This window comes from Leptospira weilii serovar Ranarum str. ICFT (genome assembly GCF_000332415.1).
Lineage (GTDB): Bacteria > Spirochaetota > Leptospiria > Leptospirales > Leptospiraceae > Leptospira > Leptospira weilii_A.
Map to the genome: position 1 here is coordinate 1 of NZ_AOHC02000023.1, position 57671 is coordinate 57671.

General features: G+C 43.2%; 47 protein-coding genes, 5 pseudogenes and 1 CRISPR repeat array (1 of these 53 running past the window's edge). Of the genes and pseudogenes, 29 read left to right on the plus strand and 23 right to left on the minus strand.

Going from position 1 to position 57671, the window contains the following annotated elements; all coding sequences use genetic code 11:
* Positions 1–268: pseudogene (locus LEP1GSC060_RS06875) on the minus strand (hypothetical protein); the annotation flags it as partial.
* 790 nt (positions 269–1058) lie between these two features.
* Positions 1059–1238: a hypothetical protein gene (locus LEP1GSC060_RS06885; protein WP_003000073.1), complete on the minus strand. Its 180-nt coding sequence runs from the start codon at positions 1236–1238 to the stop codon at positions 1059–1061.
* Between the two features lie 174 nt (positions 1239–1412).
* On the opposite strand from LEP1GSC060_RS06885, the gene leuA2 reads away from it, so the two are divergent.
* Positions 1413–2699 carry a 2-isopropylmalate synthase LeuA2 gene (gene leuA2 / locus LEP1GSC060_RS06890; protein WP_002999970.1) on the plus strand — a complete coding sequence of 429 codons (1287 nt, stop codon included), beginning with the start codon at positions 1413–1415 and terminating at the stop codon, positions 2697–2699.
* 42 nt (positions 2700–2741) lie between these two features.
* On the opposite strand, the gene LEP1GSC060_RS06895 is transcribed toward leuA2, so the two are convergent.
* The 4 genes from LEP1GSC060_RS06895 to LEP1GSC060_RS06910 form a co-directional block, all read right to left on the minus strand.
* On the minus strand, positions 2742–3359 hold the full coding sequence (locus LEP1GSC060_RS06895) for a TetR/AcrR family transcriptional regulator (RefSeq protein ID WP_036095655.1): 618 nt from the start codon (positions 3357–3359) through the stop codon (positions 2742–2744).
* A gap of 127 nt (positions 3360–3486) precedes the next feature.
* Positions 3487–6747 carry an efflux RND transporter permease subunit gene (locus LEP1GSC060_RS06900; protein ID WP_002999845.1) on the minus strand — a complete coding sequence of 1087 codons (3261 nt, stop codon included), beginning with the start codon at positions 6745–6747 and terminating at the stop codon, positions 3487–3489.
* A 349-nt stretch (positions 6748–7096) separates the two neighbouring features.
* A complete protein-coding gene (locus LEP1GSC060_RS06905) occupies positions 7097–7804 on the minus strand; it encodes an Lcl C-terminal domain-containing protein (RefSeq protein WP_003000094.1) in 708 nt (235 codons plus the stop codon).
* 11 nt (positions 7805–7815) lie between these two features.
* The gene (locus LEP1GSC060_RS06910) at positions 7816–8571 is read right to left on the minus strand and encodes an LIC_13076 family protein (protein WP_002999791.1); all 756 of its coding nucleotides are present in this window, start codon (positions 8569–8571) and stop codon (positions 7816–7818) included.
* Between the two features lie 159 nt (positions 8572–8730).
* On the opposite strand from LEP1GSC060_RS06910, the gene LEP1GSC060_RS06915 reads away from it, so the two are divergent.
* The 5 genes from LEP1GSC060_RS06915 (at position 8731) to LEP1GSC060_RS06935 (ending at position 15826) form a co-directional block, all read left to right on the plus strand.
* Positions 8731–9732, plus strand: coding sequence for a YheT family hydrolase (locus LEP1GSC060_RS06915; protein ID WP_036095711.1), 1002 nt, complete (start codon positions 8731–8733; stop codon positions 9730–9732).
* Between the two features lie 462 nt (positions 9733–10194).
* The gene (gene lon / locus LEP1GSC060_RS06920) at positions 10195–12735 is read left to right on the plus strand and encodes an endopeptidase La (RefSeq protein WP_002999831.1); all 2541 of its coding nucleotides are present in this window, start codon (positions 10195–10197) and stop codon (positions 12733–12735) included.
* 47 nt (positions 12736–12782) lie between these two features.
* Entirely contained in the window at positions 12783–13907 is a 1125-nt protein-coding gene (locus tag LEP1GSC060_RS06925) for a DegT/DnrJ/EryC1/StrS aminotransferase family protein (RefSeq protein ID WP_002999813.1), read from the plus strand.
* 169 nt (positions 13908–14076) lie between these two features.
* The gene (locus tag LEP1GSC060_RS06930; protein WP_036095713.1) at positions 14077–14559 is read left to right on the plus strand and encodes a Dps family protein; all 483 of its coding nucleotides are present in this window, start codon (positions 14077–14079) and stop codon (positions 14557–14559) included.
* A 247-nt stretch (positions 14560–14806) separates the two neighbouring features.
* Positions 14807–15826, plus strand: a complete 1020-nt coding sequence (locus LEP1GSC060_RS06935; RefSeq protein WP_036095716.1) for a DUF2804 domain-containing protein — start codon at positions 14807–14809, stop codon at positions 15824–15826.
* Positions 15827–15863: 37 nt separating this feature from the next.
* Here LEP1GSC060_RS06935 and LEP1GSC060_RS06940 read toward each other — a convergent pair.
* A pseudogene (locus LEP1GSC060_RS06940) lies at positions 15864–16190 on the minus strand (hypothetical protein); the annotation flags it as partial.
* Positions 16191–16952: 762 nt separating this feature from the next.
* Between LEP1GSC060_RS06940 and LEP1GSC060_RS21090 the strand changes: the two are divergent.
* The 10 genes and pseudogenes from LEP1GSC060_RS21090 to mazF form a co-directional block, all read left to right on the plus strand.
* Positions 16953–17051: pseudogene (locus tag LEP1GSC060_RS21090) on the plus strand (type I-E CRISPR-associated protein Cas7/Cse4/CasC); the annotation flags it as partial.
* Between the two features lie 142 nt (positions 17052–17193).
* Complete coding sequence (gene cas1e / locus LEP1GSC060_RS06950) at positions 17194–18078, plus strand: type I-E CRISPR-associated endonuclease Cas1e (protein ID WP_003000097.1); 885 nt, start codon at positions 17194–17196, stop codon at positions 18076–18078.
* Positions 18035–18430, plus strand: a complete 396-nt coding sequence (gene cas2e, locus LEP1GSC060_RS06955) for a type I-E CRISPR-associated endoribonuclease Cas2e (RefSeq protein WP_002999849.1) — start codon at positions 18035–18037, stop codon at positions 18428–18430. The genes cas1e and cas2e overlap by 44 nt, the downstream gene beginning before the upstream one ends.
* A 29-nt stretch (positions 18431–18459) precedes the next feature.
* Positions 18460–19587: a CRISPR direct-repeat array (repeat unit 29 nt; unit sequence CTATTCCCCACACACGTGGGGTTGAACCG).
* 534 nt (positions 19588–20121) lie between these two features.
* A pseudogene (locus LEP1GSC060_RS20275) lies at positions 20122–20305 on the plus strand (IS256 family transposase); the annotation flags it as partial.
* Positions 20306–20326: 21 nt separating this feature from the next.
* The gene (locus LEP1GSC060_RS20820) at positions 20327–20752 is read left to right on the plus strand and encodes a PIN domain-containing protein (protein WP_338041954.1); all 426 of its coding nucleotides are present in this window, start codon (positions 20327–20329) and stop codon (positions 20750–20752) included.
* Between the two features lie 53 nt (positions 20753–20805).
* Complete coding sequence (locus tag LEP1GSC060_RS06965; RefSeq protein ID WP_036095664.1) at positions 20806–21054, plus strand: ribbon-helix-helix domain-containing protein; 249 nt, start codon at positions 20806–20808, stop codon at positions 21052–21054.
* Positions 21041–21382: a type II toxin-antitoxin system PemK/MazF family toxin gene (locus LEP1GSC060_RS06970; RefSeq protein WP_036095667.1), complete on the plus strand. Its 342-nt coding sequence runs from the start codon at positions 21041–21043 to the stop codon at positions 21380–21382. The genes LEP1GSC060_RS06965 and LEP1GSC060_RS06970 overlap by 14 nt, the downstream gene beginning before the upstream one ends.
* Before the next feature lie 96 nt (positions 21383–21478).
* On the plus strand, positions 21479–22111 hold the full coding sequence (locus tag LEP1GSC060_RS06975) for a DUF4304 domain-containing protein (protein WP_002999833.1): 633 nt from the start codon (positions 21479–21481) through the stop codon (positions 22109–22111).
* 348 nt (positions 22112–22459) lie between these two features.
* On the plus strand, positions 22460–22696 hold the full coding sequence (locus LEP1GSC060_RS06980) for an AbrB/MazE/SpoVT family DNA-binding domain-containing protein (RefSeq protein WP_002999996.1): 237 nt from the start codon (positions 22460–22462) through the stop codon (positions 22694–22696).
* A complete protein-coding gene (gene mazF, locus LEP1GSC060_RS06985) occupies positions 22690–23031 on the plus strand; it encodes an endoribonuclease MazF (protein WP_036095670.1) in 342 nt (113 codons plus the stop codon). The genes LEP1GSC060_RS06980 and mazF overlap by 7 nt, the downstream gene beginning before the upstream one ends.
* 207 nt (positions 23032–23238) lie before the next feature.
* Here mazF and LEP1GSC060_RS06990 read toward each other — a convergent pair whose 3' ends face one another.
* The 5 genes from LEP1GSC060_RS06990 to rlmN all read right to left on the minus strand — a co-directional run bounded on the left by LEP1GSC060_RS06990 (position 23239) and on the right by rlmN (position 29011).
* A complete protein-coding gene (locus LEP1GSC060_RS06990; RefSeq protein ID WP_002999788.1) occupies positions 23239–24153 on the minus strand; it encodes a TIGR02757 family protein in 915 nt (304 codons plus the stop codon).
* Positions 24150–25046 carry a hydroxymethylglutaryl-CoA lyase gene (locus LEP1GSC060_RS06995; protein WP_002999825.1) on the minus strand — a complete coding sequence of 299 codons (897 nt, stop codon included), beginning with the start codon at positions 25044–25046 and terminating at the stop codon, positions 24150–24152. The genes LEP1GSC060_RS06990 and LEP1GSC060_RS06995 overlap by 4 nt, the downstream gene beginning before the upstream one ends.
* 845 nt (positions 25047–25891) lie before the next feature.
* Positions 25892–27628 carry an ArnT family glycosyltransferase gene (locus LEP1GSC060_RS07005; RefSeq protein WP_002999868.1) on the minus strand — a complete coding sequence of 579 codons (1737 nt, stop codon included), beginning with the start codon at positions 27626–27628 and terminating at the stop codon, positions 25892–25894.
* A gap of 12 nt (positions 27629–27640) precedes the next feature.
* A complete protein-coding gene (locus tag LEP1GSC060_RS07010) occupies positions 27641–27925 on the minus strand; it encodes a Cys-rich protein (RefSeq protein WP_002999840.1) in 285 nt (94 codons plus the stop codon).
* Positions 27926–27955: 30 nt separating this feature from the next.
* Positions 27956–29011, minus strand: coding sequence for a dual-specificity RNA methyltransferase RlmN (gene rlmN / locus LEP1GSC060_RS07015; RefSeq protein ID WP_003000105.1), 1056 nt, complete (start codon positions 29009–29011; stop codon positions 27956–27958).
* Positions 29012–29757: 746 nt separating this feature from the next.
* On the opposite strand from rlmN, the gene LEP1GSC060_RS07020 reads away from it, so the two are divergent.
* Positions 29758–31083, plus strand: a complete 1326-nt coding sequence (locus LEP1GSC060_RS07020; RefSeq protein WP_003000033.1) for a phosphoinositide-specific phospholipase C-related protein — start codon at positions 29758–29760, stop codon at positions 31081–31083.
* Between the two features lie 130 nt (positions 31084–31213).
* Here LEP1GSC060_RS07020 and sph read toward each other — a convergent pair whose 3' ends face one another.
* The 3 genes from sph to LEP1GSC060_RS07035 all read right to left on the minus strand — a co-directional run bounded on the left by sph (position 31214) and on the right by LEP1GSC060_RS07035 (position 35843).
* Positions 31214–32893: a sphingomyelin phosphodiesterase gene (gene sph, locus LEP1GSC060_RS07025; RefSeq protein ID WP_080634529.1), complete on the minus strand. Its 1680-nt coding sequence runs from the start codon at positions 32891–32893 to the stop codon at positions 31214–31216.
* Positions 32894–33410: 517 nt separating this feature from the next.
* Positions 33411–34313 carry a DMT family transporter gene (locus LEP1GSC060_RS07030; RefSeq protein ID WP_002999896.1) on the minus strand — a complete coding sequence of 301 codons (903 nt, stop codon included), beginning with the start codon at positions 34311–34313 and terminating at the stop codon, positions 33411–33413.
* Positions 34314–35843, minus strand: coding sequence for a M14 family zinc carboxypeptidase (locus tag LEP1GSC060_RS07035; protein ID WP_002999891.1), 1530 nt, complete (start codon positions 35841–35843; stop codon positions 34314–34316). It lies immediately after the preceding gene.
* Positions 35844–36213: 370 nt separating this feature from the next.
* On the opposite strand from LEP1GSC060_RS07035, the gene LEP1GSC060_RS07040 reads away from it, so the two are divergent.
* The 9 genes and pseudogenes from LEP1GSC060_RS07040 to LEP1GSC060_RS07080 all read left to right on the plus strand — a co-directional run.
* Positions 36214–37098 (plus strand): formylglycine-generating enzyme family protein, encoded by an 885-nt coding sequence (locus tag LEP1GSC060_RS07040; protein WP_002999934.1) that lies wholly within the window; start codon positions 36214–36216, stop codon positions 37096–37098.
* 1 nt (position 37099) lies between these two features.
* Complete coding sequence (locus tag LEP1GSC060_RS07045; RefSeq protein ID WP_002999920.1) at positions 37100–38203, plus strand: LIC_10091 family lipoprotein; 1104 nt, start codon at positions 37100–37102, stop codon at positions 38201–38203.
* A gap of 435 nt (positions 38204–38638) precedes the next feature.
* Positions 38639–38728 (plus strand): potassium-transporting ATPase subunit F, encoded by a 90-nt coding sequence (locus tag LEP1GSC060_RS07050; protein ID WP_036095675.1) that lies wholly within the window; start codon positions 38639–38641, stop codon positions 38726–38728.
* Between the two features lie 9 nt (positions 38729–38737).
* On the plus strand, positions 38738–40414 hold the full coding sequence (gene kdpA, locus LEP1GSC060_RS07055) for a potassium-transporting ATPase subunit KdpA (RefSeq protein ID WP_002999885.1): 1677 nt from the start codon (positions 38738–38740) through the stop codon (positions 40412–40414).
* A 10-nt stretch (positions 40415–40424) separates the two neighbouring features.
* A complete protein-coding gene (gene kdpB / locus LEP1GSC060_RS07060) occupies positions 40425–42509 on the plus strand; it encodes a potassium-transporting ATPase subunit KdpB (RefSeq protein WP_002999902.1) in 2085 nt (694 codons plus the stop codon).
* A gap of 10 nt (positions 42510–42519) precedes the next feature.
* Positions 42520–43110: a potassium-transporting ATPase subunit KdpC gene (gene kdpC, locus LEP1GSC060_RS07065; protein ID WP_002999977.1), complete on the plus strand. Its 591-nt coding sequence runs from the start codon at positions 42520–42522 to the stop codon at positions 43108–43110.
* Positions 43107–45734 (plus strand): sensor histidine kinase, encoded by a 2628-nt coding sequence (locus tag LEP1GSC060_RS07070; RefSeq protein ID WP_003000089.1) that lies wholly within the window; start codon positions 43107–43109, stop codon positions 45732–45734. Before kdpC ends, LEP1GSC060_RS07070 begins: the two co-directional genes overlap by 4 nt.
* Before the next feature lie 4 nt (positions 45735–45738).
* A complete protein-coding gene (locus LEP1GSC060_RS07075; protein WP_002999939.1) occupies positions 45739–46422 on the plus strand; it encodes a response regulator in 684 nt (227 codons plus the stop codon).
* Between the two features lie 181 nt (positions 46423–46603).
* A pseudogene (locus LEP1GSC060_RS07080) lies at positions 46604–47440 on the plus strand (TonB-dependent receptor plug domain-containing protein); the annotation flags it as partial.
* A gap of 85 nt (positions 47441–47525) precedes the next feature.
* Here LEP1GSC060_RS07080 and LEP1GSC060_RS07085 read toward each other — a convergent pair.
* The gene (locus LEP1GSC060_RS07085) at positions 47526–48527 is read right to left on the minus strand and encodes a class I SAM-dependent methyltransferase (protein ID WP_036095679.1); all 1002 of its coding nucleotides are present in this window, start codon (positions 48525–48527) and stop codon (positions 47526–47528) included.
* Positions 48528–48658: 131 nt separating this feature from the next.
* On the opposite strand from LEP1GSC060_RS07085, the gene LEP1GSC060_RS07090 reads away from it, so the two are divergent.
* Positions 48659–49546, plus strand: coding sequence for an alpha/beta fold hydrolase (locus LEP1GSC060_RS07090; protein ID WP_002999922.1), 888 nt, complete (start codon positions 48659–48661; stop codon positions 49544–49546).
* Between the two features lie 257 nt (positions 49547–49803).
* On the opposite strand, the gene LEP1GSC060_RS07095 is transcribed toward LEP1GSC060_RS07090, so the two are convergent.
* The 4 genes from LEP1GSC060_RS07095 to LEP1GSC060_RS07110 all read right to left on the minus strand — a co-directional run bounded on the left by LEP1GSC060_RS07095 (position 49804) and on the right by LEP1GSC060_RS07110 (position 54637).
* The gene (locus LEP1GSC060_RS07095) at positions 49804–50835 is read right to left on the minus strand and encodes a hypothetical protein (protein ID WP_002999871.1); all 1032 of its coding nucleotides are present in this window, start codon (positions 50833–50835) and stop codon (positions 49804–49806) included.
* Between the two features lie 225 nt (positions 50836–51060).
* Entirely contained in the window at positions 51061–51834 is a 774-nt protein-coding gene (locus LEP1GSC060_RS07100) for a ribonuclease H-like domain-containing protein (protein WP_003000000.1), read from the minus strand.
* Positions 51828–53582: an apolipoprotein N-acyltransferase gene (locus tag LEP1GSC060_RS07105; RefSeq protein WP_002999984.1), complete on the minus strand. Its 1755-nt coding sequence runs from the start codon at positions 53580–53582 to the stop codon at positions 51828–51830. The genes LEP1GSC060_RS07100 and LEP1GSC060_RS07105 overlap by 7 nt, the downstream gene beginning before the upstream one ends.
* Positions 53582–54637, minus strand: coding sequence for a lipase secretion chaperone (locus LEP1GSC060_RS07110; RefSeq protein WP_002999948.1), 1056 nt, complete (start codon positions 54635–54637; stop codon positions 53582–53584). The genes LEP1GSC060_RS07105 and LEP1GSC060_RS07110 overlap by 1 nt, the downstream gene beginning before the upstream one ends.
* An 85-nt stretch (positions 54638–54722) precedes the next feature.
* Here LEP1GSC060_RS07110 and LEP1GSC060_RS07115 point away from each other — a divergent pair, with 85 nt between their 5' ends.
* Entirely contained in the window at positions 54723–55745 is a 1023-nt protein-coding gene (locus LEP1GSC060_RS07115) for an NAD(P)-dependent oxidoreductase (RefSeq protein WP_002999857.1), read from the plus strand.
* 32 nt (positions 55746–55777) lie between these two features.
* Here LEP1GSC060_RS07115 and LEP1GSC060_RS07120 read toward each other — a convergent pair whose 3' ends face one another.
* Complete coding sequence (locus LEP1GSC060_RS07120; RefSeq protein ID WP_002999801.1) at positions 55778–56677, minus strand: SPL family radical SAM protein; 900 nt, start codon at positions 56675–56677, stop codon at positions 55778–55780.
* Positions 56655–57263, minus strand: a complete 609-nt coding sequence (locus LEP1GSC060_RS07125) for a DNA alkylation repair protein (RefSeq protein ID WP_002999822.1) — start codon at positions 57261–57263, stop codon at positions 56655–56657. The genes LEP1GSC060_RS07120 and LEP1GSC060_RS07125 overlap by 23 nt, the downstream gene beginning before the upstream one ends.
* Positions 57264–57291: 28 nt before the next feature.
* Between LEP1GSC060_RS07125 and LEP1GSC060_RS20520 the strand changes: the two genes are divergently transcribed.
* Positions 57292–57456, plus strand: a complete 165-nt coding sequence (locus LEP1GSC060_RS20520) for a hypothetical protein (RefSeq protein WP_002999936.1) — start codon at positions 57292–57294, stop codon at positions 57454–57456.
* On the opposite strand, the gene LEP1GSC060_RS07130 is transcribed toward LEP1GSC060_RS20520, so the two are convergent.
* Positions 57438–57671, minus strand: partial view of an acyl-CoA dehydrogenase family protein gene (locus LEP1GSC060_RS07130; protein WP_002999837.1) — the end only. The gene runs 1467 nt beyond the window's last position; 234 of the gene's 1701 nt are visible here — the last part of the coding sequence; the start codon falls outside the window, past its right edge; its stop codon occupies positions 57438–57440. The genes LEP1GSC060_RS20520 and LEP1GSC060_RS07130 overlap by 19 nt on opposite strands.

The window sequence follows — 57671 nt, forward strand, 5'->3', positions numbered from 1 at the left end:
CTGCAACTATATAACCTTTATGCGTTTTGCAATTCGTTACATTTTTGTAGTAGCTGTTTACTAATATTTCGTTTAATGATTCAAACACTTGCGGATTTAATTTCTCCCGCGCTAAGGAAAACGCTTGTTTCGTCACAGCTTTCTTTCCTAAATTCTTAAAATATCTATATAACTCGACCGCTAAGCTTTTGTTTAATAAGTTTATCATGGCTATAAGCAACCTCGGTAGGGTTAGTTGACGATTCCGAGTAAAAGCACTCGGTTTCATTCGCGCGATTTCCAGAATCTTTCTGGAATATATCCAAGCTTCTAATTCGCCTATGACTGTTATTCTTTCTTGCCCATGTCTTCTTGTCGTACTAAATTCTTTAATCTTGAGTCTTTTTTCTTAAATTGACAGCATTGTCCTATGGGTCGCGTTGCAGGTCGCAAATAATAATCGCTTTCGCATTTGTTATATCGAACTCACGTTAATTATTTTTCATCGACACAAGGATCCGAAATCTCTTTGTCGTCAACCGTTACGTCCGTTCTTAAATGCGTAGGACTTTTCAAAATTCTAAAACCTTTGAAAAATTCAATTCGTGTCGGTTGTCGCAAAGTTCCCGAATAATAGACAGAAATTTTATTTTTGATTCGGTTTGAATTCGAATCCATCTGAAGAAGCGCTAAGGAACCGTAACGAAGGCAACAGCAAGACGGAGTTTTGACTATAATAGTTGTGGATCGTAGCGAACGTTGAAAATCCACGACCATTCCTCCTCGTTCATGGAGCAAGTATGCCCACGATCGGTATTTAAGAAAATCCGTATAAAATCCTGGGTTGGAGATTCAGGATCGTAAATCAAATCCATTTTGCCATCCCGTTTATATCCACTTGGTGTAAGTTCTTAACACAATCTCTCCGAATACTTTCTCAAATACTTTCGATTCCAATCCCTTTTCGATTTTATTTTTGAGAAGATTAAAATCGATCTTGGTCTCTATGTTTTGCCAAGAGACTTTATGATCCTTTAGGACGTGTTTTAAAATTTCGTTTGTTTGGTTCCGATCGAGTTTCAAGTTCCCGCCGAAAATGCCTTGAGACCGAAAATAACGTTTCCACTTGCGGGAGATTTTAAAACGAGATCGTATTCGCGGACAACGGACCTTTCATCGTTTCTACAAATCGATTCGAGTTTAAAAAGTTCTTGTATTTTTTTAGAATCCTTTCCAGTCTGATATCGTATGCCCCACAATGTAACTCTACTACCGTTCGGTCTTGAACTTCTCCTCCTTAGTTAGGGGGAGCCGGTAGAGTTGTAAAAAAATACACGAGCCTGCTCCTCCTGGAGTGGGCTTTTTTGTTTCCGGACATTTCTCTCCTCTCGAAAAACCCCTCTCCTGGAACCGGCCGGTAAAAGGAAAAAACGATGAAACAAGATTCAAAACCGGAAAGCGCGTCTAACGTTGTCGACGTAACTTTCGAAAATCAAAAAGAGAACCGATCCTTTTCGGAAATTCTTAATAACCCTCTTCCCGAACATCCTCCGTTTTTTATGGACGTGACTTTGAGGGACGGCAACCAAGCTCTTCGCAAACCTTGGAATCTGGATCAAAAGGAAACGATCTTCAAACAACTTTTAAAATTAGGAGTACAAGGAATCGAAGTCGGATTCGCGTCTTCAAACGATCAAGAGTTCGAAACATGCAGTTATCTTTCTTCCATCGCGCCGGAAAACGTAGTGATCTCCTCTCTGTCCAGAGCGGTGGAAAAAGAAATAGAAATTTCCTGGAAGGCGATCCGACACGCGCCGAAACCTAGAATTCATATCGTATATCCCATCTCCGCGTTTACGATTCAAAACGTTTTGAAGATAAGTCCGGAAAAAGTTTTGGAAAGAATTTCCGATTCCGTCGCTTACGCAAAAAGCCTCGTCGGCTCCCGAGGAGAGGTTCAATTTTCGGGAGAACATTTCGGAGATTCTCTTGAAAATTTGGACTTTGCGGCGGAAGCGTTTCGAACCGCGTTGCGTTACGGAGCGGACGTCGTAAACCTACCGAACACGGTGGAACGTTATCGTCCTTGGCTTTTCGTTTCTATGGTGAAGGCGGTTGCGAACGTTTTGCCCGAGAACACAAAAATTTCGATTCATACTCATAACGACTTGGGTATGGCGACCGCAACCACGGTTGAATCTTACTTTTCGGGTGCGGTTCAATTGGAGACTGCGTTAAACGGTCTTGGAGAAAGAGCCGGAAACACGAACACTTACGAGGTTGCGATTGCTCTTCACAACTGCGGCGTGGATGTTCCTTTGAATTTTTCCGCGATCTATGAAACGTCTCGTTTGGTTTCTTATCTTTCGGAAATTCCCATCTATGAAAAGGCGCCCTTGATCGGCGAAGACGTGATCTCTCATAGATCCGGAATTCATCAAGACGGTGTCGCTAAAACCCGTCATCTGCAAAAGGGCGCCTATCGCGCGTTTGACGCGGCTTTGATCGGAAGACCCGAAGGTGATCGAATCGAATTTACCAATCAATCCGGAAAAAGCGCGGTCTTCTGCATCTTAAAGGATGCCGGTGAAAACATCACCTGGGAACAAGCGGGCCGGTTACAGCCGATCCTAAAAAAGATCTCGGAGGATTCCGGTAAAGGAGAACTGACTCTGAACGAAATTCGAATCGAATGGAACAAGATCAAACGTTTATGTTAGGCGGTAGGGAGTTAGGAAAGTTTGATTCCGATTATCCTGTCATCATGCGGGGTCGGTTACGACTGCCGTTTCAGGACCGTTCATGATTCCGTAAAAAAGAATTCCGTGGATTTCTCCCTGTAACTCCATCATGGAATACGGGGAATTTACGAGAAGCTCCGGAGTTGCGGTCATTTCGATCGCAGAATTGATCAGCGCGGCGAAGATCGTCGGATTCAAATCCTTACGAATCTCCCCCTTTTCGATTCCTTGTTTTATCAACGCCTGAATCGATTTGGAAACGGATTCCATTCTCACTTCTTTGATATAAGCGTAGTGATCGGGAGCCTGATCCCTGATTTCCAAAATGAACTCGTTCGCTCCGTGAGGGAACTGGCTCATCTTGAATTCATTGATCGCTTGGATTTTTTCATGCACCGACAGGGAATCGTCCTCGCTGATCTGCTCGAGTCTCGCGCTCATCACGTTGTGTTTTTGGGAGAGAATTTCGAAAAGAAGATGATTTTTGTTTTCGAAATGTTTATACAAAGTTTTACGGGAGATTTTCAGGATTCTTGCGATTTCTTCCATTTTGGTTTTCGCATAACCGTATTTTAGAAAAAGCTCAAGCGTTTTATCCATAATCCGATGTTTTACTTCATCCTGCTCCATAGCTCTCATTCCCGTTCACTCGCACGTACAATGCCGCTTACTCGCACGATTTATGAAACTTTTTTTGAATTTGAAAAGAATTCAAAAGGCCGAATTCATGAAACCGTGCGAGAAAACTGGAACTACTTTTGATTCCTCACGCGTCCGGATTCGGAGAATTTCTTCTCACGAGTTGATTCAATTTTTCGATATAAGAAAACGCCGCCGGAACGACGACCAAAGTAAGAATCGTCGAAGAAATCAAACCGCCTATGATCGCAACTCCCATACTCGTTCTTTGTTTGGAAGCCTCGTTGAGTCCGATCGCGATCGGCAACATACCCGCAATGAGAGCGAAAGAAGTCATCAAGATCGGCCTGAGTCTTTCTCTTCCCGCTTCGATGATCGCTTCCTTCATCTCTTTGCCCTGGCCCAAAAGCTGATTGGTAAAGTCCACAAGAAGGATCGAGTTTTTGGTCGCTACCCCGATCAACATGATCAGTCCGATCATGGAAAAAATATCCAAGGATTTTTGGGTCACAAAAAGAGCGATAAAGGCGCCGCAAAGCGCGAGTGGTAACACGAGCATAATCGCAATCGGAGTGATAAAACTTTCATAAAGCGAAGCGAGAACCATGTAGATGAATAGAACCCCGAGTCCCATTGCGATCGCCATCGAAACTCCCATCTCCTTAAAACTCTCCGCTTGTCCCGTATAACCGATCTTAATACCCGGAGGAAGAGGAATTTCCGTCTGGCCGATCTTTGCGACTTCTTCCATCGCCCCTCCCATTCCGGGGCCTTTCGGATTTACGTCCGCATAAATCTCAACGGATTTATTTCGGTTGAGACGATTGATCGTAGCCAGACCGGTTGTTTCTTCCACCCTTGCAACGTTTCGAATCGGAATCAGTCTGTTGTTGAAGTTCGGTACGAAAGAATCGTAAAAATTGTCCTTTAGATCCCTTTGAGAATCCTTCAGTCGAACTCGGATGTCGTACTCGACTCCGTTCTCTCTATAAACGGCCGGAGTTGTCCCTTCCACAAGAGTTCTCAGTTCCGTCCCGATGATCGTTCCCGGAACGCCGAGAAGAACTTCTTTTTCCCGATCCGGGACCACCCTAAATTCGGGAGCTCCCGTTCTGTAACTGATATCCACGTCCAAAAGTGCGGGAGATTTTTGAAGGCGCGCGAATAATTTTTTCGCGTAGTCTTCGACCACTTCCCCCTTTTGTCCGCTGACCGTAAGAACGAAAGGCCGTTGCCCTCCTCCTACGTTGTCTATGTCTTTTACGATCGGATTGGCATAAGAAAATTCGGAGAGTTCCTTCCTGAGAAACGCTTTGAACTGAGTCGTGTTCATCTTCCGATCGTGGGAAGGAACCATCTCCACGAACATACTCGAACTACGGTTGGTGTTGAACATGGAAACCAACTTGATTTCCTTAAACGAGCGGATCTTTTGATCCACTGCTTGCGCTACCTTACCCATTTTTTCCACGGAAGTTCCCGGAGGCATGTCCAAGGTTACGGAGAATTTACCCTCGTCCTGTGCGGGAAGAAACGTTTTAGGAATGAACTTGGTAAGAACCAAACTTACGACGAAAATGAGAACCGCGCCGGAAAGTATGAAAAAAGGTCTTTTTAGAGTGAACTTCAGAACGGACGCGTATTTGTCCTCCATCCAAGATTGAAAAACATTAAAAGTACTTAATATGGAATCCAAACCTCTTTCCAATACGCGGAGAACAAACGTAATCGGAGAAAAAATTACGGATAAAATTCCCCTAGAAGACTTGTTTTGCGAACGGATTTTGGAATAAGCGATCTCTTCCAGTGCGGTAGCTCCGGCGCCTTTTGTTTTCCCTTTGACGGCTTGAGTCGCGATGTCTGGAATCGAATCGGAAGTCGTTTTGTGTGCGTGATTTCCGACCTTACCTCCGAAGTAAGCCGATAACATCGGTGCGATCGTAAGAGCGTCGTAAAGGGAAATGAGAAGCGCAAAACATACGGTCAATCCGAATTCTCTTAAGAACTGTCCCACCACCCCGCTGACGAACGCAATCGGCATGAACACCGCGATGACGGTCATCGTAGTCGCGACCACCGCAAGTGTTACTTCTTTGGTTCCTTCGATGGAAGCTTCACGCGCCGTTTTACCCATCTCCCTATGTCTGAAAATATTTTCCCGAACTACGATCGCGTCGTCGATGAGAAGTCCGACCGCGAGACTGAGCGCCAGTAACGTCATCACGTTTACGGTAAAACCGGCGATCGCCATCAGGATAAACGCGCCCAATAAGGAGTTCGGAAGCGCCAGTCCCGTAATCAAAGTGGAACGAACGCTTCCTAAAAACAATAATACGACAATGATCGTGAGGATGATTCCGATGATGATGGTTTCTTTCACGTCGTAGATATTATTGTCGATCGTTATGGAAGAATCGTTCGTCGAGGTCAACACGGGAGAACCCTTTCGTTTTGCAAGATCTTGATTGATCTCGATCACTTTCTTTTTTACGTTTTGTGCGACCGCGACCGTGTTCGATCCGGATTGTTTATATACCATGAGAAAAATCGCTTTCTTACCGTTTAAGTAAGCTCTGGACGTTTCGTCTTCCAACGTGTCCTTGACTTCTCCCAATTGTCCGATTTTAATCGGAACCTCGTTTCCAAAAAGCGAGATCGGAGTATCTCTGATTTCTTGAGGAGATTGAAATTCGTTGATCGTTCTATATACGAGTTCCTTATCGGTCTTACTTACTTTTCCGGCGGGAATGTTCATCCCACCCGAAGCCAGTCGATTGCTTACGACGGAAGCGGGAATCATATGTTCTTTGAGTTTGTTTCGATCCAGTTCAACGTGAATCTCCCTTCTACGTCCTCCGGAAATGCTCACGTTTCCCACGTCCTTTGTCGAAAGAAGAATCTGTTTTACTTCTTCGTTTGCGATATCATACAGTTCCGCTTCCGGTAGTTCTTCGGCTCTGAGTGCGATGATTAAGATGGGTTGATCCGCCGGGTCGATTCTTCGGATAACCGGTTCCTTTGCATCGCTGGGCAACTTCGGTTTTACGCTCGATACCTTGTCTCGAACTTGTTGCTCCGCGTATTTTACGTCCGTTTCCAGAGTGAACTCCACAATGACTGTGCCCACACTTTCGTTACAAACCGACTTGACTCTTTTTACCCCTGAGATTGTGGAGAGTTCGTCCTCGACCGGCCTTGCCACTAGGGTTTCGATTTCGTTAGGAGCGGCTCCGGGATAAGGAATGGTCACGGTTACGACCGGGATCGTTACGTTGGGAAACAAGTCCACTCCCAACTTGTTCATGGAGAGATATCCCGCAATCAGGATGATTAAAACCGTACAAGTAACAAATATCGGTCGTTGAATCGAAATCGAAGCCAAGCTCATTTTTGAATCTCCTACTTTTCACCGGACGCAGGTTCCTATGAATTATCAAATACTTCCAGTTGGAAACAATTTTTGATTTATTTGTTTTTTGTCAATTGAGAATCTTCTGTGACTTTGGGGAGTTCCCACGTTTTAGGGATTAGGACTTTATAAATAAAACCGCAAGTGTTCCGACAAGAATGAGACTTTTTATTTGCAAAAACCTTCTCAACTTGTGGGTAACGTTATGCAAAATCAGGGTGGGACGATCTTTTCACAGAAGATTTGTCGCAACTCAAGACGGATTTATCTTCCGATCCAAGTAATTGGGGGGACTCCTTTGCCCCTCGCGACTAACATCGAAACGGAATTAGCGGGAATTACTCACGCAGCGAAGATAACCCGATACATTTTTTGCGGCGGTCGTATTCGTAAATCCCGTCGTAAAATTGACCTTCCAAGCGTAAACCGCATTCGAAGGATCGCTTGTACTGGTCCAAAATTCAATCAAGTTCCCCGTTGGATTGCCAGGAAACCAATCTTTTCGGATCGTAGGAACTTCAAAACTGGTTCCCGCTGCGGAGCAGGTCTTGGAATTATCCTTCGAATTGCCCAGATCCGTCCCGTTCGAACAAAAAACGAGCCCCTTCAATTCTGCATGTGTGGGAACTCTCCAAGTCATCGTCTTACCGGAAACGCTGAAAGTAGAACAAGAATCGAAAGCAGGACCCGACGTCAGCGTTCCTCCCAGAGCTCCATTACACTGGTTGTCGGAAGAGGAACAATATTGAGGAGAAACTAAAAATCCAATGCAAGAATCGGTAGCCGAATCGTACGTTTGGCCGCGGGAACATCGCATCCAAGTAAGACCGGTGGACGGAAAAAAAATAGTTTCCCCTTGAATTACCGGCGGAGCGGTCGCTCCCGCAATTAAGAGAAGCAGAATTGGAAGAGACGAATCTTTCTCTTTGTCGGGAGAAAGGAGATCCTTGAAAAGAGGGTTCAGATAACAGGCGGAATTCAAAAACAAAAAAGAAGAAAGAAAAATTCTTAAAAAAAGCGTTTGAAAGTTTGTCATATCCAATCGCCTTAATCTTGAAACTTAACTCTTTGAACATCCGACCGACGAAAGGTTCTCTCTTTTCCCTTGTAGAACAATTTAACTCCGTCTCCGTCCATTCGGGTCACAGTCCCTTTTACAATTTCACCCGACTTTAAAAACAGGATGGAAAGATTTTTGGATTGTTTCACCTCTCTGTTCCAAGAACTTTCCAGTTCCTCTCTTAAAGAAGAATGGATTTTCTCCTGCAACTCCTCTTTCCATTGTTTTTCATTCTGTTTGATAAAATCTTCTTTGATCTTTGCGGTGTCGATCTTGGAAACTTCTCTTTCCGGTTTTTCCGAAGAAGTCGAATTGTTCGAAACGGGAACTTTGGTTGCGGAAGTAATTTCCTTAGAATCACAACTTTCCACGTCGATGGTTTTACGCGTTACGGAAGCCGCGATCCCTAAGAACGTGCTGAGTATCGCGTCCAACCAGGTCGTTTTCAAGATCAATCGATACGTGCGATTTGGATCGGGAAGAATTTCCGAAACATCCACTCTATTGATCGGAACCGAACCGAAAAGAACATACCATTGGTATTTTTTACCGTTTAATTTACAATTGGAAGAAGAAACATTAGAATTCTTTTGAGAATCGAGGATCGATTTCGCCGAATCACCGCCTCTTACCGAATTCAATTCTAAGGTTGTACAAGAATATAAGAAAAATAACATTAAGGTAAAGAATCCGAACCGAAACAAAACCGAAAAAGAATTCAAAGGACTGTGTAGATTCTTCACTTTAAGGTGAACTCCTAAATTCATGAAATTATGCGCTGTTCGTATATTTTTTAAAAACTGTTCTAAAGACCAGTTTTTTTCTGTTACCATTCCGCGATAATTTAAGTGAAAAGAAATTTGCCTAAAACCGATCGTCTAAAAAACTTTTCCGGAAAACCGATGCTTTCAAAAACGTCTCACCCCAAAAATTTCAAAACCCCAAAGTTCAATCCGCCCGGGATTCTAAAATCCCCTTTTCTTCAGACGGCCCTGGCTTCTTTCGCTTGGAATTTACCGAAAGAAATGCCTTTTTTATCCGGTTCCGATAGAATCGTTTTAGACGCGGGCCAAGGTGTAAAACTGGAAGGCTCCTTGAGCCGACAAAAGAATCGGAAAGCCAAAGGATTTTTGATTCTTTTACACGGTTGGGAAGGAAGTATCGATTCAACTTATATCCTGAGAACTTCTCATTACTTCTATGAAAAAGGATACGATATTTTCCGTTTAAATTACAGGGATCACGGCGATACACATCATCTCAATCCGGAACCGTTCAACGGAAGTCTGATCGAAGAAACCTACGAAGCCGTTCGTAAAGCCACATTCTTTGCCGATAGGAATGTTCCGGTTTTTATCACGGGTTTTTCTTTGGGTGGAAACTTTACTCTGAGAATCGCGCGAGTCCATTCTCAGTCGGAAAAAAAATTAAATCAACTCAAAGAGTGTATCGCCGTCTCGCCCGCGATCCATCCGAAAGATGCAACAATTCTAATGGACGGTAAACTGATCATCGGTAATTATTTTCTTAACAAATGGAAAAAATCGATTCGGAAAAAACGAATACATTTTCCTACGTTGGTTCCTTATGACGAAATTCTTAAGGAAAGATCCGTTATGAAAATGACGAAGAAACTCATCGATTCAACCGACGAGTTTCAAGATTTGGATCATTACTTCGGAACTTATACTCTGGGTGAAAAAGAACTTTCTCAAATTTTAGTTTCGACCACGATTCTGACGGCAAAGGATGATCCGATCATTCGAGGCGAGTCTTTCCTTTCTCTTCATCCCAATAAGAACGTGAAAATCTCCATCCAAGATTTCGGCGGACACAACGGTTTTCTCGAAAACTGGAAAGGTTCTTGTTGGTATTTTCGTATTTTAGAGGAAATTTTTTGCTAATGGGCAGATTTTAGGGATCAGATTTCAGAAGAATTTACAGAAGAGAAAAATCACGCTTTATTAAAGTCTGATCCCTCTATTAGAAAAATGTAATTGAACTCTGAATTCTAGTGGATCAGATTTCAGAAGAATTTACAGAAGAGAAAAATCATGCTTTATTAAAGTCTGATCCATCTATTAGGAAAATCCCTCTGAAATCTTGTAAAGTCCTAAAATCAGGTTGACAGAAATCATGATGCTCAATGAACGAATTCAGGTGTAAAAAAACCTAAATGTTGGTGAAGCCTAACATTGTTGAGAAAAAAAACGGCTCGGATTTGATTTGAGAATCTATTCCGTCGTAGGAACCTGGGCAAATTTCGAAATATTTTTAGAGCTTGTTCCCAAACCTGAAAAGAAAAATGTAGGAGTTCCCACATTTCTCAGGTTTTAGGACAAACTTTCAGATGGAAGGAGGCCCTTTTGGAGCCTTTAGAGGATTTATCGGGAATGGAAGAAAATTCAATCGTTCCCTTGGACTCGATTTTACCGCCCGAACTGTTTTTAGTTCCGATCAAGTCCCGACCGGTTTTTCCGGGTATCATCACACCTTTGATCGTTCCAAGCGGCAAATTCGCTAAGGCCGTGGAAGAAACTCTCAAAGGAAATTCCTTCCTGGGTCTCGTTCTTTTAAAGGACGAAGAAAACGAAAAGGAAACTTCCGAAAACATCTACCCCTTCGGAGTTGTCGCTAAAATATTAAAAAAAGTGCATCTACCCGACGGGGCGATCAATATCCTCATCAATACGATCCGTCGTTTTAAAATCGAATCCTATGTCGGTAAAGATCCGTTGGTCGCAAAAGTTTCCTATCCGGAAGAAGAACCCGGAGCCCCGAAAAATACGATCAAAGCGATGATGAGAACGTTACTCGTCATGACGAGGGAACTCGCACAAAACAATCCACTGTTTACGGAAGAGATGAAACTCACGATGCTCAACGTAAACGAACCCGGAAAAATGGCGGACTTCGTCTGTTCCATTCTCAACCTGGAAAAGGAAGAATACCAATCCGTCATCGAATCCAATATTCTCAAGTCAAGAATCGAAAAGGTGCTTCTGTTTTTAAAAAAAGAAATCGAACTCGTATCCATCCAAAGGGAAATCTCCGATCAAATCCAAGACAAAATAGACAAACAACAAAGACAATTCTTCTTAAGAGAACAACTCAAAGCGATACAAAACGAACTCGGAATCAAAGACGATAAGTTCGAAAAGAAATACGAAAAATTTCTGGAACGACTGAAATCCATCGGCGCCGATCCGGAGGTCGTCGAAGAAGTCACGAGAGAATTGGATAAATTTTCCTACGCGGACCCGAATACCGGAGATTATAACGTTATCCGAAATTACTTGGACATTCTGGAATCCCTTCCCTGGGAACCCGCGCCCGTTAGAGAGATCGATTTGGATAAGGCCCAAAAAACCTTGGACAGGGATCACTACAAACTCGAAGACGTGAAGGATAGAATCCTGGAGTTTCTCGCCGTCAAAAAATTGAAAAACGACGAAAAAGGAACGATCCTTCTTTTGGTCGGACCTCCGGGTGTCGGAAAAACATCGATCGCAAGGTCGATCGCCGAAGCGATGGGCAGAAAATTTTTTAGATTTTCCGTCGGAGGAATGAGGGACGAAGCCGAAATCAAAGGACATCGAAGAACCTACATCGGCTCCATGCCCGGTAAAATCATTTCCGGACTTCGCATAACAAAAGAAAAAGACTGCGTCATTTTGCTCGACGAGATCGATAAACTCGCGATCGGCATCCAAGGGGATCCGGCTTCGGCTCTTCTGGAAGTTTTGGACCCGGAACAAAACAAAAACTTCAGGGATCACTACCTGGATCTTCCATTCGATATTTCGAATGTGTTTTTTATCGCGACCGCAAACACGTTGGATTCCATCTCCAGAATCCTTTTGGATAGAATGGAAATCATCAATCTTTCGGGTTATATCACGGACGAAAAGGTTCAAATCTTTCAGAAATATCTCTGGAAAAAAGTTCTCAATAAAAACGGAGTTACACCTTACGGAATCGAGTTTGATAAGAAAGCAATGGTCGCTTTGATCGATTCTTATTCGAGAGAATCCGGAGTTCGCGGTTTGGAAAAAGTCACCGATAAACTCGTTCGTAAAATCGCGATGAAAATCGTAAGAAAAGAACCTTTTCCGAAAATCATTCAGGAAAAAGATCTTGAAACGTTTTTGGGAGTTCCGAAGTTTACGGACGAAAGGATGATTCGTACATCCGTTGCGGGTACCGCCCTCGGCCTCGCTTGGACTTCCGTCGGAGGTGCGACTCTTCTCATCGAAGCCCTTTTTGTCAAAGGGAAAGGTGGAATTCTTCTGACCGGAATGATCGGAAAGACAATGGAAGAATCCTCGAACATCGCCTTGAGTTATATTAAGAATTTCATACATAAGGACGAATTGTTCAACGACCGAATGTTACATCTGCACGTTCCCGACGGAGCGACTCCTAAGGACGGACCCTCGGCGGGAATTACGATGGCGACCGCGATCCTTTCCCTCGCTTTGAATACGAAAGTGAAAGCGGGTTACGGAATGACGGGGGAACTCACTCTCACGGGAGAAGTCCTTGCGATCGGAGGTTTGCGCGAAAAGATCGTGGCCGCAAAAAGAGTCGGAATTTACAAAATCATCTATCCGAAGGACAATCTTCAACATCTGGAAGAGATTCCGGATTACGTGAAAAAGGGCATGTCCTTTTTTCCGATAAGTCGTTACGAGGAAGTCGCGGCGCTCATGTTCGACGAAAAAATTCTTTTGAAAGTGAATCCTTTCTTTAAGGAAAGTTTAAAGTCGATCGCCGCTTCGGCAAAAAAAACGAATCAAAAGTCGATCGGAATTTCGATGAAAAAAAAGGCGCCGAAAAAAAAGTCCGTTTCCAAAGTAAAAACGGCGTCTTTCAAACGTAAGGAAAATCATAAAAAAGAGAAATAGTATTTTAGAATATTCTTAAATATAAATTTAAAAATCAGGAGAGCCGAATGGGCGTTCCATTTATAGATATCAAAAGGTTTGAGCCGGGGTTACTGGAAGAATGGGAAGAAAAAGTCAAAATTCTCAGTAAAAACGCGAGTTTTATCGGAGGAGAGGAAATTTCCCTTTTAGAAAAGAATCTCGCTTTTCAGGCGGAAACGAAGTTTTCCGTTGCCTGTGCAAACGGAACGGATGCGCTTCAGCTCGCCTTACGCGCGTTAGGTGTGGGAAGGGGCGACGCCGTTTTACTTCCGGATTCGACTTTCTGGGCGACTTTCGAATCGGTTGTGAACGTAGGGGCCGATCCTTACACGATCGATACGGACCCGAACGATCTTCAAATGGACTTTGTGGAATTTGAAAAAGCTCTGGATAAGGTCAAACCCAAGGCGGCGATGATCGTTCATCTTTACGGCTGGGGTTCGTCTCGTATCGAAGATTTTCGTAAACTCTGTAAGTCTAAAGGAGTTCCTTTATTGGAAGACGGCGCTCAGTGTTACGGAGTCAAATACAAGGGAGCTTCCATCTACAAGGACGCGCTCGTCTCCACTACTTCCTTTTATCCCGCAAAAGTGTTAGGCGGCGCCGGAGACGGGGGCGCGGTTTTTACGAACGACGAGGAACTTGCAAACAAGGTGAGAATGCTCGCCAATCACGGTAGAATTTCTCATTACGCTTACGGAGACGTGGGTTGGAATTCCAGATTGGATACTTTACAAGCCGCCTTTCTCAACATCAACCTGAAACATCTGGAAGCGAGAATCGTTTCTCGTAGGTCGGCTGCACAAAAATATTATGATATACTCCCAAACCTCGGCATCCAAGCGATCCACCCTCCTAAGGATTACGAAGAAAACGGTTACTGCAACGTGACTCTTTCCACTCCCGAGGAGCGTCCGATCATTCAGGATGTTCTGAAAGAAAAAGGAATCGGTTTCGGTAATATTTATCCGGGCGCTATGAGCGATCAACCGGGCGCCAAACCGTTTATCAAAGGGAAATTCGGAGCTAAACATACAACGGGTAAAATTTGCGCTTCCGTCCTCAACTTTCCCTTGTTTCCTTACATGAAAGAAGAGGAATTGGAGGAAGTTTTTTCCGCAATTCGGGTATACAATTCCGGGAAAAAATAAATTTCACGATTTAAGAGCGGTAATCACCGCTCTTTTCCATTTTGAAAGGATATGATTCGGAAAAACTCAAAATAAAAACCTTCAAAACCCGGTCAAAGTTTTGTCACAAACGATCGGTTTTTTCTTGTTCTTTTATGCCTTTTGTCTAATATACGACGGAGGTTTGAATATGAAAGACATAGATATAGGAATATCCGAGAAAAACCGGGAAGCGATCAACTCGGGATTGCAAAAACTTTTAGCCGATACTTACATTCTCTACTTTAAGACTCACAGTTATCACTGGAACGTAACCGGTCCGCAATTCAACACTCTTCATCTGATGTTTCAAACCCAGTACAACGAACTCTGGCTTTCCATCGACCTGATCGCCGAAAGAATCCGCGCTCTGGGTTTTTACGCGCCTAGTTCGTCCCATCTATTGGGAAAACTAACTTCGATTCACGAAGAAGGCGGAGTTCCTCACGCGGAAGATATGGTTCGTCATCTCGTAAAAGGACATGAAACCGTGATTAGAACGGCGCGTTCTCTGATTCCCACCGCGGACGAGGGAGGAGACGAAGTGACGCTGGACCTTCTTACACAAAGGTTGGAAGTTCACGAAAAAACGGCGTGGATGCTTCGTAGTTTGCTGACAGTCGAAAACACCTAACAATCATTTAACGTAAGTTCGGCGGTTGAATCTTGGAATATTAAGTCGGGATTTGTTCCGAAACCCGGGTGACCCGGGACGAATAGTGGTTTGTCAAAGTCCTCAAAAACATCGGATTCATTTCGTTTAATGTAGTTTCGATCACGAGAAAGATAATGTAGAAAGAAAACTAGGTGGATTTACCGAGAGATTTTTATTTACATTGCATTTTAAATCTCTTCGGATAGTTTGCGCGATCGATATGAAGATGAAAATTATCGGTTCCGAAAATAAAGTCAACTACGGAGTCTTCGACGGTCCGGTCGAATTCAACTATAAAGAGTTTCAACTGCTCGACTTCTTCGGTAAAGAAATTCGCGGCTTGAAAAAACGTTTTGCATTTAAAAGATTCAATTACATGGGAATCATCACGGATGAGTTTTTGATCGGATTCGCCGCGGTCAGTCTAGGCTATGTGTATAACGTGTTCGCCTATCTCTATCATTATAAGGACGGACTTCTCTACGAGTTCGATACCAAGGGTTTGGATATAGGAAACGGTTTGCAGTTCCCGGCCGATCCGGACGAGTATAAGATTCGGTTTAAAAAAGGTTCTTCCTTTCTTTCCGTGGATAAATCGCATTCCAAAGGTAAACTTCATGTGGACGCCTTCTTGGGAAAAAAATTACGGATTCGGTTTAACGCGGACTTCGGTATCAAAAGTCATTCTCCTTTGCGGGTTTTAAATCCTTCCGAACCGACACATTGGACCTTCACGGAAAAATGTTCTCCTCTGATCCCGAGTTCGATCGAACTCGCTTATCAAAACAAACCCCTCGTGTTCGATCCCAAAAAAACAACGATCCTTTACGATTGGTCCGGAGGATATCTCAGAAGAGAGACCAATTGGTATTGGGCGGCGTTCAGCGCTATCCTTCCGAATCGAACTTCGATCGGAGCGAACTTCGCGGCGCTAGTGAACGAAACTTTCTTTTCGGAAAACGCGTTTTGGATCCATCGAAAGAGAAGAAGGGTTCCTCGGTTGATCTTCGATTTTTCACAAAAGGAACCCTCCAAACCTTGGAAAATTTACGACGAGGAAGGATTGGTAAAACTCGATTTCGTTCCCGAAGGGGAAAGAAAGGATCGGATGAATCTGATCGTATCCAAGTTGTATTTCAGACAATTTGTGGGAAGATTTTCGGGACAACTTCGTTCCGCCGACGGAAAGAAAGTCTCTTTTCGGGACGTCTACGGATTTACCGAGTTTCACCGATCCGTTTGGTAGAATATAACAGTTATTTAATATATTATAGCGGAAAGAATTTTACTTTTTCAAACGTGAAATGATTTTCGAGATAACTCTTTGCGTTCCGTTTAAACGAAGAGTCGACTACGATATCATAGGCGAAGTACGGGCTGGGAAGAATCAAACATAAGGACACCAAATACACATAACGGTAAATCTTTTTATCCACCGCCGGGTCCGCATATACGGTGCGATGGAATTTCAAATAACGCACAAAAATCAAAGTGCATAATGCGGGGCCGGAAAAATTAACTCCTCGTTTGATCGATTCGATGGTCCCCTCCTCGTCCGTATCATTTCTGATCTGAAACAACGAGTCGATGAACCGGGACAATGGACTCAATAGATCGCAAAAAGCGGGTTGTGAATCACGATACGTTTTTTTTGCATGGAATTTTTCTCCTACTACTGATGCCTATAGAATAAGCGCGCCATGACTTTTGAGAAGAATCCCCGTTTTAGAAGCAGAATTCCGGACACTCTATTTTATAGTTCTGAGTAAAAATAGACTAACAAAGATAAGGCGGCGGCTTGTCGCTCGCCGCCTTTCCGACGTATACTTGGTTCCCAAACTTCTTACCTAATATTACCGGAACCTTTCACAGTTTGGACTTTCCAGATTTTGTCGTCCGCCAAAAAGGGCATTCTAAAATGCTTGGGCCTAAAATAATCGATAGTTTTTAATCGCCCCGGCGGGTTGATATCTTTGATGAACCGAAATCCAAACGCGTTCCCTTTCTATGAATCGCTCTGCCTGTTTTAAAAAACTCTGTAAACCATTTTTGAATATTTTAATTTTTGAATATATTACTGATCTCTATAAAGTTGAGCACCTTGAATTTTTATCGAAAAATACGGTTTCAATACAAAATTATCAGGTACTTTATTATATAGTTATGAGTAAAAAGAAAGTATTACATAAAAAAGATGTATCCTTTTTCCGTAAATATCTCCTTTTATAAACTGAATTCATAATTCACAAAAGTTCCCGGAAAAATTGTCGATACTTTCAAACAAAGTCAAAAGGAATGAATATATATCATTTTGTTATTATATTCTAAATCAATACATTCGTAATCATTAGATTGGAAAGATCCAAAAACAGGTGCGGACGAAAGAAAAGTCTTATCATCCGTATGGAGGGAAAACAAACCAAGAGGGGAACTATCACCTTCTCGCCTATCACTGTTTGGACGTGGCCGCCGCTCTCTATGGATCGCAGCGCCGGGGCCGGATTCGCCCAAACTTCTCACATTGAAGTCATATTATAATTAACGAATTTATTTTTCGATCCATCATTTCTTTATATTCAATTTTAGACATATAAAACTCGATAATTAATACGTATGCCGAACAGAAACCTACAAGAGCTGCCCAAGTTTGAAGATAACTGGTCTCATTTATACTTTGAAAAGGGTAGAATCGACCAGTTCCAAAAATCCATCGGTTTTCATTATCTGGATAAAGTCGTCCCGATACCGATCGAAACGATCGGTCTTCTTTTACTGGGCCCCGGTACTTCGATTACACACGAGGCCATCAAAAGAATTTCCGACAGTCGATGTCTTCTTGCTTGGACGGGCGAAGGCGGAGTTCGTTTTTATTCGGCCGGTTATACCGGTACTTATTCCGCAAGAAATTTACTTCGTCAAGTGGAAGCCTACGGAGATTTGACGGAAAGAGATTCGGTCGTTCGAAGAATGTATCAGTTTCGTTTTTCGGATGTAATCCCGGTCAATTCGTCTATCGAACAAATTCGCGGTTTGGAAGGCGCCAGGGTTCGAAAAATTTATAAGGAATGGTCCGAAAAAACCGGGGTTCCTTGGAAGAGTAGATCTTACGATCAAAACAGTTGGGACTGGAGCGATCCAGTCAATCGTGCGCTCTCTTCGGCGAACGCTTGTCTCTACGGCGTGGTTCACGCGGCGATTTTACAATCCGGCTTTTCTCCCGCGATCGGTTTTGTTCATACCGGCAAACAATTGTCTTTCGTTTACGATATTGCGGATCTTTATAAAGCGGAAATCACGATCCCTTTGGCCTTCGAGATTACGGCCGAAGATGCGACTAACGTTGAAAGAAGGGTTCGTTTTGCATGCAGGGATAAATTCAAACAAAGTAAATTACTAAAAAGGATTATTCCGGACATCAAGGAGTTGATTTATGGTGGTTCTGATTTTAGAGAGAGTGAAGACTTCTCAGAGGGGCGAGATATCGCGGTTAGCCATTGAGCTTAAACCGGGTGTTTTTGTCGCGTCCGTTAACGCCAGAGTTCGAGATCAGCTTTGGAAAAAAATTTCCGAAGAATGGAAATCGGACGCGATCCTGTTGTACTCGAGCAACACCGAACAGGGTTATGGTATCCGTTCTCACGGCGATCCTTCTCGCGAGGTCGTGGACTTTGACGGTTTACTTTTAATGTCCAAACCCGATCCTAAAAGGGGGCAGAAAGACATTCCAGATGAATTCAATTTTTCTAATATTCCCGACGGGGACGAGTCCCCGTTTTCGAACCTCAAAGATTTTATGAATGAAAAAGCGACATCCTTACTTTTAGAAACCGATCCGTTTGAACCGACATAATTCTTAAGATTCCTATACAAGTTTTTAGCCTATTCCCCACACACGTGGGGTTGAACCAAAACCGGAATCAGGAGTTTCAACGCTGCGTTCCTATTCCCCACACACGTGGGGTTGAACCGAAGGGGCGCCGGGCGCGGGAATGTTTTCAACTCTATTCCCCACACACGTGGGGTTGAACCGGCGACTTGGGTTTAGAGCCTTCAGCGGGAATCCTATTCCCCACACACGTGGGGTTGAACCGAATTCGATCGAACCGAACACACAACCAGAAACTATTCCCCACACACGTGGGGTTGAACCGAAGTCCGGTCAAGGTTTCTACAATCGGAGCGGCTATTCCCCACACACGTGGGGTTGAACCGAGGGGGCCCTCCATTAGTGAGACAAATTAAACTATTCCCCACACACGTGGGGTTGAACCGTAATCATCTCCCCGGTTTGAGAAGACGTGAGGCTATTCCCCACACACGTGGGGTTGAACCGAAACAATTCAGCAAATGGGTAGAAAAGAAAAACTATTCCCCACACACGTGGGGTTGAACCGAGATTGCTTTCAACCGGATTGAATGGTATAACCTATTCCCCACACACGTGGGGTTGAACCGGGATGAACACGGGAAGGATAATAATAGTGAACTATTCCCCACACACGTGGGGTTGAACCGGAAAAATATTTGGAGAGTTTTAACTCAGTGGACTATTCCCCACACACGTGGGGTTGAACCGAAATCTTCAATTAAAAGGAGTGTCAATTAAGCCTATTCCCCACACACGTGGGGTTGAACCGAGTTAATGAATCTGTGCGAAGCAAACGCAACGTACTATTCCCCACACACGTGGGGTTGAACCGATTATCTATTCTCAGAAAATAAATTACCTATACTATTCCCCACACACGTGGGGTTGAACCGTTGAAGTCCCCTTTAACGAGGCACAGGAGATCATCTATTCCCCACACACGTGGGGTTGAACCGAGTTGGTTCCGTTTTGTGTTGTCGAACATTCTCTATTCCCCACACACGTGGGGTTGAACCGAAGTAGGGCTTCTTGGATTCGAAGTTGATTGACTATTCCCCACACACGTGGGGTTGAACCGTAGCTGAATTGATTGGAGTAAGAGACGGACTTCTATTCCCCACACACGTGGGGTCGGATGGAAAACAGGATAAATTTTGATTTAAAAACCTAACCCCTAGTTCCTAATCCCTAACCCCTTGAAACACACACGTGGGGGTCAGATGGAAAATAGGATGGATTTTGATTTAAAAACCTAACCACTAATTCCTAATTGCTAACCCCTTGAAACACACACGTGGGGTCGATGAAAAACAGGATGGATTTTGATTTAAAAACCTAACCACTAATTCCTAACCCCTTGAAACACACACGTGGGGTCGGATGGAAAACAGGATAGATTTTGATTTAAAAACCTAGCCACTAGTTCCTAATCCCTAACCTGTAAAGTCCTAAAATCAGGTTGAATCGTCATTTGCGTATGCAGGAGGAAATAAGTTATTTATTACCGATGGTTCGAAACATTCGTAAGGCGATTTACACTTTCAAGTGGCTAGGGTTTAGTGATTAGAAATTAGTTACATTTTCCTAATAGAACGATCTGACTTGAAACAGAGATTGATTTTCCTCTTCAGTAAATTTACTACCCCCTAATTCCTAACCACTCGCCGCTAGAGAATATAGGTCTAAGAAAAATCATCAACGGGGTTCGTTTCCTAACGACGAGGCAGCAGTCAAGCTTCTCTATTTAACCTTGAATCCTATTCTAAAAAATGGACCATGCCGATTCAAGACTGGGGAAAAGCGATGAACCAGTTTTCGATTATTTTCGGAGATCAATTGAAATTAGATTCGTTTTAAAGAAATGTCATTTACACAAGATTGCTGATAACGCCGTTAGCTACAATTGATGCCTTAATCGCTCAGCTTGCAATTACTCATAACCTCGTTCTTGCAACTTATGATAATGACTTTCTAAGACTTTCTGGAATTACAAAGTTAAAGACCTTCAATTTCGAAGGTTATAAAAAATCAAAGAGAAAACGCAACGTCGATTTGCCGCTTCGTTCGTCACTTACGGTTCCCGCCACAGCCTCGCTTGGTCTTCGACATATCGCCTCGGACATAGGACACTTGACTCACGTCGTCTTAAGGAACATTTTTAGTAAAAGTTCGTGTCCTCGCTTCGCTCGGGCCCGCAAACGTCGAGAAACCTACGACGTTAGGCGCAAAAGCCCTAAACTTAGTTTGATATTGAAGAAGAAATCAAAAGACAATTTGTCGGCTTATTTTCTAAATTTGGACTAAAAATCAGTCTATTTAAAAGTTGACATTGGTATGACCAGAGTTATACCAAGAATATGAAAACGGCAATTTCAATTCCTGATGAGTTATTTAAAACTGCCGAGAAAATAGCCAAAAAACTTGGAATACCACGTAGCCAATTATTTGCAAAAGCATTGGAAGAATTTATTCAATCTCATAGTAAGGAATCCGTAACTGAGAAATTAAATAAAATTTACACCAGCAAGTCCAAAGAAACTAAAAATAACATCACTGATTTAGCCGTAGAATCGCTTCGCAAGAGTTTAAAAAATGATTCGTGGTGAGATTTGGTGGGTAGACTTAGGAATTCCATTTGGCAGTGAATCTGGATTTAAACGTCCTGTTCTCATAATTCAAGATGATTCTTTTAATCAAAGTAATATTAACACAATAGTTTCAATCGCAATTACACCGAATCTGAATCTTTCGGAAGCACCAGGTAACGTTCTAATTAGCAAGAAAGACTCAAATTTGTCTAAGGACTCGGTAATCAATGTTTCACAAATTGTGACTTTAGATAGAGAAAGATTTCTAAACAAAGCGGGAAAACTTAAATCAAATAAACTAAACGAAGTTGAAGTAGGGCTTAAGCTAGTTATAGGCCTAGATTAAGAGCACGTCGCCTAACCTCGACTTCTCGCGGCGCTTCGGGGCCGCAAACTTCTGTCGTTAGGCGACATTTTTTAAAATTATTCCGTGTAGAAAATTATGCCGACTTCTATAACGCAAAAAGCAGTATCCCTTGTTTCTAAAAACTCTCATAAGAAATTAAGTGAGTTTAAGCGTTTAGGTAACCACTTATATAGAAATTCTAATGACTTAATTCATTGTATTCACTTTCAGTATAGCCAGTGGAATTCCGGAGAAAATGGTAAATTTACAATAAATTTGGCTATAGTATCCGAAAGTTTATATAAATTTTGGACAGGTAACTCGCTCCCAAAAAATCCAGCAACTGCACTATGGCCAATTCAAGTGAGATTAAGTAGTCTATTACCTGAAAAATTTGACAAATGGTGGACCGTTGACTTAAATACAAATTTGGTAATTCTTACAAAGGAAATTATTGAATGTTTACAAGCTTATGCTCTTCCCTTTTTTTCTAAGTATAGTTCCATTAATGAACTTTTCGATGAACTGAAATTTGACAAATCTATACCGGGAATATTTGAATCTCAAAGACCACTTTTATTAGCAATGATATATAAACTGAAACAGAATGAAAAAGAGTCTATCAAGCTAATTCAAAAGGCATTCCATGAATCCGAAGGTTCTCGTTTTCAAGAGACTGTGGTTCTTTTAGCAAATAGATTAGGTTTACATATAAATTTAATAACATGAATTTTATAGTGTTCATTTTTATGTGGAAAAAATCTAAGTGCCTGTCCCAAAATTTAAAACAATCGCGGAGATTTGCGGCCATTCCGATAAAATCGGACGGTTGGCGGACAAACTCTAAATAACTGCGGCTTCTCGCGGCGTTTCGAGATTGCTACGCAACTCTCGCTTGGACACGCAACGTCAAAGAGACTCTTTCGTTAGTTGCAATAGCCCAAAGATTTATGGAGAAAGTTGGGGCTTACCTTACAAATCTTAACGAAAGAAATTCATTTCTAAATCGTTAAATTCGATTCTAAAAAATTGCTGACAAATTTTAAACAGTATATACAATGTATATATAGGAAATTTATGGAATCAATTATTCAAAAATGGGGTAATAGCTTAGGAATTAGAATTCCAAAAGCGATGGCAACGGAATTAGAGTTAAATGACGGAAGTCACGTTGATTTACAATATGAAGGGGACAAGATTGTAATCTATCCAATGAGAAAAGCCTCATTGGAAGAAAAACTCTCTAAAATTACGAAACAAAATCTTCACTCTGAAATATCAACCGGTAACTCGATAGGCAAGGAAGCTTGGTAAAGAGTCGAAAATACACTCCTGAAAAAGGAGATATAGTTTGGCTGAACTTTACTCCTCAAGCAGGTCATGAACAGAAAGGCCGTAGACCCGCACTTGTTTTATCACCGAAGGAATACAATTCGAAGACTGGGCTAGCGATATTTTGTCCAGTTACGAGCAAAATTAAAGGTTATCCATTCGAAGTGTTGATTAAATCAAAGAAAATCGACGGTGTAATTCTTTCTGATCAAGTGAAAAACTTAGATTGGACGATTCGTGAAGCGGCGTTTATTGAATCGATAAATAAAGTTTCTTTGAAAGAAGTTTTAGATAATATTAAACTATTAGTATTTTAATAAATGGGCTTTTTCAACTAACCTCGACTTCTCGCGGCGCTTCGAGACCGCAAACTTCTGTCGTTATCCGCCATGCCGGGCCGGTTTACCATTCGTGCACAAATGACGGATGACCATAGAAACTCGGAGGGGCTTCAGGGCCGAACTCACGTTAATATAAACGCTGAAAATCTAATATTCGACGATCAAGTTCAAAGAACAAACAAATCAAACGGATTTGTTTTCGTAAACCTTGCAGATCGTATTGATTCTACAGGTTTCACAAAGTTCCCGGATATACATCGATTTACATTTTCTTAATATTCCCAATCGACTGAGAGCGAAGTCCCCTTTTACCGGATCGTTCGGAAAAATCGTACGAAAAAAATCGGTGATTTCCTCCGCTTTTTTCCAATCCGCCGTGCGGCGGGAGCCGATCCGCAATACACTTGCAATTCTTTGAATGTGAACGTCCAAGGGAAATTGTAATTCCTCGGGTGAAATCGCGGTGTAAATTCCGAAATCCGGATATTCTTTTCGAACCATCCATCGCAGATACATGGAATATCTCTTTAAGGACGTCGTTCGAACTCCTTGTCCGATTAAAAATTTATATCCGTAACTTTCAGTTTGTTTTGAGTCGATCTTTCCGGATTCCTCCAAAAATCGAAGTTGGAAAGAAAGGATTCTCCGTCTTAAAGTTCCGCCTTTTGCAAACGATTTTTGATCTTTGGGGGAAAGTTTAAATTCGCCCTCTTCGGGCAAAGAAAATAGGGACTCAAGTTTATGATCTTTCGTTTTCTTTAGTTTGTTTTGAATCGTTTGTAAAAAAAGATATGTGTCGGCGGGTTTTTGAAAACGATAGGAGCCTAATTCTTTCCGGATGAGTTTGAGATCTCCGTTTAAAAGAAATTGATGCGGGGAGTTCCCACAAAGTGCAAGCAGTCGCTTGAGATGCGCCTTGATTGCGGTTACGTTTCCGTAAGAGAACAATGCGGAAATCAAACCGGAAACTTCCCGGTCCTGATTATCCGAGTAGGAATGTGGGAACTCTATCGGATCGGTCTTGAGATACTGCGGTGTTCGGTATTCCAAAAAGATTCTTTCCAGAACCTGTTTGATTTTTTGAGAAGAAGGTTTCAAGGCTCCCTTTTCTTTTTGGTCGCCTGATACGTCCTCGATTGTAATTCTCTGGAGAGTGCGTTTTCCATAAAGGCCGACGCCTCCCACAAAAGAGCCGGATCGATTCCCGTGGGAACTCCCGATTTTTCGAGAAAATATACCAGATCCTCGGTGGCTAAATTTCCGGCGGCTCCTTTGGCGTAAGGGCAGCCTCCCAATCCTCCGGAGGAAGAATCAAAGGAACGAATTCCCATCGAAAAGGCTTTTTCCACGTTTGCGATCGCCATTCCGTAGGTATCGTGAAAATGTCCCGCAAGTCGATCGGCCGGAATTTCTTTGAGAAGATGTTCCAATAACCGTTCCACTTCTGTGGGAACTCCCGTGCCGATGGTTTCGCCGAGAGAAATTTCGTAAGCGCCCAAGTCCAAAAGAATCTTGGAAACTTCCAAAACCTTTTTCGGATCGATCATCCCTTCATACGGACAATCAATCACAGTGGAAACATAACCGCGAACCCGAATGCCGTCTCCTTTGGAAAGTCGAAAGATCTCCTTAAAACCGTCGATGGACTCGGCGATCGTTCGATTGATATTTTTTTTTGTGAAGGATTCCGAAGCGGCTGTAAAAACCGCAACTTCTTTGTAACCCGCGTTCTTGGCGAATTCGTAACCTTTTACGTTCGGAGTCAGCGCCGAATAATGAACGGAACCGTTCAGATCCAAAATCGCGGAAAGTTCCGCGGCATCGGCCAACTGGGGAATCGATTCTTTTTTTACAAAAGACGTCGCTTCTATATGTTTTAAACCCGATCGAACCAAACGCCGAATGTATTCCGCTTTGATCTCGGTCGACACCGGACGTTTTTCGTTTTGAAGCCCGTCGCGCGGACCGACTTCCGTGATTTTTACTTCCATTTCCTTCTCATTCGATTCAACCGCAAACAAACCGGCAAGTCAAATCGTACGATTTTTAGGGGCGGCTCCTCGCTTACGCGAGGACCGGGCTCTCGGCTCCAGTCAATAAATTGACGAATGAGAACGTTATGAAAAATATTCCCTTCCTTCCCAATTTATTGACTCCGCCTCGATCCCTGCAACGCGATCCATAGAGAGCGTTGCATGAGTTTCCTCAACGTCGTCAAAGAAATGTTTACCGTTGTTTGAATTGAACACATTTCTTGTCGATCTTATCTAACGTGAGTTCGGTATAACAAATGCGAAAGCGATTATATGTTGCGACCTATCGAACGACCCATCGGGAGTGAGATTGAGTTAAACCTCGAACGACCCATCGGGAGTGAGATTGAGTTAAACCCCGAACGACCCATCGGGAGTGAGATTGAGTTAAACCCCGAACGACCCATCGGGAGTGAGATTGAGTTAAACCTCGAACGACCCATCGGGAGTGAGATTGAGTTAAACCCCGAACGACCCATCGGGAGTGAGATTGAGTTAAACCTCGAACGACCCAGGTAACTCAGTGGCACTGCTCCCTAAGGGTCGCAGCGCCAGGGCTAGATTCGCCCAAATTTTCAACCGTCGAACTCACGTTATGTATGTAAAATCTTAACCCCTATTGACTAAATCCTCGCCACTTGAAACGTGGGAACTCCCGCACTTAGAGATGTTAGGTGGAAGACGAGAAGGGAAAAGCAGTCCCCGGTTTTACCCAGGGACCAAAACCAAACCAGGCTCACAATTTAGCCTAATTCATTTTTCGGGAGAAACGTAAAATTTCCCCGACTTTTTTTAAAAAACTCTCATTTTTTCCGAGAACTTCTTAAAGTAGCCTTCATCACAATCACCTTACCTACGATCCGATCCCTTTGCGCTTTTAGGAAAAACTTACCTTCGGGAGTTGCGACCTTGTAGGAAGGAAATTCTTGAACGGTTTCGAATTGAAGGTCGTTGCCGAAAAACTCGTCCATCTTCGGCAGCCACTTGTCCTGAACGACCAAATAACTTTCGCCGTCTTTTTTAACCGCCTCGATTAAAGTCGCGGGATCGAATAAGGTTCTGGAAATTCTCCGGGAATAATACGCATAGGATCTTTTAGAAGCGGGAACCCCGAACAGAAATAACTTTTCCTTATCCGGTTCGTTTTTACGAATCAAAGTTCCGATTTCTTTTGAAGGTTGATACGAAGTGAGCATCGGATATAGAAACAAACTCACAATCGAGAAAAAAAGAGAAACCGGGAAAATCCAAGACGCGAGCAACCTGCCCTCTCCGGAAGTCCGAAAAAATACCCAAAGAAAAATCCCAAGATAAACCAAAGGAAGAATCGGATAACTCCAACCGACTTGAATGCTGATCGAAGGTAGGATAAAAATCGCGGCTAAAAAAGCAGCCGCCGTAAACAAAAGAAGACTTTGATTGACCTTGTCGATAAAATGAATCTCTTTACGATCTTTGAGAGAAAGTAGAATCGATTCCAACACTCCCGATCCGATCACCGCTGCCGCAGGAAGACACCAATAGATATACTGCGGAAGTTGGTATCTGGAAAAACTAATCAAAAAAAGAAATAAAAACAGCCAAAACCCGGGGACAAAATCCAGATCCTTATATTCGTTTTTCAGAATATTCTTAAATACATCCTTTGCCTTCCCTTCCTTAAAGAAAAATCGAACTCGATCGAAAACGAATCCGGCAAAAGGCAGAATCAAAACTCCGAACGCCCAGGAGAAATTGGAATAAAAGAACAAAGGATTGAATTTCTGATTGTACATCTTCACATAAAAACGACCGAAGGACTGAATCCATAAAAAGAAATAAGGACCGTAAGTCTGAAATTCAAGATACAACGGAATCGACCACAAAAGAGGCGGAAAAATCGCAAGCAAAACGCCCGGAAACAGTTTCATTTCCGAGAGTCGTTTCCAATCCCTTCTAAATAAAATATCCCCTCCGATAGAAATACAGGGAATCACCGTCGCAATCGGCCCCTTGGTGATAAAACCCAACCCCATCGCAAAGTACATTAGATAATAATAATTTTTATTCTTTTTAAATCCCAAATAGTAAAAGGTATGGACCAATATCAGATAGGGAGTCAGATAAACGTCGATCTTAGGATCCACAACCATCGAATAAAGCCCCGGAGAAAGTGCGTACAAAAACACCGCGAGCCAAGCTCTAAAACGGCTTCCCGAATAAAGTTCCGTGAGTTTGAACATTCCCCAGAAAGAAAGAAAAGTAAACAAAAGCGCCGGAAGACGAAACGCAAAATTTTGATAACCGAACACGAGGAAAGAAAGGGAAATTTTCCAGAACGTAAGAATCGGTTTATCCAAATATCTTCTCCCGTTGTCCCTGATAAAAAAAGGATTTCCTCCTTCCACCATCTCCCTTGAAATTTCCGCGTATTGGGAGGAATCGATATCGATCACATCCAAAGGAAGCGTAAGAATCAAAGGAAGAACGGAGACGATCAGAAGAACAAAAAGAACTCGAACGGAAATCGGCTGCTTATCATCGGCGGATATTTGATTCATAAGAACTCCTTTTCAATCCATAAAGCCCGATTCCATCACGCAAGTATTAAAACCTTTGCATGTGGTTTCGGATTCGAAACAGGGTAGAACAAAACTTTGTTCGCGGATACAACCGCTCTCACAATCGATCGTCGTTTGATTTTTTTCGGCGTCCGTAACTTTTACGTCCTTAAACTCGGCCACCGCACACTGAACGAAAAACTTACAAGCGGAACTGCATTTTTGTTGAACGTATTCCTGACAGGAAACGAAAGAGGAAAGACATAAAAAAAGAATAAGAGTTCTTTTTAGATTCATTGCCCCATTTTTCAGAAACGAAATCGGAGGTCAACTTTTTGAGGCGAGCATTCCACAAGCGCCGAAGATATCTTTTCCGGGCGATCTTCGATTGAGAATCGGAACTCCCGCCGGTTCCAAAAGCGCGATGAATTCCGCGACCTCTTCTCTCGTCGGCCTTCTCCATCCGAAAAATTCGGTATTGAGAGGAATCACGTTGATCTTACAATCCAAAGACCTGGCGATTTTTACGAGTTTGTTCGCGTTCTCCGGTCCCATGTTGACCCCGGGGATCATCACGTATTCGAAAGTGATTCTTCTATTCAACTCTCTCGTAAAATCCTTCGCGGCTTGTAAAAGTTCGGAAAGGGCAAACTTCTCTTCGATGTCCATGATTTGTAATCTCCCGTTCGGATCCGGATGATTGAGAGAGATCGCAAAGTTATAAGGTTCCTTGTTTTCGATAAAACGTCTGATTCCGTTGACAACTCCGGACGTCGAAATCGTAATTCTTTTGGCTCCCAGATTGAGCGCTTCGGGATCGTGAAAAATGGAAGCCGCGCGTATCACGTTGAAGTAATTGTGTAACGGTTCTCCCATTCCCATAAAAACAACGTTAGTCGCCTTGTCTCCGACGATTTTTTCCACCTGTAGAATCTGATCCACGATTTCGTTTGCTTTTAGATTTCCTTGAAATTCCAACTTTGCAGTCGCGCAGAATTTACAATTGAGAGTACAACCTACCTGAGAAGAGATACAAATCGTTTTCCTTCCTCCGTCTCCGGACGGAATCCAAACGGCTTCGAATTCTTTTCCGGGTTCGGATGCGAACGTGAACTTTTGAGTTCCGTCCACGGACTTGAGATGTTTTACGATCTGAAGTCGAGTGAGTGAACAAAGTTCTTCGAGTTTTTCTTTGAGAGTTTTGGAGAATGTGGAAAATTGTTCCCAAGTTTCGTAACGGTTTACGTATAAACCGTGATAGATCTGTTTGGCTCGAAACGGTTTTTCTCCGAGTGAAACCATAATCTCGGAAAGTTCCTTTAAGGTCCTTCCTTTTAACGGAATTTTTCCCGTTTGAACTTCTCCGAGCGATTCTTGAGTCATAGTATGCCTTCTTTGTCGATTTTTTTTCAAAACACGGAGGAGGATACTCTTTTCAAAAGAGTCTTTTTTGGAATTCTTACCGATTTCTCTAAAATTGAGTTCCGTTTATTTTTATCGCAAAATTCCGTTTCCATACAAAATATTAGGTACTGATTATATGGTTCCGTTATTTTACGTGAGTTCGGTATAACCGATGCGAAAGCGATTGAAGCGGAATCAACAAATTGGAATGACGAGAGCGTTTCGTTTTTCGAGCAAACCTCAATTTGTTGATTGGAGCTGAAAGCGCGGCCCCTCGCCGGTTTTTTCTTACGGAAAAAACCGGCGAGGGGTTCGCCCAAACCTTCTTACGTAAAATTCGATTTATATATTCTATTTTTATAATTTAATTTTTAAAAGACATTATATTTTTTGCAAATAGTATAATCTCTATTTTGACTTCTTTGTCCGCAATGTTTCGCAAAATCGAACGTATTTTTTTGAAATCGAAACGGAGTATCTTTTGAAAAATTTAGAGTTTGTCCCAAAACGTCTCGAGTTTTTTCGGCATCGCATTCATTTCCGCAATTTTCGTAGGTTTTGGGACGAGTTCTTAAAATCTGTGAAAAATATTCCCTTTTTCGTTTTAAATAATCGTTTCATAAGCCCAGAATAAGCGGTTTGCTCGCCTTTCTTTTATCATTTCAAATCTACGAGTTTCTCCTTTCGGAGAAAGGCGAAAAATAATATAAGAGGTGAAAAAGTTTATGAAAAGAAAAATCATAATTCCATTCGGTTTTCTTCTACTGGGAACCGTTGGAAGTCTCTATGCGAGTAGTGCGAAGCCGAAGGAAAATCCGGTGGAAGTTTTCGAAAAATCGTCCGAGAATAAGGCTCTCGCCTTACAAAGAAAAACCCAAATCAACATGAACGTTCCGATCCATCGGACTCTTTTTTACGGAACCCACAATTCGTTTAACAGTACCGCTTATGCGAAATTCGCATCGGATCAGAAATATACTCTCAGCGATCAACTTCGTTTAGGCGCGCGATTTATCGAATTAGAGGTTCATTGGACGCTCGGCAAAAAAGGCAGCAACGAACTTCTTCTTTGTCGCGGAGAAAATGAAAAGGATCATAAAGGTTGTAGTATCAACGATCGTTCTTTTCGAGACGGATTGCAGGAAATTCGTCAATGGATGCTGAAATCCGAAAATCAAAACGAGATCCTGCTCCTTTACGTAAAAGATCGTCTTGACGGAAATTATCCCAAAGCTCTTCAGACCTTGACAAATGTTCTGGGTCGATGGTTATATAATCATTCCGGAAAGTGCACGGATAATTATTCCGCGGACGAAATGCCGAAGTTGGGTCGTATGGCGGAGACAGGAGCCCGAATTCTTCTCATGAGCGACACGTGTCAAAGCGGCACGGGTTCGGAAATATGGAGCTCTTACTTTAAAAAGAATTTCTTTTCCACGTTCCAACCGAAAAATTTTCGAGGGCACCCGGATTGTAACTTTTCGAGAGAGGTTTATAAAAATTCGTTCGTTCGTGTTTCTAACAATACTTCTTCGAAAAATACTCCCGACCCGAGCGATTCATTTACGAATAGCGGTATTCAATCCATGCTTGCCTGCGAAGTGAACGTTTTCGGAATCGATCAGTTTGATTCCGATTTGGCGAAACAAGCCCTTTGGTCTTGGGACAAATCCGAACCTCGCGACGAAGGAGGAAACTGCGCGCGGATCTGGTTGAACGGAAGATGGTCGGCCTTTGACTGTAACGCAAAGTTTCAATTTGCATGCAGAGATACGCGGACCGGAAACTGGGTTGTGACCTCCAATAGTAGCGGCGGTCCTTGGGGTCACGGAAGTAGCGCCTGCCTCTTTTACGGAATAAAAAGCGAGAACCAATCCGGTCTTGGTCGTTACCAATTCGTCGCTCCCGAAACTCCTTATGAAAACAAAAAACTTCAAGACGCCGTAAAATCAAACGGTAATAATCAGACCGTTTGGATCAATATAACCAAAAAGGGGGAAGGTGATTGGGGCCCGGACAATCGCGTGAGTGATTATTTTCCTACGCGTTGAAAAAGAACGGGAACGAGTTCAAATCTAAAGATCGAGTAAGTTTTAGGAGATTAAACTTATCCTAATTTAGAAAAATAGAATATACAAATCAAGAGGAGACATCCGCCTCCTCTTGAAAATGGGAAAAAATCTAACGATAGATCAGATCCTTGCTCCAATCTTTTTCCGGCGTCGTATTCAATTCAGCGTAAAAGATTTCTCTTGAACCGGTATACGTCTTCCAAAGATAGAGATATTCCTTCCAACTTCCCGTCTCCCAATTCGTAAGGAAAAAATACCCTCCGGAAAGAGTATCATAATCTCTGAATGCGATTGCGCTCCCCGATTCCAAACATTTTTCCTTGCCGATGATTTTGAGTTCGAGTCGATTGGAACCGTCGTTGAACTTGGGATAGTAAGCGTAGTTGCCTCCCCCTCCTCCGAGCCACCAAGTCCAATAAAAGTTTAAATACTGAGAAGGTTCGATTCGAATACTCCCGCTTACGATACAATTGGAATTCGAATCGGGATTGTTTTCCTGAAATAAATTGAACTTCGTAAAGTCCGTTTCATTCCGAGCGTTCACTTGTAACCATCCATCCGCTCTCTTAGGATCGGCCTGAATTCTTTTTCCGTTTTCTATGGACGAGAAGGAAACTTGATCGTATTTTCTTCTATGTGCGGACTTCGTCGGAGTGGAAGCGTCCGCATAAAAAAATCCGTAAACGGGATAGTGATCGGAAAATTCGTAACTCGTATATCCGAATTCTTGCCACGTAGTCGGGGAAATAGGATCATACGCCAAATTCTGCCAAACGGGAGGCTGAGAATGTCCTTTGGAAACCAGAATATACTCCGAATACTCGGGAGTTTTATCGCGACCGTCATAAGCGGCGATCGCATTCTTTTTTGGATCCCAGGTAAAAGGTATTCCCGCATAATTAGGTTCGTTTACTTCCAGAATAGTAAGCATATTATGATATTCTTCACTACCCTTTTCCACATTCAAACTTCCTACGATTAAAACCGTATCCGTTTTCGGTATTTGTTTGGAATCGACGAATTTTTTGATTTCGTAGAATTGATGTTTTCTTACGCCCCGTCCCGAATCCGTACACGATGAATTTTTCGATTGAACGTCGGTTCCTATGATATGAATTTTTTGCCCGTGTTTATTGATCCTTACATAAGCAAATCCTTTCTCGTAGCTATAATCGTTACCACATCCGTGATTGTTGAAGATATATTGTGTCTTTTCTTCGATGGGCCATTTGCTTAAGACAACAACTCCTCCGTTATAATCGTTTTCCGGCGGAAATGATCTTAAATCTCCGAGAGTATGGTCCCAACCGTATTTCACTCTTCCGATCACGTCGGTTTGATTCGGATATTGCGAGCGAAGTCCGTTTAAGAGATTGTTTTTGGCTTTCGTATAGAGAAGTCCCTCAAACACGATCACATCTTGATTCTTTACGTATTCGGAGCCCGCAAGCAGTTTTGCTCTTTTTTCCTGTCCCCACTTTCCCGTGTCCACAAGCCCTTTCTGAGATCCCGTCTGATGCATAAAAAGACTGTAACTCAGAACTTTGACGCCTTCGTTCGTAGAACCGGAACCTTCCGTTCCCATCCTCATGGATCCGGCGTTTGTTGGAGACTCGATGTTTTGGCTTTCCGGAGTCAAAAGAAGAGACATTAGCAAATTGTTATACAAAGCCTGTTTATCGGGCAGGCAGTTCAAAAAAAACAAGGAGAGCCAACAACCTACAAAAAATTTAAAGTTTTTGTTTTCATTCGATCTTTTCTTTTTTTCTTTTCGAAAAACATTTAGCATTGTTTTCATATATTATCTCCGTTCGTATTTTGTTACCGGATATTATGGTATATAATTTGAAAAAGATAGCACTTTATGAAAAAAATTTCCTAAAGGATGAATCAAACGTTCCATGATGAAATTCGACACGTCTCGTTAAAACGAATTGGTTTTGTTTTGCGCCAATTCAACTCGTAAGTCTTAAGTAATATCAAAATCCATTATGTGTTTTTCCGGCCTTAAATTTCCATTCGATAGTTTTGATCGTTTGTTTGCATCCTGATTCCATTTTGCGGCTCTATCCTTTAAATGGCGGCGCCGGATATATTAGAGTTTATACATTTTATATACTTTTAAAGTTCTAAAGAAAAATTCCATAGCAGCATTTGAGTAACGGTTTCTTTCGCATCGAACGACTTAAACTTCGTGCGCACTAGGAGTCAGTGAATAGAATTCAGAATCATTTACAGAAGAGAAAAATCATGCTTTGTTAAAGTCCGATCACCCTTTAAGGAAAAATCCCCCAACCCCGATCGCCCTAACCACTATTATACTTTTCCTTACCGATCAACTCGGCCGAAACCAATCCGGCAAAAACGATGGCACAACCGGCGATCCGGATCGGACCGGACGTTTCACCTAACAATAAAAATGCGATTAGGGAGGAAAAAACCGGCTCCAAGGAAAAGATGATTCCCACCCGAGTCGGTGACACATAACGCTGAAATTTGGTTTGTAAAAACGTGGTCAAAACCGAGGCGAAAATCGCGTTGTAGAAAACCCCCGGAATCAATCTCATACTCGGATTCAATCTCGCCTCTTCGATTCCGGTTATATGAAGACCGACCGCCGCAACCGAAGCGAAAAAACCCGCCACGAAGGATTGATAAAAAACGGAAACCCGAATCGGAATTTCCGCACCCACACGATCCATCTGGATGATGTACAAAGAGAAAAAAAGCGCGCCTCCGAGAGTGATCCAATCCCCGCTTGTGATCGTCAAAGAACCTTCCATTCCGATTTCACCCAAAAAGATCAGACAAATTCCGGTAAAAACAATAACGGCTCCCAAAAGATTTCCTTTTGCGGGCATTTTTCTTTTAAAAATCGCCTCTAAAAACGGAGTAATGACGACTAACGTTCCGATTAAAAAGGAAGACTTGGTCGCGGTCGTAGTCTTAAGACCTACGGTTTCGCAGGCAAATCCGAGATACAAAAACATTCCGAGTAAAAACGCGCCCGAGTACCAGACTTTACCGTTTCTGAATTCTTTCCAAACAAACGGGAAAAAAATCAAACTTGCGATCCCGAAACGCAACCCCAAAAATACGGAAGGAGACGCGTCCCTGAGTCCGAAGATCGTCATCGTAAACGTGCCTCCCCAGATCAGCGTACAGAGAATGAGATAAGCCTCGTTTCCGAATTGTCGAATGTGAAACATCTAGATTCTATTTTTCTTAAGTATGATTTTTAGAGGTTCCCAACTTCGACTCGGCTTGGACAAAATTTCCACGGGCTCGTAACCTTCTTTGGAAATTTTGATTTTTGTTTCCTTTCGATCCGGAAACAACTGAAAGAAAAATCCGTTGATCGGATTGGAAACCCGAACTTCTTCCTGGAAATATTTTACCCTTTCGATTTCGATTTTCGCTTCGAGAGGAACTCCGAATTCGTCGGCAACTTTCAGGAAAATTTTTATACCTTCCAAGACTTCGTTTAACAAAACGTTCCAAGATTCCCTCAAAGAAACGTTCACCTTCTCCACTTCCTTGTACTCTGGATTTAGATGTGTGGTTTCCAGAAGATACGCGAGGGTTCCGTGCGCAAAGTAAAGATAATCCTGATCGACTCCGTCGATGGGATAAATATTTTTTCTCGCTTCGAATTCCTTTTCGGGATTCAAACTGACGACCGAAGCGGCGATTTTTTTTCCCAATTCTCCCGCCATGTCCGGCTCCGGGTTGTTTAAGGAATCGATCGAATAAGGAATCAACAGACAATTTGCATATGCGTGAAAGCTAATAGAGGCCGCAAACCTTTCGCGATTGGCAAGGCCCATCATCGCCTTGGTTTCCGGTTCGGATCCGGGAGAAGGTCCTCTGTAAAAATAATTGGAAGGATTGGGAGAAGAATACCCCCCGCCCGTTTTTCCCCAGAAAAAAGGATAATTCCGATTGATATCCACGCCGGGATTGGACTTGTCGTTGACCGGACCGGTTCCGGGATAACCGTTTTTTCTCCCCATCAAATTGGACACGTGCCAAAAATGTCTGGCCCCGTCCGGATTGACGATCGGAACGACCCATATCTTCATCTTATTTAGAATTTCATCATATTCTTTCGGTTTGGAGAGAACCGAATGGACGATATCGTAACAGTGTTCGATCGAAATGACCTCGTTAGCGTGATGTGCACAATTGAAAAGGACGGAAATTTTCTCCTTATCCGGGACGTTCGTATTCGTAAGAAGCAACGCGGGGATTTCCCTTCCTCTTGCGGTCTTGCCGATCACTTCCATACGGGCCGATTTGGAATAAAGATTTGCGATCCCAAGTAAATAATGAATATTTAATATATTATCCTTATAACCTTTTTTGAGATCGTCAAGTCCGCCGAACGTTTCGTTGATAAGATCCTGATAGTTTCCGGAATAATATTTAAACGGAAAGTATTGTTTGACGACCGCGATTCCCGGAGAGGGAAATCCGAACTTGTCGACGTCCTCCTTACGCATCACGGAATAATAAGAATCGGATTCCTGATAACTGACGGAATACTTGCCTCCGGTTTTATCCTTAAATTCGCCCAAACGTCCGGGTTCGATCCGAACAAGAAGCATCTTTCTAGGATCGTTTAAGGGAGAACTCGGAATTTTTTTCCGAAAGATACCCGCGCAGGAAACCGAAAAGAACAGGCTCATACAAAGTACAAGAGGCGCGGCGCCGACTGGAAGAACGGAATACGATTTCATTCTTTTAAAATATTGGAACTAATTTGTTCCGATCGCTTTAAGAATCCAGAGATTTTTTTAAATACTTGATTTGTTCGTTTCCTTTTTCAGTCTATCCTCACCGTTAAAGATCCTTTTAAGGTAAGTTCATTAACGTAAGTTCAAATGCGAAAGCGATTGTAGTGGAATCAACAAATTGGAATGACGAAAAAAAACCGTTTTTCGAGCCAACCGTCAATTTGTTGATTGGAACGAAAAGCGCGGTCCGGCCCCAAAAACTAAAGTGGTTCTGCTCTCTACGGATCGCAGCTCCGGGGCCGGATTCGCCCAAACTTTCTCACGCCGAATTCACGTTTTTTTAAGTCGGAATCTTTTAGAACAGGAACCTTGTATGAAATCGAAAATTCGGAATCTTCTTCTTTGGACCGCGGTGATTTCGGTCGTCTGCTTGGGATGTATGTGCAAACTCCTTGCGGATTCGTCCTCTTGCGGCGGGAAAGAAATTACCGGAATGAAATGTATTCCCGCCGGAGAATTCATCCGAGGAAGTAACACACACGACGCCGACGAAAAACCCGAAGAGAAGGTTTACGTGAGCGACTTCTACATGGACATATACGAAGTCACGAACGAAGAATTCGATCAATGCAGAAACGCGGGCAAGTGCGGTGAATGTTTAAAAACCGGAAAGTGCAATTACATCGGGCCACGTTATGGTAAACCGTATTTAGGTCCCAAACAACCCGCGGCGGGTATCAGTTGGTATACGGCCAAAGAATTTTGCGAATGGGCGGGCAAGAGACTCCCGACCGAAGCGGAATGGGAAAAAGCGGCCAGAGGACCCAACGGAAATTTATTTCCCTGGGGAAACGAACCCGCAACCTGTGAAAGGGCCGTCATAGAAGTCGGAGACGTCAAAGGATGTGCGGCGAAAAAAACGCAAAAACCTCATCTTATGCCGACTGCAAACGTCGGAACAAAAGCTCCCGGAGTGTACGGATTGTATGATATGGCGGGAAATTCCTGGGAGTGGACCGCGGATTGGTATTCCCCTTCTTTCAAAGTTTGCGGGGACGCGTGCAGAGGAAAGGATCCCAAAGGGCCTTGCGATGGAAAAAATTCCTGTCCGGGTCACGCAAAAAAAGTTTTAAAAAGCGGTTCCTGGTGGTGGCCCGCAAGTTACGCGAGAGGTTCCAAAAGAAGATCTCATATTCCCGAAAATTTTCCGGAATACCATCATTTCGGATTTCGTTGTGCAAAGGACGCAAATAAATAGTATGTTCAATAATTCTAAATTAGGAATTTATTTCATTCTTACGATGTTCGTTTTCGTTTTTTCGTTTTGTTCCGGATCGGAAAAAATCGAAGAAAGCCAAGGCCGTTCCCTAAGCGAACGGGATCTCGTTTCCAAACTCGGTACTTTGAAGGAAACTCCTCAAGAAACGCTCGTTCCCACCAAATGGGACGTAGGCGATACCACCGTTTCCAACGAAGACCGTTTGGATCTTCTGATCCCTCACGTTCAAAACGTTGGCAACGCTTACGTGGGAGTCGGATCGGAACAGAACCTCACGATCGCAGCTTGGGCCAAATCGGATTTCATTTATCTAATGGACTTTACCCAGATCGTAGTTCACGCGAACACGATCACGATTCTTTTCCTAAAAAAAGGAGAGAAGAAGGAAGACTTCATCCGTCTTTGGGGAAAGGAAGGGGAAAAGGAAGCTCTCGAACTGATTCAAACCTCTCTTGCCGATCCCGAAGTTTACAAGAAGGTTTACAAACAGGCTTCTCCGTTTATCCGCAGGCGTCACAAAACCAACCTGATGCTTTCTAAAAAATACAACTACAAGATGTTCCAAACCGACGACGAACAATATTCTTATATTCGCAAGTTGGCGGTCGAGGAAAGAATTTTACCCGTTCGCGGAAACCTTCTCGGAAATACCACGTTAACCGGAATCGGAAACACTTTGAAAAAAGTGGGTCATAAAGTAGGAATCGTTTATTTCAGCAACGCGGAGGAATACTTCGCTTATCCTCGGGAATTTAAAAATTCCATTCTCAATCTTCCGATCGAAGAAAACTCTCTTATAGTAAGAACGATTTCCGTTCGTAAAGATCTCTTTCCTTGGTCCCCGGGTTCCGAAATTTCCACGGACAGAGGTTTTCACTACTGCGTTCAAAAAATTTCCAACTTCCAAAAATGGCTCGCGAGCGACAAACCGGGACTTCGCTCCTTACAAATTATGGTGGAAGGCGGAACCGTCGACAAGAAGAACGGGATCACCGTCGTGGATAAGGAACCGGTCGTAACTCCCGCGCCGACTTCGACGACTACCGCCGCAGACCGAACCAAAACGACTCAACCCGCACGGTAAAGGGGTTAGGGGTTGGCGTCCCCACGAAGAGCGCGAACTATTACTTGCAAAAAGTATGATTTTCTAATAGAGCTGAATCTTTCACGGCGGACCGGCTCGCTGTAGCATTTCTTATACCGAACTCACGTTCAAGTAAAAGGAACTCAACACTTCGCGCTCTAAGGATCGCTTGAGTAACGCAACAAATCGTTTTTTATTGGCGTTCTTCAAACTACGCCGTAAAGATAATTTCATTCGGAAATCCCCCGCCGACAAAATCCTAACAACTTCTTAACTTCGTTTTCCATTTGTTTAACCGGACGATCTTGACTCTACGACTACTCCGTGATCTACTTGGAACATGAAAATAACTTCTGCGACACTTTTTCCGTTCAAACCGAAAAGCCGTCCGACTAAAACCGTCTTTCCGAACCTATATTCAGGAAATTATATATTATGAATTTAGAGACAATTTTGGCTCTGGGAATGGGCGGAGTCTGCCTAACCTACTTGGCGTATTCGATTTTCAAACCGGAAAAATTCTAAGGAGCTTTTATGGCGACGGAATGGATTCAGCTCTCGATCTTCCTTTTTTCAATCGTGATCTTTTCTCCTTTGTTCGGCCTTTGGTTGTACAAGGTATACGTCTCTTCCAAGGTCTTAAGATTCGAGCTGATTTTATACAGGCTCTGCGGAATTGATCCGAAACGTAATATGGACTGGAAGGAATACACGATCTCCCTTTTGACATTCAATTTTTTAGGTTGTATTCTTTTATTTCTGATCTTGGTTTTTCAGAATTATCTTCCCCTCAATCCCGGAAATTTTCCCGGACTTGATATATACCTTGCATTCAACACCGCCGTCAGTTTCACAACAAACACGAACTGGCAGGCTTATAGCGGAGAAGCCGTACTGAGTTATTTTTCTCAGTCGGTAGGATTGACGGTTCAAAATTTCGTCAGCGCGGCGACCGGTCTTTGTGTTCTACTCGCGCTCGCAAGAGGTTTATCAGTAAATTCTAATGCTTTTGCGTTTGGAAATTTCTGGAAAGATTTAATCCGAGGAACGTTATACGTTCTTTTACCTCTTGCATTCGTTTTTTCCTTGATTTTGGTCGCCTCCGGAGTTGTGCAGACTTTTTCGGATTACATAACGGCGACAACTTTGGAAGGCGCACAACAGATCGTTCCTTTGGGGCCTGCGGCTTCTCAGATTGCAATCAAACAACTCGGAACCAACGGAGGAGGATTTTTCGGAGTCAACGGCGCGCACCCTTTCGAGAACCCAACCCCGCTTTCCAATTTCCTTCAGATGTTCTCCATCCTCATTCTTCCCGGAGCCTGCGTATTTTTATACGGAAGAATTACCGGAAATCTCAAACACGCTTGGGTGATTTTCGCCGCGATGTTCACGATCTTTTGCGCCGGAATACTCGTCGTTTGGACCTCCGAATCCTCGTGGAATCCGATATCCGGAACCCTCGGCTTTTGGGAAGGAAAAGAAACCAGATTTGGAATTCTAAACAGCTCGATTTGGGAAGTTGCAACCACGGTGGCGTCTAACGGATCGGTCAATTCCATGCACGACAGTTTTTCTCCGATCGGAGGTTTAGTAGGAATATTGAATATACAGTTGGGCGAAATCGTTTTCGGCGGAGTGGGAGCCGGAATGTACGGGATGGTTCTGTTCATTCTCCTTACCGTTTTTTTAAGCGGGATTATGGTAGGACGCAGCCCGGAATACTTGGGTAAAAAAATCGAAAAGAAGGAAATTCAAATGTCGATTTTAGGAATTCTTTTACCGTCCACGGTCATTCTTTTGTTTACGGCGATCTCCGTAAGTGTTCCGAACGCGTTATCCTCTCTTTCAAACGCCGGACCGCACGGACTTTCCGAAATTCTTTATGCGTTCTCTTCCGCAGCCGGAAACAACGGAAGTGCGTTTGCCGGTTTGAACGCGAACACACCGTATTACAATTCTATGATAGGACTTGTTATGTTGATCGGAAGGTTCGGAGTCATTTTGCCCGTTTTGGCGATTGCGGGAAACGTCGCGGTTAAAAAAAGATCCGAGATCGTATCGGAAGGTTCTTTTTCCGTCGAAGGCGGAACTTTTTACGTTTTACTCTTATCGGTGATCGTCATAGTGGGAGCGCTCACTTTTTTTCCGGTCCTTACGATCGGACCGATACTTGAGCATTTCCTAATGCTTCAAGGAAAAACGTTTTAAGGAGAATCCAATGAGTCGTAAATCGAAAGTTTTTTTCGAATCGGGAGTTTTAAAAGAAGCGGTAATTAATACATTCAAAAAGTTGAATCCTATTTCCCAGACAAAAAATCCGGTGATGTTTATCGTATTTTTGGGAGCCTTGCTCACGACTTGGATTTTTTTTAGGGATCTCCGTAACGGAACGTATTCTTCCTTTAATCTACAGATCGGTCTTTGGCTCTGGTTTACGGTACTTTTTGCGAACTTCGCCGAAGCGATCGCGGAAGGAAGAGGCAAAGCGAGAACCGACAGCCTCAAAAAAACGAGAAACAACATCGTCGCTAAAAAACTCGTAGAGGGCAAGATCGCACCCATTCCCGGAACTACATTAAAAATCGGTGATATAGTTTTATGCGAACCGGGAGACCTGATTCCCGGGGACGGAGAAATCATAGAAGGAATCGCAAGTGTGGACGAATCCGCGATCACGGGAGAATCCGCGCCCGTAGTCCGTGAAAGCGGCGGAGACAGAAGCGCGGTCACCGGCGGAACCAGAGTGTTAAGCGACAAGATCACGATTCGTATCACTGCGGAACAGGGAAACACCTTCTTGGACAAGATGATCGCTCTTGTAGAAGGAGCCAAACGTCAAAAAACTCCGAACGAGATCGCGCTTACGATGTTATTGTCCGGTTTATCTTTTATCTTTTTGATCGCCGTGATCAGTCTTCCGTTTTTTGCGGAGTTCGTCGCCAAACAAGGTGGCAAAGAGGCGGATCTTTCGATCCCGATTTTGATTTCTCTTTTAGTGTGTTTGATTCCGACCACGATCGCGGGTTTACTTTCCGCGATCGGAATTTCGGGAATGGAACGTCTCATTCGGTTTAACGTGATCTCAAAAAGCGGCAAAGCAATCGAAGCGGCGGGAGACATAGACATTCTTCTTTTGGATAAAACCGGAACGATCACGTTAGGCAACAGAGAGGCAAGAGCATTCTACCCCGCAAAAGGCGTGGAGGAAAAATATCTGGCCGATGTCGCACAACTTTCCTCTCTCGCGGACGAAACTCCCGAAGGAAGATCCATTGTCGTATTAGCAAAAGAGAGGTTCGGAATTCGGGAAAGGAATCTGACGGAGATGGAAGGAGAGTTCATTGCTTTCAGCGCCTCGACAAAGATGAGCGGACTGGATCTGAAAAAAGACGGCAAAACGATCCGAAAAATCCGCAAAGGCGCCGGGGACGCGATACGAACCTATCTCTATAACTTCAGTCAAAAAATTTCTCCCGATATGGAAGACGTTATTCAAAAAGTTTCCCAAAAAGGAAGTACGCCGATCCTCGTTGCGGAAGACAATAAACTCCTAGGAGTCATCGAACTCAAAGACATCGTCAAAGGCGGACTCAAGGAAAGATTTGCAAGCCTTCGTAAAATGGGAATCAGAACGGTCATGATCACGGGAGACAATCAACTCACGGCGGCGGCGATCGCAGCGGAAGCCGGAGTGGACGACTTTCTTGCGGAAGCGACCCCGGAAACCAAACTGAAAAAAATCAGGGAACAACAGAGCAAAGGGTATCTCGTCGCGATGATCGGAGACGGAACCAACGACGCCCCCGCTCTTGCACAATCCGACGTGGGTGTGGCGATGAATACCGGTACTCAAACCGCAAGAGAAGCGGGAAACATGATCGATCTGGACAGCAATCCGAGTAAACTCATCGAAATTGTGGAAATCGGAAAACAACTTCTGATGACAAGAGGCGCCTTGACCACGTTCAGCATCGCAAACGACGTCGCAAAATACTTCGCCATTCTTCCGGCGTTGTTCGGATCTTTTTACGCGACGTCCGATACGTTAGGCGGTCCTTTGTCCGTCTTAAATCTGATGCAGCTCGGCTCGCAGAAAAGCGCTGTGTTAAGCGCGATCATCTTCAACGCGTTAGTCATTCCGGCTTTGATTCCTCTCGCACTTAAGGGAGTCGCCTATAAACCGTTAGGCGCCGATAAAATTTTAAAGCGAAATCTTTTGATCTTCGGATTGGGAGGAATCGTCGCCCCTTTCTTAGGAATCAAAGGAATCGATATGATTTTAGTTCTATCCGGAATGAATTGAGGAGAATTTTATGATTTTCTTAAATACAGCGTCGATCGCAATCCGAGTTCTTTTGACCCTCGTTTTCGTCACCGGGATTTTTTATCCGATCGTGGTAACCGGATTTGCCGAACGTTTTTTCCCGTCGCAGGCAAACGGAAGCCTGATTTCCGTCCGCGATAAAATCGTGGGTTCCGAACTGCTCGCTCAGAAATTTACAAAAAATGAATATTTCTGGCCTAGACCTTCCGCGGGAGATCATACAACGGTAGCCTCGGGAGCGTCCAACGCGAGTGCGACTAACGCATCTTTAAAGGCGAGAGTCGACGAAAGAAAGAAGTTTCTTTTGGAAAAACATCCGGGACAAACGATCGTTCCACCCGATTTATTGTTCGCTTCGGGATCGGGGCTTGATCCTCATATCAGTCCGGCCGCGGTGCAATTCCAAATGAACCGCGTTATATCTGCGAGAAAACTTACACAAAAGCAGATTCTGCAATTCCAAAAAACCGTAGAACAATCAATCGAAAAACCTTCCCTCGGTTATATCGGTGAAAAACGGATCAACGTACTCCGATTGAACTTGAAATTGGATTCCGAATTTGGAAAAATATTAGAATGATTGAATGGAACGAAAAATCCAAATTGGACCCGGACGAACTTCTCCGTAAGATCCAAGCGGAAGAACAAAAAGCGATTTCCGGAAGACTCAAAGTTTTTTTCGGGATGGTGGCCGGAGTCGGCAAAACCTACGCGATGTTAAACGCCGCCCGTGCGCTCAAAAAAGAAGGTGTGGACGTAGTAGTCGGTTATATCGAAACACACGGACGTAAAGAAACCGAAGAATTACTGGAAGGATTGGAAATTCTACCGAGAAAAAACATAGAACATAGGGGAATCCAATTCGAAGAGATGGACATAGACGCCGTTCTCAAACGAAAACCGGAAGTCGTATTAGTAGACGAATTCGCTCACACCAATATCCCCGGAAGCAGACACGTCAAACGATACCAAGACGTAAGCGAAATATTAAACCACAGCATCAACGTATTCACAACTTTGAATGTTCAACATTTGGAAAGTCAAGTGGAGGCGGTCGAAAAAAATACTTCGGTAAAAATCAGGGAAACGATTCCCGACTCGGTTTTGGATATGGCCGACGAAATCCTGCTGATCGACCTTTCTCCCGACGATCTCAGAAAACGTCTTCAAGAAGGTAAGGTCTACGTTCCGGAAAAAGCGGATCTGGCCGGGGATCATTTTTTTAAAAAGGAAAATCTGACCTTTCTGCGCGAGACCGCGCTCAACTACACCGCAAGGCACGTCAACACTTCTCCGGACTCGACTCAGTTCAGGGAAAAAATCCTCGTTGCGATCGGCGCGAGTCCACATTCCTATTCCTTGTTACGTTATGCGAAACGTCTTGCATACGAACGGAACGGAGAATTGTTCGCGATCTACAATCAAACGAGGGAAAATCTTTCCAAAGAAAATTTAGGGCAGCTCGAAAAGAACCTGAGTTTTGCGAGAGAACTCGGATCCGAAATTCTCTACGCCGCGGACGAAGATCCGGTGGACGCGATCCTTAGGATCGCGGAGCAAAAGAACATAACGCGGGTTGTATTAGGAAAACCTCCGATGTCTTGGTGGAAAAAATGGAATTCACCCGCGTCCAAACTCGCGAGGACGACTTCCAACTTCGAACTCTGTTTAATCCCCTACGATCACACTTCCTTTGCCGGAGAAGAATCCGTACTCGATCGACTTCTCAAAACTTCTTCCGGCGGAAAACAATACGTAGCGTCCGTAACCTTGATTTTATCGGCGACTTGTATCAGTCTTTTCCTGGAACCGATCACGGGCTACTGGAGCATTTCCTTTTTATATCTTTTTTTCGTATCGGGAATCGGATCCTTCTTTTCCAAGGGTCCGACGATTTTAGCGGGATTATTATCCGGAATTTTCTGGGATTTTTTATTCATTCCTCCCAAATACACTTTTTTTATCGAAAAACTGGAAGACGTTCTGATGTTCGGTTCCTTTCTTTTTATATCCATCATCATCGGAAACGTAACTTCCAGACTGAGACAAAAAGAAAAAGCCCTGGTCAATCGGGAACTTCGTTTAACAACGTTATACGAGCTTTCCAAGGAATTGGGACACGCGAGAGAAATTCGCCAGATTTCACAAACCGGAGCCGAATATCTCAAAAAAGTTTTTCAGACCGACGTAACGATCCTTTTGGAAAATCAGGGCAGCATTGATTCCAATTCCTCTCGAGCCGGAAATTTTTTTCCGGACTCTAAAGAGACCGCCGTTGCAAACTGGGTTTATAAGAATAAGATCCCCGCCGGAAAATTTACGGATACTTTGTCCTTATCTTTAGGAACTTACTTTCCTATGGTCGCTCCCGGTAAATTGATCGGAGTTATGGGAATCCTGCTGAGCGAAAGACCGAACTTGGATCAGGAAAATCTTTTGTTAACGATGGGAAATCAGATCGCGCTCGCGCTCGAAAGAGAGTTATTGTCCGAAGAAACTCGAACGAGATATCTCGCCAATCAATCCGAAAGATTGTACACGATCATATTCAATTCTCTTTCACACGAATTGAAAACTCCGCTTTCCGCGATTCGAGGAGCGGTCACCGCTCTTCTGGAGCCGGAGATAAACGATTCCAAGGAAGCCCGCGTGGAATTGTTAAACGAAATCAACGAAAGTAGTATGATTCTCAATCTTCTTCTCGGCAATCTGCTGGACATGAGCCGTTATGAATCGGGTTTTTTGAAATTGAGAATGGATTGGCACGATCCGTCCGATTTGGTTCACGTAGTAGTAAGAAGACTCAGACAAACGGTGAAAAACAGTCGTTGTGTAATTCATCTTCCCGAAAATCCGATTCCTACTTGGATGGATTTTACTTTGATGGAACAGGCGCTTTTTAACGTGGTATTCAACGCGGTTCAGATATCCCCCGAAGGTTCTCCCGTTTCCATAGAACTTATAAGCAAAAAAGATAAAATGAAGTACACGGTGGAAGACGACGGCCCCGGAATTCCGGAAGAAGAACTGGAAAAGATATTCGAAAAATTTTATAGAAGTAAAAACCGAACTCACGTAGGGAGCGGACTCGGGCTTTCTATCAGCAAGTCCATCGTCGAAACACACGGTGGGACATTGATCGCGGAAAACCGAAAAGAAGGAGGCGCCAGATTTTGTATCGAGATTCCGGTAAAGTCGGGCTGAACGTATGAATCCTAAAATTCTGGTTGCGGACGACGACGATCGAATCCGAAAGATGATCCGGATCAGTTTAAACGCCTCTCACTACGACGTAATCGAATCGGCGACGATTCGGGAAACGATCCTCAAAGCGGCCAAGGAGTCTCCGGACGTGATTCTTTTGGATTTACAGTTTCCGGACGGAAACGGAATTACGGCTCTTCGCGAAATCCGAACCTGGAGCGAAACCCCCGTCATCGTTCTGACCGTTCTTTCCTCGGACCCTGAAAAAATTTCCCTGTTGGACGGCGGAGCCGACGACTATATTACAAAACCGTTTAGTATGGGAGAACTGCTCGCAAGAATTCGAGTCGCACTTCGAAATAAAACTCAGGAGCCCGGTTCGCCGATTTTTGTTTCGGGAAATTTATACGTGGACTTGGCAAATAGAAACGTTCAGGTTTCGGGTAAGACCGTGCATCTAACTCCGATCGAATATTCTTTTTTATCTCTTTTGATCCAACACGCCGGAAAGGTTTTAACCCAGGAGCAGATCATCCGTCACGTCTGGGGACCGTTTGCAAAAAACGAATCGGGGCCTCTACGAGTTCACGTCGCGAGTCTCAGAAAAAAGATAGAACCCGATCCTTCCAATCCGGAGTTACTTTTGACCGAACCCGGAGTCGGCTATAGACTATCCATAAATATATAATATTCTTTTTTTATAATATATCATTTAGAATTTTCGTTTAAATTCCGACTAAAACAAACGGCTCCTTTCTAACTTGGACTCCGACTTATTTTTGCTCTTCCGCCCTCGAGAGGGGTTTATCATCGGTCTTGGCAAGAATTTATTTTTAGCCGTTCCGCCTCTTCGAGAGGCGGGAATTTACAGTTTGGCCGTTCGAGACGATTTTATTTACAACTCTTCTGCCGCCGACATCAACAATCTCGTTTCCGGATTGAACAATCAAAACACGGAACTCGTTCCTCAGAAAAGCGTGAACTACTCGAACTCCATGTCCGGTTGGTCCAAAGGATTCGAGTTGATGATCAAAAAAGAAATCCCGGAGGACTCCGGATTTTTCGGTTGGATTTCCTATACGAACTCTTTGACAAAACGAAATAGAAATCAACCCCTTCTAAACGATACCGAACTCCAAGCCCATAACGAACTGGCTAAAAATCATAGGGTTTTGTACCAGGACGTATCCAAGGATTATTATACGAACGTCTACGACAACGGTAACGTCGAGGTTCTAAAGAAAAATTCCAAGGAAGAATATTACGATTTGGATCGAACACACATGTTCAGTTTAGTCGGCGGCTGGAAATACAAGGACCAATGGCAAATCGGAACGAGAATCATTCACTTAACGAATTATGCATATACTCCGATTGTCGGATCGGAACTGACTCCCGTTAATTCCGTAAATCTTTACACTCCCACATATTCAAACGATATCAGGTCCGCGCGACTTCCGTCTTACAATCAAATCGATATTCGATTCGATCGTTTTATATCTACGAGTTGGGCAAAATTGGATTTGTACCTTGAAATCGTCAATCTCACCGGAAATCGGATCGCGGTCACAAAAAATCTTTATAATACTCTGGCTCCTTATATCCCGAACGTAAACCCTGCTACGGGTTACATCAATCAAAACGGGCTGGAAGTCGGCAAAACTAAGATTCCGATGTTTAACTTCGGAATACAAATGCAGTTTTAAAGATATACGATTGCCGCGACATTAGAGTGGGTTTCCTCCGGACTTCGTTCGGCACACTGCGCATTTGAAATCGGAGGTCGGCCATTCAAAGCGGCTTTTCCATTCTCCAGCAATAATGAATCTTTTCGTTTCTGAAATCATCCGGAAGTGTCGTCTTCGTGATGTCTTTCGAATTTTCCCAGAGAACGGATTTTTCCGAAAATTCAAACTTTCTAAAGTTCGTTGAAAAATACAATACGGCTCCGGGAAGCGCAAACTCCCGATAGAGAACGTTTAAGATCTCGACGTGATCTTTTTGTATGTCGAAGACGTTAGTCATCTTTTTACTGTTGGAAAAGGTCGGAGGATCGACCACGATCAGATCGTATCTTTTCCGATTCGGATTTGTTCTTTCCTGATAAAGCCATTCCGTCACATCCGCTCTGAGTAAACGATGTTTTGTAAGGGAAAATCCGTTTAACTTCAAATTTTCTTCGGCCCAAGCCAGATACGTGTTGGAAAGATCCACGCTTAAACTTTCGGTGGCCCCGCCTGACACCGCGTAGACGGTAAACGATCCCGTATAAGAAAAAAGATTTAGAAATTTTTTTCCCTTTGCTTCTTTGCGAACGAGTTCCCTCGTGATTCTATGATCTAAAAACAATCCGGTATCGAGATAATCGGATAAGTTCACGTAAAATCGAAGTCCGTTCTCCCCCACTTCGAACAACTCCGCTTGTTCGGATTGTTTTTCGTACTGTTCTTTTCCTTTTTTGGGTTCTCTTTTTTTCCAAAAAATGCAATCGGGTTCGAGGTTCAACGTCTCGGAGACAATCCGACCGATTTCCGCGTTCTCCCTTTCTCTTTCTTCGTCCGAAATTTCGTAATCGTTTTTATACGCGGAGATTTGGCAATAAGGTCCGTAGAGATCCACGCTGACGGGAACCTGTGGGATGTCCCGATCGTAGATTCTAAAACATTCTATGTTTCTTTTACGCGCCCATTTTTTCCAATGTTTGGACATTCTCGTTATACGATTTCGAAACATCACCGTCGGATTTCCGGAATCGTTAAACGAATTGGTTTTATCGAATCGTTTTTCCGTCATAAAACCAGAATCCTAAAATCCCCGTCAAAATCCAATCAGAACAAAAATCGAAATTCCCTAAAAAGACTGGACGGTCGCGAAGATTGCGGAAAGTTTTCTTATTTTCCGAATCGAAGAAGCGAGTTGAAATTTTGAAATATACATACCTAGAAAATCAAAAAGTAAAATTATTTCTCTCTTATTCGGAAACGGATTCGAAGAACGTTATCTTGTTCCTGCACGGTTATCCCGACACACATAGGACCTGGGACTTACAGATCGATTCCTTAAAAGACAAATATCGTTTAGGCGCGATCGATCTGAGAGGTTCCGGAAGATCCTCCAAACCTTCGGAACAATCCGAGTACAACTACGCGGCGATTTTTCCCGATTTTTTGGAAGCGATCCGTTTTCTTTCCAAGGATAAGAAGGTTCACTTAGTCGGTCACGATTGGGGAGCGGCGCTCGGTTGGTTATTCATTAGCGATCCTGAATATTCAGGATATGTACGATCCTTTACGGCTATTTCCGGCCCGCATCCCTGGCTTGCGGGTAAACGTATGATCGACGATCTATTCAGCCTCAATCTCGATAACTGGGGAAAAGTGATCGATCAGGGTTTTCGCTCCTGGTATATCTGGTTTTTTCAGATTCCTATGTTGCCGGAATTCGTGTGGCAAAACTTCGGAGAATCGATTTACAAACGGATCATGGATCTAGGCGGAGTTCCCAAAAAAGATTCTCTGAGGAACGTAAACAAAAACGATATCTACGGCGCGACGATGGCGCCCATCAACCTGTTCCGAGAATTATTGTTCGGTCAAACGGTGATCTCGGCCCCTTCCAATATCAAAGTTCCGGTACAATTGATCGTTCCTCAAAAGGATTTTATCGTTTTACCGGAGGTTTATGAAAACGCGTACGACTACGTGGAAAAATTAGAAATTCATAAACTTGATTCCAATCACTGGGTTCATAGGGAACAACCCGATTTAGTGACCGATCTCATTCAAAAGTTTATCGTCAAACATTCCGCCTAACACCGATTAACGTGAGTTCCGTATAACCGATGCGAAAGCGATCGTAGCGGAAATCCTGCAATGCAACATGACTCCAAAAATGAATACTTTGGAATATACGAATATGATAACATGTTGCTTTGCAGATTGGAGCAAAGAGCGCGGTCCGGCCCCGTTTTTTCCGTAAGTAAAAACGGGGCCGGATTCGCCCAAACTTTTTCCCACGGGCTCACGCTAAAATAAGACACAATCACTTGACCGCGAGCCGGAGCCGTCGTTTAAAAATTCACTCCGCCGAAAACCACCAACTCTAAAAATCCGAAAGTTTGGCTGGCGCGATCTTTGGAACGTCCGTTTGTAAAAATATCCGATAGATCGATATATCCTCCCTTGGCGCCGAGTTCGAAAAAAACGGATCGATAAACGTCCGCACGACCGGCGACGTATCCGGAAACTCCGTAACCCGACGCGTGGAAGCGATTGTTTTTTCCTTCTCCGAAAAGGCGAACGTCGCTTTTGCAAATGATCGGTCCGCCGCCCACGGACGAAACGAGGCTGAACGCATTTTCTCCGTTAGACGAAACGAACAAAGGCTGAATCATTCCGACATCTATATAAAGAAAATTTAATCCGTCCGTGTGTTCGAATTTTAAAAAGTCTGGAGTTACGTTGATCGTTTCTCCGTTATGATATCCTTCCAATCTTTTATAGGCGTCCGGAAATAGATAAAGATAAATGGACGATTCGGGGGAAGTCGCAAGATGCGCTCTTTGAATCGCAAGCGGATCGATATAACCGTAAATGTTGGCGGCTTGTCCTCGGCTCATCACGTATTTCATGTGGTCCTGACCGAAAGCGACAAAAAATTTATCCGCAAAATAATACGTTAGACGAAAGTTATATTGCGGAATTTCCCAAAGGCTCGGGTTCAGATAAACGGACGGATCGAATTTTTCGGGTTTATCTTTTGCAACTACGTCTTTCAACGTGAAGTTATAACCGGGACCGTGAAAACTGATATCGCTTTGTGTATAAGAGTCGCGATTGTAGCCCCATTGAAAACTCCACTTCCCCTTTCTCTGATCCACTCTTTTGGAAGGTTCCTTCGTTTCCGTAAGCGCCGCTTGATTTGCGGGAATCGGTTCCGTTTTCGTTTCCGCGTTGATTTGAGCAAACGGAACGACATCTTGAGGATCCGCATTTTTCGTTTTGGATTGTGAAAACATGGAAAACGGAAAAAGGCAAAAAATAAAAACGGAAACGACGCGTTTGAAGGAGGTTTTACGATTTTGAGTTGGTTTAAAATTCATAAGAATATAGGAGTAAAAAAATTTTCAAGTTAGTACTCCAAAATACAAAGCTGGGAAGGAGCTCTCTCTGGCTATGTTTTTTTCCGTTGATAAAAATCCGAATCCGTTATTCGATACGGTTCCATTCTCATTCCGAATCCGCCTCAAAACCTCGTTTCTACTTTTGACAAGACCTTATTTTTAACGTGAGTTCGACGTTTCCCTCGGCGTAAAGTGTCCTAACGTCTAACCGCTAAAACGCGCAGGCTCGCCGATAATTTCTCCATAAAACGGAGTTTCCTTAATCTTCAGGTTATATCCTTTGACAAATAATATTTCAAGATTGACCGTGTCTTCCCGATTGTATCCTTCTAAAATTTTGAGCGCGTCCATATCGTCGTAATCCACGTATTGTTTCCAAAGATTCACCGCTTCGGCGCCGGTGATCGCGACCGCTTCCGGCCTATGGATGCCCAACGCCTTTTCGCATCCTTTGAGTCCGCCCTTGATCCCGAGAGATCTTAATAAAAACATAATATCGATGTGATTGTTTCTAAAACGAACGTTAAACTCCCTTTCCAAAAAGGGAACGTCGAACGCGATCCCGTTGTAGGAAACGAAAATCCGATCCTGACTGAGATTGTCTAAAAAAAAATCCAAATTGAATCCGCGAATATAAGAACGATATTCGATTCCGTCGAAAGTTCCGATCACCGTCGTTCTGTCCTCGTTTCCCAAACCGGTGGTTTCGATATCCATATAAAGAAGTTTTTTCCGAATCGTAGGAAAAAGTCTCCAGTAATGTTTGGCGGAAAGAACGTGAAAGAAGTAAAAAAAGTTCTCCCTTTCCAATTCTTTTTTAGAAAACTCTAATGCGTCTAAAATCAGATTTCGAATCGGAACGGGTTCGGTCTTTAGGTATTTTTCAAGATCCTTCCAATCGTAAATTCCCTTTTCCCAAAGATTTTTTTCCTCCTTGGAATCGATCCCGGGAAGATGACAAAACGTATGTTTCAACATCGATTTTTCCTTACGGATTTCAGTACGAGAATAAAACGGAAAATTAAAATCGAAACACAAAAGACCCACAGAAAAGAATTTCCGAATTCGGTATAAATCGTCGGCTGGAAAGAATCGAGTCGAATCGAAAACGTTCTGATTCCGGTTTCGTGAAATCCGATCGGAACGATCCGAGAAATTCCACGAGCGTCCCAGACTTCGGAAATCCCGGAAACGGCGGAACGGATCAAAGGCAGACCGGTTTCGATCGCCCTCAATCGAACGGCGCCGGAATGTTGATACGCTTCCAATTCCGAATCGAACCAGGAATCGTTGGTAAGGTTGATCAGAATTTCCGGTTTTTGTCCGGTTTGATAGTAGTCCAAAACGAGTTCCGTGAACATCGCTTCGTAACAAAGCAAAGGCAAAATCGAATAAGAATATTCTAAATTACTAATTTTTCTGGGTCGTTTATCCCGGGAGAAAAATTCAGATCTGTAAATTTCCGGCTCGTTCAACCGGGAAACTTCCTTTTCGCTCGGAGACAAAATCGGCTTTGGGTTCCGGATTTTATTTCCGATCAGAAGTTTGGGGATTTCTCCGGGAACGTAGCGGGAGGTTTCCTTGAAGATCGAACGTAAAAAAGGAAGTTCGTTTTCCATAGGAAGGTATTCGCCGAAAGCAAGAAGTTTCCTTTTATCGTATCGTTCGAAACTTCCGTCCGCGTTTTTAAACAAACCGACCTGATTCCTCAATTTACCCCCTTCCATATTCAATTCGTTGAATATAATATCGGCTCCGGTATGTTTGGAAAGATATAAAACGATCCCTTCCATCGTGGAAGAATAAATGTGTTCCTTTCGATTTTCCTGCGAATCGATCGTGCCGTGAAACGGAATCGCGGATTCCGGAATCACGATCAAGGACGGCGGATTTTCGGAAGTGATACTCCCCCTTAAGGCCAAAGAAAAAACCTTACTCATGGTCACGCTCAAAAAATTCGAGTCGGCTTTCAAGTCCTTCGTTCCGGGAGAAGTATCCGGTTGAATCATAAGTACGGAAAGGTCTTTCGATTTCCCTTCGTAAAACGAAGACTCCGCGTATCCGATTCGGTACAAACCGTAAAAATAAACGGAGGCGATTCCGATCCCGGCGACAACGGCGATTTTGAACTCCTCGGACTTTTTTTCTTTAAAATAATTTACGAATATTATAAAAACGGAAGATATAAACAACAAAAGAAAACTCAGCCCGTAAACTCCGCAAATCGAAGCGAACTGCTCGAACACGATCGAACCCGAAACCAAATTCCCCCAATACCACGGAAAGATCTGAATCGTTATCATATCCGCGACGGCTCCGGCGGCGGGAAATACCAAAAACGTCGAAGGTTGCGAAACGGATTCTACTTTAGAAAAACGGAATAAAGTATAAAACGGAAAGAACTTCAAATGCGAAACGAGTCCGTACAATAAGAAAAAAAGAACGGAAACGACCGGACCGGTTCCCGCAATTCGGGAAACGGCTCCCGGAATCCAATAAAACGCGACGCAGTTCAAAATCTGGGAAAGAATCAAAATCCACAACGAGGCTTTCCAAAACGGTTCTCGATTGAGGGAAAAAAACAAGAACATACAGGAAACGGCCGCAATCACTCCGGCCGAAAAAAATGAAAATGGGGAAAGCCCCAAAAGAGTTCCGCCGCCGACTCCGAAACAAAGTAGAAATCGATATACGAAAGAGTCTTTTGGAATGAAACGGTACGGCATCAATTTCGGTTTTTCTTCATCTCCTCTTCATACTTAAGTCTTCTTGAATATTCTTCCGCTTCTTCCTTTCCGAGATTTTTGATCCTAATTTCCGTAAACGCCTTTTCTCTCGCGTCTCCTTTTACGTTGGGATTTTTCCCGGCCCAATCGGACTCCTCTTGTGCGGTTTGTTTTTCCTTTTTTTCTTTTTCGTCCGCTTCCTTATAAACCGCTTCCATACGGTCCGCGCCGTCCTTACCGAAATATTTTTCGCGGATGTTTCTCGTTTTGCCGTTTCGATCGGACAAACTCAGTCGTTCCAATTCGTTTTCTCTCAGGAACATTTCGGTTTCATAGGTATTGTATTTCGGTTCTCTTGTTCTTAAGGTATTATAATATCCGCCGTAGACATTTTTTCTAAATTCCTCGTATCTTTGCATTCTTTGTTCGCCGTTTAAGGATTCCGTATCCTTTAAAAATCCGCTCAAGGATTCCCGGTAAGTTTCTTCCGCGTCTTCCATACCGAAGATGAGTTTAACGTCGTTATCGGAAAAAAATTCCTTTCTTTTCTTTTTAATAAGTTCGTATTTTTCGGTTCTACCGAGTTTATCGGGAAGTTCAAATTCCTTCATGGTCGTTTCATACCTCAAGTAACCCGAAAAAAGTTTCATTAGATATTCCGCATCTTTTCCGGAATAGTGATCGGCGATGAAGGCCCGGATAATTTCGTTACACTGTTCGTAACCCGCACTTTCGGGACATTGTCTTCTCAAAGCCCAAAGCTCGGAGACTAGATTGACTTCTCCGGTGGAAGCGTATCGAATCAAATCGTCGAAGGAGAGCCAGTTTCCGTTCTCATCGAAGATTTTGCGAGAAGTATCCACGATCGCTTGGTTTAAAATCCATTCGCCGGATTCCGAACGTTCGAGTGTGAACTCCGCGTCCGAGTTTCCCAAAACACTTTCGGAACCTACGCTTTTTTCACTTAAGAACACGAACCAGATCAATGCGATTAAAATCGTCGTAATCAAACCTAGGATTGTGGGAAATTTAATTCTTTCCTGAAGGGATTTCATGGACCGTGATTTTTAAAAAAATCTTTCCTAAGGCAAACCTTTTTTGTTTTTTCTGAACGAGCGGTTCGGATGAAATGACAAAGGAATGCGACAAAAAAAACCGATTCTCTATTACCCGGAAGGAACGGTAGGGGCCAAAGAAATTTTTTCAAGGTTCGAAAAGTTGGAGGTGAGATCTTATCCGTCCGATCGAATCGAAGAGACGGTCCGAGACGAACCCTCGATTCTGATCGCGAACACTAGATTCAAAGTGAATCGCGAAAACATCCGAAAATTTCCTTCCGTGAAAATTTTTGCTACCGTAAGTTCCGGAACGGACCACGTGGATTTTAACGTTCTCAAGGAATCGGGAAAGGTTTTTTTGAACGCACCCGGTTGTAACGCGGGTTCGGTCGCCGAATACTGTTACGCCGGTCTTTTGAGTCTATTTGACGAATCCGAACTGAAAAATAAAAAGATCGGCATGATCGGACACGGAAACACAGGAAAAGAATTTCATAAAATTCTAATGTTACAGGGAATCGATCGTATTTTTTACGACCCGTTTTATAAGACGGAATCCTCCTCTTTAAAGGAAGTTTTGGATTGTCCCGTCCTTAGTTATCACGTCTCTTTGACCAAAGAAGGCCCGGAGTCCACGTTTCATTTTGTGACGGCCTCTTTGATCGATTGTTTAAAACCGGGGACGGTATTTATCAATACAAGCCGGGGGGAAATCCTTACCCAAGCAGCGTTTGATCGTCTGATTGCAAGAAATGATATATTCAAAATTTTAGATGTTTTTGATCCCGAGCCGCCCTCGATTCAAACGGGCAAAAAACTCTCCGAAACGGATCATTCGATTTTCACTCCGCATATCGCCGGCTACAGTCAGTTGGGGAGAGTGAGCGGAACCTACAGAGTCGCCGAAAAGTTATCCGTCTTATTCGGGGACAATCCTTTGCCGCCCTTGGAATCTTTTTTGCAAACGGAAGGAGAATTTAAAACTTCCACTTTCTTAAAAGAAGAGGACCGCCTTTTACGAGAAGCCTGGGGAAAAGGAGATGGGGCTTATTTTGAAAAAAGAAGAAACTCGTATCCGGTAAGACTGGATTGGGGATTGATTTGATTTTTTACGGATCACGTTATATTAGACTTTCGTCAATCGTAAGGAAGAATTCCCCTTTGTAATCCGTATTTGGCGCATAACTCGGCCGTTTTATTACGAAGCGCCATTCGGTAGTTTTCCGGCATTCGATGACTTTTGGAAAAAAATTTTTGATACTTGGGGATAAGATGAGGATGATATTTTTCGATCGCTTTAAACACAAGAGATTTGTTATCCGAAGGATCGTTTCCGCCGAAAAGAGTCAGACTTGCCGGAAAAATATATCGGATTCCCGCGTCCTTAAACGTCTGAAATAGAAACTCCAAATTTTCACCGGTGTCCGAAATATGAGGAAGTAAAGGCATCAAACTCACTCCGCTGAAAAAACCGTTCGCTAAAGTAACCTTTAAAGCGGAAAGACGTAAACTCGGAGCGGTCGCCCCCGGTTCAAAAACTTTAGCGACGGAATCGTCGAGAACGGAAAAGGAAAACGTAATGAACGATTTACGACTCAGTCGACCGCGCAAATCCTCCGGAAGAATCGCCTCCTTTTCGATTTCGCTTAACAAATCCAGATCGCGCAAAATCAGATCCGATTTAGTGAGAATATGAACGGGAAATTTGTATTTTAGAATTATCTTAAGTAGCTCCCTCGTGAGACCGAGTTCTTTTTCGAATTGAAGATAAGGATCGGTTGCCGAGGAAAGAACGATGATTCCGTAACGGTTCTTTTTGACGCAGTTTCGGAGTTGTCGATCCAGAACTTCCACCGCGTTTTCCTTAAAGGAAAGTTTATCTTCGATGTTCAAGCCGTATTTGCTTCCGCCCACATAACAATATAAACATCGAAACGAACAACCGCTGTAAGGGTTGACGGTATAATCGTCCAAAAACCAAGGATCTCTTCGTTTGGTTTTATTTAAGACGTTTTTAATCCGGATACTTTGAGGCATATTTAGCGGATCGACTCAGTCCGATTTCGATTTTTGTTTTAAAGAACGGTTGAATCGATCCGTCCGTTTTCAAATGAGATTCAAATTTTTGAATGATATCTGGATGGAATTTGGAAACGGTTTTAAAGGCCCAGCCGATTCCTTTTTTCGAATGAAAGTCCTTTGTATCGGCTTTTGTTAAGAGAAGTCGAAACGTTTCCTCCACGTATTTTTTTCCGAGACCTTTTTTGACCGCGTAATGAGCGGCGACGCCGACGGAACGAACGACCCAAACGTTTTTATGATCGAGGTAGGTTTTTAAAATCGGAAGAGAACGTTCGGGTTGTTTGAGAAGAAAGTAACCCATAACCCTTTCTCCGACGATATCGCAAACATACCATTCGTTTCCCAAGACGATATAATCGACCGCCTTTTTTAAGGATTCTTCGAAATGATTTTCCCAACGAAGTTGAAGTAGGATCGCGGCGATAACGTAACCTCCCATATGTTTCAAATTTATGATTTGATCCGTAAAGGAGATCTGTTTTTTATTCGGAATTTTAAAATAGAGTTCCTTTCCCACAAACTCCAATAACGGGAATTTCACTTTTTTCCGCAAGAGATCCGATTCGATTTTGGAAACCCAAAAACTTTCATCCGCATCCGTAGAATCCCAAAGATCTGCGAGGATTGATTTAATTTCTTTTTTGGAACGAACCGAATCCATGGAAAACTCATTTTACAACGCGACTAACGCGGAAAATAAAAACGCGGTTCACGTTCAAGGCGCCATTTCGTAAGCGTCTTTGTAGGAATAAACCTTAGCACAAACGCGGTTGAAAAGTTCTTCGTCCTCCGAAGGTTTAAAAATCATAGCCGAACATTTTTCCATCTGCTCTTTCGTACTGCTTCTTTTGGAATAGAGTTGAAGCGCGTATTTGGAAAAGTCCCTCACCATAAAATCGAAAATCTGACTTAAGAGGTCGTCTTCCACCTTTTCGATCGAAGCGTTTTC

What these genes read in the sequence shown, in the direction of transcription:
- leuA2 (WP_002999970.1), top strand. Translation starts at nt 1,413, where the DNA reads ATGAAACAAGATTCAAAACCGGAAAGCGCGTCTAACGTTGTCGACGTA.
- LEP1GSC060_RS06895 (WP_036095655.1), bottom strand. Translation starts at nt 3,359, where the DNA reads ATGAGAGCTATGGAGCAGGATGAAGTAAAACATCGGATTATGGATAAA.
- LEP1GSC060_RS06900 (WP_002999845.1), bottom strand. Translation starts at nt 6,747, where the DNA reads ATGAGCTTGGCTTCGATTTCGATTCAACGACCGATATTTGTTACTTGT.
- LEP1GSC060_RS06905 (WP_003000094.1), bottom strand. Translation starts at nt 7,804, where the DNA reads ATGACAAACTTTCAAACGCTTTTTTTAAGAATTTTTCTTTCTTCTTTT.
- LEP1GSC060_RS06915 (WP_036095711.1), top strand. Translation starts at nt 8,731, where the DNA reads ATGCTTTCAAAAACGTCTCACCCCAAAAATTTCAAAACCCCAAAGTTC.
- LEP1GSC060_RS06925 (WP_002999813.1), top strand. Translation starts at nt 12,783, where the DNA reads ATGGGCGTTCCATTTATAGATATCAAAAGGTTTGAGCCGGGGTTACTG.
- LEP1GSC060_RS06930 (WP_036095713.1), top strand. Translation starts at nt 14,077, where the DNA reads ATGAAAGACATAGATATAGGAATATCCGAGAAAAACCGGGAAGCGATC.
- LEP1GSC060_RS06935 (WP_036095716.1), top strand. Translation starts at nt 14,807, where the DNA reads ATGAAAATTATCGGTTCCGAAAATAAAGTCAACTACGGAGTCTTCGAC.
- cas1e (WP_003000097.1), top strand. Translation starts at nt 17,194, where the DNA reads ATGCCGAACAGAAACCTACAAGAGCTGCCCAAGTTTGAAGATAACTGG.
- LEP1GSC060_RS06965 (WP_036095664.1), top strand. Translation starts at nt 20,806, where the DNA reads ATGAAAACGGCAATTTCAATTCCTGATGAGTTATTTAAAACTGCCGAG.
- LEP1GSC060_RS06970 (WP_036095667.1), top strand. Translation starts at nt 21,041, where the DNA reads ATGATTCGTGGTGAGATTTGGTGGGTAGACTTAGGAATTCCATTTGGC.
- LEP1GSC060_RS06975 (WP_002999833.1), top strand. Translation starts at nt 21,479, where the DNA reads ATGCCGACTTCTATAACGCAAAAAGCAGTATCCCTTGTTTCTAAAAAC.
- LEP1GSC060_RS06980 (WP_002999996.1), top strand. Translation starts at nt 22,460, where the DNA reads ATGGAATCAATTATTCAAAAATGGGGTAATAGCTTAGGAATTAGAATT.
- LEP1GSC060_RS06995 (WP_002999825.1), bottom strand. Translation starts at nt 25,046, where the DNA reads ATGGAAGTAAAAATCACGGAAGTCGGTCCGCGCGACGGGCTTCAAAAC.
- LEP1GSC060_RS07005 (WP_002999868.1), bottom strand. Translation starts at nt 27,628, where the DNA reads ATGAATCAAATATCCGCCGATGATAAGCAGCCGATTTCCGTTCGAGTT.
- LEP1GSC060_RS07010 (WP_002999840.1), bottom strand. Translation starts at nt 27,925, where the DNA reads ATGAATCTAAAAAGAACTCTTATTCTTTTTTTATGTCTTTCCTCTTTC.
- rlmN (WP_003000105.1), bottom strand. Translation starts at nt 29,011, where the DNA reads ATGACTCAAGAATCGCTCGGAGAAGTTCAAACGGGAAAAATTCCGTTA.
- LEP1GSC060_RS07020 (WP_003000033.1), top strand. Translation starts at nt 29,758, where the DNA reads ATGAAAAGAAAAATCATAATTCCATTCGGTTTTCTTCTACTGGGAACC.
- sph (WP_080634529.1), bottom strand. Translation starts at nt 32,893, where the DNA reads ATGCTAAATGTTTTTCGAAAAGAAAAAAAGAAAAGATCGAATGAAAAC.
- LEP1GSC060_RS07030 (WP_002999896.1), bottom strand. Translation starts at nt 34,313, where the DNA reads ATGTTTCACATTCGACAATTCGGAAACGAGGCTTATCTCATTCTCTGT.
- LEP1GSC060_RS07035 (WP_002999891.1), bottom strand. Translation starts at nt 35,843, where the DNA reads ATGAAATCGTATTCCGTTCTTCCAGTCGGCGCCGCGCCTCTTGTACTT.
- LEP1GSC060_RS07040 (WP_002999934.1), top strand. Translation starts at nt 36,214, where the DNA reads ATGAAATCGAAAATTCGGAATCTTCTTCTTTGGACCGCGGTGATTTCG.
- LEP1GSC060_RS07045 (WP_002999920.1), top strand. Translation starts at nt 37,100, where the DNA reads ATGTTCAATAATTCTAAATTAGGAATTTATTTCATTCTTACGATGTTC.
- LEP1GSC060_RS07050 (WP_036095675.1), top strand. Translation starts at nt 38,639, where the DNA reads ATGAATTTAGAGACAATTTTGGCTCTGGGAATGGGCGGAGTCTGCCTA.
- kdpA (WP_002999885.1), top strand. Translation starts at nt 38,738, where the DNA reads ATGGCGACGGAATGGATTCAGCTCTCGATCTTCCTTTTTTCAATCGTG.
- kdpB (WP_002999902.1), top strand. Translation starts at nt 40,425, where the DNA reads ATGAGTCGTAAATCGAAAGTTTTTTTCGAATCGGGAGTTTTAAAAGAA.
- kdpC (WP_002999977.1), top strand. Translation starts at nt 42,520, where the DNA reads ATGATTTTCTTAAATACAGCGTCGATCGCAATCCGAGTTCTTTTGACC.
- LEP1GSC060_RS07070 (WP_003000089.1), top strand. Translation starts at nt 43,107, where the DNA reads ATGATTGAATGGAACGAAAAATCCAAATTGGACCCGGACGAACTTCTC.
- LEP1GSC060_RS07075 (WP_002999939.1), top strand. Translation starts at nt 45,739, where the DNA reads ATGAATCCTAAAATTCTGGTTGCGGACGACGACGATCGAATCCGAAAG.
- LEP1GSC060_RS07085 (WP_036095679.1), bottom strand. Translation starts at nt 48,527, where the DNA reads ATGACGGAAAAACGATTCGATAAAACCAATTCGTTTAACGATTCCGGA.
- LEP1GSC060_RS07095 (WP_002999871.1), bottom strand. Translation starts at nt 50,835, where the DNA reads ATGAATTTTAAACCAACTCAAAATCGTAAAACCTCCTTCAAACGCGTC.
- LEP1GSC060_RS07100 (WP_003000000.1), bottom strand. Translation starts at nt 51,834, where the DNA reads ATGTTGAAACATACGTTTTGTCATCTTCCCGGGATCGATTCCAAGGAG.
- LEP1GSC060_RS07105 (WP_002999984.1), bottom strand. Translation starts at nt 53,582, where the DNA reads ATGCCGTACCGTTTCATTCCAAAAGACTCTTTCGTATATCGATTTCTA.
- LEP1GSC060_RS07110 (WP_002999948.1), bottom strand. Translation starts at nt 54,637, where the DNA reads ATGAAATCCCTTCAGGAAAGAATTAAATTTCCCACAATCCTAGGTTTG.
- LEP1GSC060_RS07115 (WP_002999857.1), top strand. Translation starts at nt 54,723, where the DNA reads ATGCGACAAAAAAAACCGATTCTCTATTACCCGGAAGGAACGGTAGGG.
- LEP1GSC060_RS07120 (WP_002999801.1), bottom strand. Translation starts at nt 56,677, where the DNA reads ATGCCTCAAAGTATCCGGATTAAAAACGTCTTAAATAAAACCAAACGA.